The organism is Brevibacillus daliensis (assembly GCF_021245735.1).
In the GTDB taxonomy this organism is placed as follows: Bacteria; Bacillota; Bacilli; order Brevibacillales; family Brevibacillaceae; genus Brevibacillus_B; species Brevibacillus_B daliensis.
On record NZ_JAJISB010000003.1, the window covers coordinates 170589 to 226530 of the forward strand.

73 protein-coding genes and 1 pseudogene (2 of these 74 only partly in view) are annotated in these 55942 nt (G+C 47.2%); 67 read left to right on the plus strand and 7 right to left on the minus strand.

Annotation, left to right across the window (positions count from 1 at the left end; genetic code table 11):
* The 5 genes in view from nrdJ to LM917_RS03745 are tightly spaced (at most 17 nt apart) and all read left to right on the plus strand, a layout consistent with a single transcriptional unit that may run on beyond the window.
* Positions 1 to 1815, plus strand: partial view of a ribonucleoside-triphosphate reductase, adenosylcobalamin-dependent gene (gene nrdJ / locus LM917_RS03725; protein WP_232696547.1) — the 3' portion only. 375 nt of this gene lie to the left of the window's left edge; 1815 of the gene's 2190 nt are visible here — the last part of the coding sequence; its start codon lies off the left edge, out of view; the stop codon is at positions 1813 to 1815.
* Between the two features lie 17 nt (positions 1816 to 1832).
* A complete protein-coding gene (locus tag LM917_RS03730) occupies positions 1833 to 2060 on the plus strand; it encodes a hypothetical protein (RefSeq protein ID WP_232696147.1) in 228 nt (75 codons plus the stop codon).
* A 10-nt stretch (positions 2061 to 2070) separates the two neighbouring features.
* Complete coding sequence (locus tag LM917_RS03735) at positions 2071 to 2292, plus strand: hypothetical protein (RefSeq protein WP_232696148.1); 222 nt, start codon at positions 2071 to 2073, stop codon at positions 2290 to 2292.
* Between the two features lie 11 nt (positions 2293 to 2303).
* The gene (locus LM917_RS03740; RefSeq protein ID WP_232696149.1) at positions 2304 to 2504 is read left to right on the plus strand and encodes a hypothetical protein; all 201 of its coding nucleotides are present in this window, start codon (positions 2304 to 2306) and stop codon (positions 2502 to 2504) included.
* Positions 2504 to 2887 carry a hypothetical protein gene (locus LM917_RS03745; protein WP_232696150.1) on the plus strand — a complete coding sequence of 128 codons (384 nt, stop codon included), beginning with the start codon at positions 2504 to 2506 and terminating at the stop codon, positions 2885 to 2887. The genes LM917_RS03740 and LM917_RS03745 overlap by 1 nt, the downstream gene beginning before the upstream one ends.
* Positions 2888 to 2920: 33 nt before the next feature.
* Here LM917_RS03745 and LM917_RS03750 read toward each other — a convergent pair whose 3' ends face one another.
* Positions 2921 to 3136 carry a hypothetical protein gene (locus tag LM917_RS03750; RefSeq protein ID WP_232696151.1) on the minus strand — a complete coding sequence of 72 codons (216 nt, stop codon included), beginning with the start codon at positions 3134 to 3136 and terminating at the stop codon, positions 2921 to 2923.
* A gap of 251 nt (positions 3137 to 3387) precedes the next feature.
* Here LM917_RS03750 and thyX point away from each other — a divergent pair, with 251 nt between their 5' ends.
* Genes thyX through LM917_RS03770 form a run of 4 tightly spaced genes read left to right on the plus strand, consistent with a single transcriptional unit; the run spans position 3388 to position 6333 of the window.
* Positions 3388 to 4149, plus strand: a complete 762-nt coding sequence (thyX, locus tag LM917_RS03755; protein ID WP_232696548.1) for an FAD-dependent thymidylate synthase — start codon at positions 3388 to 3390, stop codon at positions 4147 to 4149.
* Positions 4136 to 4525: a 3D domain-containing protein gene (locus tag LM917_RS03760; RefSeq protein WP_232696152.1), complete on the plus strand. Its 390-nt coding sequence runs from the start codon at positions 4136 to 4138 to the stop codon at positions 4523 to 4525. The genes thyX and LM917_RS03760 overlap by 14 nt, the downstream gene beginning before the upstream one ends.
* 1 nt (position 4526) lies before the next feature.
* Entirely contained in the window at positions 4527 to 5738 is a 1212-nt protein-coding gene (locus LM917_RS03765) for a hypothetical protein (RefSeq protein ID WP_232696153.1), read from the plus strand.
* Positions 5731 to 6333 carry a deoxynucleotide monophosphate kinase family protein gene (locus tag LM917_RS03770; protein WP_232696154.1) on the plus strand — a complete coding sequence of 201 codons (603 nt, stop codon included), beginning with the start codon at positions 5731 to 5733 and terminating at the stop codon, positions 6331 to 6333. The genes LM917_RS03765 and LM917_RS03770 overlap by 8 nt, the downstream gene beginning before the upstream one ends.
* A gap of 103 nt (positions 6334 to 6436) precedes the next feature.
* Here the strand turns inward: LM917_RS03770 and LM917_RS03775 are convergent, their stop codons facing one another.
* A complete protein-coding gene (locus LM917_RS03775; protein ID WP_232696155.1) occupies positions 6437 to 6841 on the minus strand; it encodes a hypothetical protein in 405 nt (134 codons plus the stop codon).
* Positions 6842 to 6912: 71 nt separating this feature from the next.
* Here LM917_RS03775 and LM917_RS03780 point away from each other — a divergent pair, with 71 nt between their 5' ends.
* The 10 genes from LM917_RS03780 (at position 6913) to LM917_RS03825 (ending at position 13391) form a co-directional block, all read left to right on the plus strand.
* Positions 6913 to 8043, plus strand: a complete 1131-nt coding sequence (locus LM917_RS03780; RefSeq protein WP_255667906.1) for a DNA cytosine methyltransferase — start codon at positions 6913 to 6915, stop codon at positions 8041 to 8043.
* Positions 8044 to 9261: an HsdM family class I SAM-dependent methyltransferase gene (locus tag LM917_RS03785; RefSeq protein ID WP_232696157.1), complete on the plus strand. Its 1218-nt coding sequence runs from the start codon at positions 8044 to 8046 to the stop codon at positions 9259 to 9261.
* Positions 9261 to 9692 (plus strand): hypothetical protein, encoded by a 432-nt coding sequence (locus tag LM917_RS03790; protein WP_232696158.1) that lies wholly within the window; start codon positions 9261 to 9263, stop codon positions 9690 to 9692. The genes LM917_RS03785 and LM917_RS03790 overlap by 1 nt, the downstream gene beginning before the upstream one ends.
* On the plus strand, positions 9692 to 10045 hold the full coding sequence (locus tag LM917_RS03795) for a sigma factor-like helix-turn-helix DNA-binding protein (protein ID WP_232696159.1): 354 nt from the start codon (positions 9692 to 9694) through the stop codon (positions 10043 to 10045). Before LM917_RS03790 ends, LM917_RS03795 begins: the two co-directional genes overlap by 1 nt.
* Positions 10045 to 10791 carry a DNA-methyltransferase gene (locus LM917_RS03800; RefSeq protein ID WP_232696160.1) on the plus strand — a complete coding sequence of 249 codons (747 nt, stop codon included), beginning with the start codon at positions 10045 to 10047 and terminating at the stop codon, positions 10789 to 10791. Before LM917_RS03795 ends, LM917_RS03800 begins: the two co-directional genes overlap by 1 nt.
* A complete protein-coding gene (locus LM917_RS03805) occupies positions 10791 to 11240 on the plus strand; it encodes a hypothetical protein (protein WP_232696161.1) in 450 nt (149 codons plus the stop codon). The genes LM917_RS03800 and LM917_RS03805 overlap by 1 nt, the downstream gene beginning before the upstream one ends.
* 117 nt (positions 11241 to 11357) lie before the next feature.
* Complete coding sequence (locus LM917_RS03810; RefSeq protein ID WP_232696162.1) at positions 11358 to 11720, plus strand: hypothetical protein; 363 nt, start codon at positions 11358 to 11360, stop codon at positions 11718 to 11720.
* A 60-nt stretch (positions 11721 to 11780) separates the two neighbouring features.
* Positions 11781 to 12155 carry a hypothetical protein gene (locus LM917_RS03815; protein WP_232696163.1) on the plus strand — a complete coding sequence of 125 codons (375 nt, stop codon included), beginning with the start codon at positions 11781 to 11783 and terminating at the stop codon, positions 12153 to 12155.
* Between the two features lie 3 nt (positions 12156 to 12158).
* The gene (locus LM917_RS03820; RefSeq protein ID WP_232696164.1) at positions 12159 to 12677 is read left to right on the plus strand and encodes a helix-turn-helix domain-containing protein; all 519 of its coding nucleotides are present in this window, start codon (positions 12159 to 12161) and stop codon (positions 12675 to 12677) included.
* A 339-nt stretch (positions 12678 to 13016) separates the two neighbouring features.
* Entirely contained in the window at positions 13017 to 13391 is a 375-nt protein-coding gene (locus tag LM917_RS03825; protein ID WP_232696165.1) for a phBC6A51 family helix-turn-helix protein, read from the plus strand.
* 550 nt (positions 13392 to 13941) lie between these two features.
* Here LM917_RS03825 and LM917_RS03830 read toward each other — a convergent pair.
* Positions 13942 to 14484 (minus strand): site-specific integrase, encoded by a 543-nt coding sequence (locus tag LM917_RS03830; RefSeq protein ID WP_232696166.1) that lies wholly within the window; start codon positions 14482 to 14484, stop codon positions 13942 to 13944.
* Between LM917_RS03830 and terL the strand changes: the two genes are divergently transcribed.
* The 30 genes from terL (at position 14466) to LM917_RS03980 (ending at position 36156) form a co-directional block, all read left to right on the plus strand.
* Positions 14466 to 16322: a phage terminase large subunit gene (gene terL, locus LM917_RS03835; protein ID WP_232696167.1), complete on the plus strand. Its 1857-nt coding sequence runs from the start codon at positions 14466 to 14468 to the stop codon at positions 16320 to 16322. The two genes, LM917_RS03830 and terL, sit on opposite strands and share 19 nt — an antisense overlap.
* Before the next feature lie 90 nt (positions 16323 to 16412).
* Positions 16413 to 17906, plus strand: a complete 1494-nt coding sequence (locus LM917_RS03840; protein WP_232696168.1) for a phage portal protein — start codon at positions 16413 to 16415, stop codon at positions 17904 to 17906.
* 69 nt (positions 17907 to 17975) lie between these two features.
* Positions 17976 to 18845: a phage minor capsid protein gene (locus tag LM917_RS03845; protein WP_232696169.1), complete on the plus strand. Its 870-nt coding sequence runs from the start codon at positions 17976 to 17978 to the stop codon at positions 18843 to 18845.
* A 75-nt stretch (positions 18846 to 18920) separates the two neighbouring features.
* A complete protein-coding gene (locus LM917_RS03850; RefSeq protein WP_232696170.1) occupies positions 18921 to 19598 on the plus strand; it encodes a phage scaffolding protein in 678 nt (225 codons plus the stop codon).
* A gap of 68 nt (positions 19599 to 19666) precedes the next feature.
* Entirely contained in the window at positions 19667 to 20761 is a 1095-nt protein-coding gene (locus LM917_RS03855) for an SU10 major capsid protein (protein WP_232696171.1), read from the plus strand.
* 66 nt (positions 20762 to 20827) lie between these two features.
* Positions 20828 to 21037 carry a hypothetical protein gene (locus LM917_RS03860; protein WP_232696172.1) on the plus strand — a complete coding sequence of 70 codons (210 nt, stop codon included), beginning with the start codon at positions 20828 to 20830 and terminating at the stop codon, positions 21035 to 21037.
* A gap of 15 nt (positions 21038 to 21052) precedes the next feature.
* A complete protein-coding gene (locus LM917_RS03865) occupies positions 21053 to 21433 on the plus strand; it encodes a hypothetical protein (protein ID WP_232696173.1) in 381 nt (126 codons plus the stop codon).
* 126 nt (positions 21434 to 21559) lie between these two features.
* Complete coding sequence (locus LM917_RS03870; protein WP_232696174.1) at positions 21560 to 21751, plus strand: hypothetical protein; 192 nt, start codon at positions 21560 to 21562, stop codon at positions 21749 to 21751.
* 12 nt (positions 21752 to 21763) lie between these two features.
* Positions 21764 to 22168: a hypothetical protein gene (locus LM917_RS03875; RefSeq protein ID WP_232696175.1), complete on the plus strand. Its 405-nt coding sequence runs from the start codon at positions 21764 to 21766 to the stop codon at positions 22166 to 22168.
* Position 22169: 1 nt separating this feature from the next.
* Positions 22170 to 22610 (plus strand): hypothetical protein, encoded by a 441-nt coding sequence (locus tag LM917_RS03880; protein WP_232696176.1) that lies wholly within the window; start codon positions 22170 to 22172, stop codon positions 22608 to 22610.
* A 22-nt stretch (positions 22611 to 22632) separates the two neighbouring features.
* Complete coding sequence (locus LM917_RS03885) at positions 22633 to 23694, plus strand: phage tail sheath subtilisin-like domain-containing protein (RefSeq protein WP_232696177.1); 1062 nt, start codon at positions 22633 to 22635, stop codon at positions 23692 to 23694.
* Positions 23695 to 23720: 26 nt separating this feature from the next.
* Positions 23721 to 24137, plus strand: coding sequence for a phage tail tube protein (locus LM917_RS03890; RefSeq protein WP_232696549.1), 417 nt, complete (start codon positions 23721 to 23723; stop codon positions 24135 to 24137).
* Positions 24138 to 24168: 31 nt separating this feature from the next.
* Positions 24169 to 24570, plus strand: a complete 402-nt coding sequence (locus LM917_RS03895) for a phage tail assembly chaperone (RefSeq protein WP_232696178.1) — start codon at positions 24169 to 24171, stop codon at positions 24568 to 24570.
* Positions 24571 to 24593: 23 nt separating this feature from the next.
* Positions 24594 to 24755, plus strand: coding sequence for a hypothetical protein (locus LM917_RS03900; RefSeq protein WP_232696179.1), 162 nt, complete (start codon positions 24594 to 24596; stop codon positions 24753 to 24755).
* Positions 24756 to 26774 (plus strand): phage tail tape measure protein, encoded by a 2019-nt coding sequence (locus LM917_RS03905; RefSeq protein ID WP_232696180.1) that lies wholly within the window; start codon positions 24756 to 24758, stop codon positions 26772 to 26774. It abuts the gene before it with no gap.
* A 13-nt stretch (positions 26775 to 26787) separates the two neighbouring features.
* Positions 26788 to 27444 carry a LysM peptidoglycan-binding domain-containing protein gene (locus LM917_RS03910; RefSeq protein WP_232696181.1) on the plus strand — a complete coding sequence of 219 codons (657 nt, stop codon included), beginning with the start codon at positions 26788 to 26790 and terminating at the stop codon, positions 27442 to 27444.
* The gene (locus LM917_RS03915; protein WP_232696182.1) at positions 27441 to 28514 is read left to right on the plus strand and encodes an XkdQ/YqbQ family protein; all 1074 of its coding nucleotides are present in this window, start codon (positions 27441 to 27443) and stop codon (positions 28512 to 28514) included. Before LM917_RS03910 ends, LM917_RS03915 begins: the two co-directional genes overlap by 4 nt.
* Positions 28471 to 28923, plus strand: a complete 453-nt coding sequence (locus LM917_RS03920) for a DUF2577 domain-containing protein (RefSeq protein WP_232696183.1) — start codon at positions 28471 to 28473, stop codon at positions 28921 to 28923. The genes LM917_RS03915 and LM917_RS03920 overlap by 44 nt, the downstream gene beginning before the upstream one ends.
* A complete protein-coding gene (locus LM917_RS03925) occupies positions 28923 to 29336 on the plus strand; it encodes a DUF2634 domain-containing protein (RefSeq protein ID WP_232696184.1) in 414 nt (137 codons plus the stop codon). Before LM917_RS03920 ends, LM917_RS03925 begins: the two co-directional genes overlap by 1 nt.
* Entirely contained in the window at positions 29336 to 30409 is a 1074-nt protein-coding gene (locus tag LM917_RS03930; RefSeq protein ID WP_232696185.1) for a baseplate J/gp47 family protein, read from the plus strand. Before LM917_RS03925 ends, LM917_RS03930 begins: the two co-directional genes overlap by 1 nt.
* Positions 30402 to 30974, plus strand: coding sequence for a putative phage tail protein (locus LM917_RS03935; protein WP_232696186.1), 573 nt, complete (start codon positions 30402 to 30404; stop codon positions 30972 to 30974). Before LM917_RS03930 ends, LM917_RS03935 begins: the two co-directional genes overlap by 8 nt.
* Positions 30974 to 31255: a hypothetical protein gene (locus LM917_RS03940; protein WP_232696187.1), complete on the plus strand. Its 282-nt coding sequence runs from the start codon at positions 30974 to 30976 to the stop codon at positions 31253 to 31255. The genes LM917_RS03935 and LM917_RS03940 overlap by 1 nt, the downstream gene beginning before the upstream one ends.
* Entirely contained in the window at positions 31255 to 31527 is a 273-nt protein-coding gene (locus tag LM917_RS03945) for a hypothetical protein (RefSeq protein ID WP_232696188.1), read from the plus strand. Before LM917_RS03940 ends, LM917_RS03945 begins: the two co-directional genes overlap by 1 nt.
* Before the next feature lie 64 nt (positions 31528 to 31591).
* Complete coding sequence (locus LM917_RS03950; protein WP_232696189.1) at positions 31592 to 33694, plus strand: DNRLRE domain-containing protein; 2103 nt, start codon at positions 31592 to 31594, stop codon at positions 33692 to 33694.
* A complete protein-coding gene (locus tag LM917_RS03955; RefSeq protein WP_232696190.1) occupies positions 33694 to 33894 on the plus strand; it encodes a hypothetical protein in 201 nt (66 codons plus the stop codon). The genes LM917_RS03950 and LM917_RS03955 overlap by 1 nt, the downstream gene beginning before the upstream one ends.
* Positions 33894 to 34031, plus strand: coding sequence for an XkdX family protein (locus LM917_RS03960; protein ID WP_232696191.1), 138 nt, complete (start codon positions 33894 to 33896; stop codon positions 34029 to 34031). The genes LM917_RS03955 and LM917_RS03960 overlap by 1 nt, the downstream gene beginning before the upstream one ends.
* A gap of 22 nt (positions 34032 to 34053) precedes the next feature.
* Positions 34054 to 34287 (plus strand): BhlA/UviB family holin-like peptide, encoded by a 234-nt coding sequence (locus LM917_RS03965; protein ID WP_232696192.1) that lies wholly within the window; start codon positions 34054 to 34056, stop codon positions 34285 to 34287.
* Positions 34288 to 35433, plus strand: a complete 1146-nt coding sequence (locus LM917_RS03970) for a glucosaminidase domain-containing protein (RefSeq protein ID WP_232696193.1) — start codon at positions 34288 to 34290, stop codon at positions 35431 to 35433. It abuts the gene before it with no gap.
* A 12-nt stretch (positions 35434 to 35445) separates the two neighbouring features.
* Positions 35446 to 35691, plus strand: a complete 246-nt coding sequence (locus LM917_RS03975; RefSeq protein WP_232696194.1) for a hypothetical protein — start codon at positions 35446 to 35448, stop codon at positions 35689 to 35691.
* Between the two features lie 111 nt (positions 35692 to 35802).
* Positions 35803 to 36156, plus strand: coding sequence for a YolD-like family protein (locus tag LM917_RS03980; protein WP_232696195.1), 354 nt, complete (start codon positions 35803 to 35805; stop codon positions 36154 to 36156).
* Between the two features lie 44 nt (positions 36157 to 36200).
* Here the strand turns inward: LM917_RS03980 and LM917_RS03985 are convergent, their stop codons facing one another.
* Complete coding sequence (locus LM917_RS03985; protein ID WP_232696196.1) at positions 36201 to 37223, minus strand: tyrosine-type recombinase/integrase; 1023 nt, start codon at positions 37221 to 37223, stop codon at positions 36201 to 36203.
* Positions 37224 to 37330: 107 nt separating this feature from the next.
* Between LM917_RS03985 and LM917_RS03990 the strand changes: the two are divergent.
* Positions 37331 to 37417: pseudogene (locus LM917_RS03990) on the plus strand (sporulation transcription factor Spo0A); the annotation flags it as partial.
* 209 nt (positions 37418 to 37626) lie between these two features.
* Complete coding sequence (locus LM917_RS03995; RefSeq protein WP_232696197.1) at positions 37627 to 38421, plus strand: HAD family hydrolase; 795 nt, start codon at positions 37627 to 37629, stop codon at positions 38419 to 38421.
* Positions 38422 to 38697: 276 nt separating this feature from the next.
* Here the strand turns inward: LM917_RS03995 and LM917_RS04000 are convergent, their stop codons facing one another.
* A complete protein-coding gene (locus LM917_RS04000) occupies positions 38698 to 38934 on the minus strand; it encodes a DUF3953 domain-containing protein (protein WP_232696198.1) in 237 nt (78 codons plus the stop codon).
* A gap of 166 nt (positions 38935 to 39100) precedes the next feature.
* Here LM917_RS04000 and LM917_RS04005 point away from each other — a divergent pair, with 166 nt between their 5' ends.
* The 6 genes from LM917_RS04005 (at position 39101) to LM917_RS04030 (ending at position 43520) form a co-directional block, all read left to right on the plus strand.
* Positions 39101 to 39793 (plus strand): Dph6-related ATP pyrophosphatase, encoded by a 693-nt coding sequence (locus LM917_RS04005; protein WP_232696199.1) that lies wholly within the window; start codon positions 39101 to 39103, stop codon positions 39791 to 39793.
* A gap of 142 nt (positions 39794 to 39935) precedes the next feature.
* Positions 39936 to 40157 (plus strand): hypothetical protein, encoded by a 222-nt coding sequence (locus LM917_RS04010; protein ID WP_232696200.1) that lies wholly within the window; start codon positions 39936 to 39938, stop codon positions 40155 to 40157.
* Between the two features lie 157 nt (positions 40158 to 40314).
* Complete coding sequence (locus LM917_RS04015; protein WP_232696201.1) at positions 40315 to 40557, plus strand: tetratricopeptide repeat protein; 243 nt, start codon at positions 40315 to 40317, stop codon at positions 40555 to 40557.
* Complete coding sequence (locus LM917_RS04020) at positions 40524 to 41513, plus strand: P1 family peptidase (RefSeq protein ID WP_232696202.1); 990 nt, start codon at positions 40524 to 40526, stop codon at positions 41511 to 41513. The genes LM917_RS04015 and LM917_RS04020 overlap by 34 nt, the downstream gene beginning before the upstream one ends.
* Positions 41514 to 41641: 128 nt before the next feature.
* Complete coding sequence (locus LM917_RS04025) at positions 41642 to 42658, plus strand: NADH:flavin oxidoreductase/NADH oxidase (protein ID WP_232696203.1); 1017 nt, start codon at positions 41642 to 41644, stop codon at positions 42656 to 42658.
* Positions 42659 to 42836: 178 nt separating this feature from the next.
* Positions 42837 to 43520 carry an MgtC/SapB family protein gene (locus LM917_RS04030; protein WP_232696204.1) on the plus strand — a complete coding sequence of 228 codons (684 nt, stop codon included), beginning with the start codon at positions 42837 to 42839 and terminating at the stop codon, positions 43518 to 43520.
* An 87-nt stretch (positions 43521 to 43607) separates the two neighbouring features.
* On the opposite strand, the gene LM917_RS04035 is transcribed toward LM917_RS04030, so the two are convergent.
* Positions 43608 to 44060: a hypothetical protein gene (locus LM917_RS04035; RefSeq protein ID WP_232696205.1), complete on the minus strand. Its 453-nt coding sequence runs from the start codon at positions 44058 to 44060 to the stop codon at positions 43608 to 43610.
* 377 nt (positions 44061 to 44437) lie between these two features.
* On the opposite strand from LM917_RS04035, the gene LM917_RS04040 reads away from it, so the two are divergent.
* From LM917_RS04040 to LM917_RS04060, 5 genes are all read left to right on the plus strand, one after another.
* Positions 44438 to 45211: a class I SAM-dependent methyltransferase gene (locus tag LM917_RS04040; RefSeq protein WP_232696206.1), complete on the plus strand. Its 774-nt coding sequence runs from the start codon at positions 44438 to 44440 to the stop codon at positions 45209 to 45211.
* A gap of 168 nt (positions 45212 to 45379) precedes the next feature.
* A complete protein-coding gene (locus LM917_RS04045) occupies positions 45380 to 45550 on the plus strand; it encodes a DUF2759 family protein (protein WP_232696207.1) in 171 nt (56 codons plus the stop codon).
* Between the two features lie 202 nt (positions 45551 to 45752).
* Positions 45753 to 46931 (plus strand): putative cytokinetic ring protein SteA, encoded by a 1179-nt coding sequence (gene steA, locus LM917_RS04050; protein WP_232696208.1) that lies wholly within the window; start codon positions 45753 to 45755, stop codon positions 46929 to 46931.
* Between the two features lie 35 nt (positions 46932 to 46966).
* Positions 46967 to 47650, plus strand: a complete 684-nt coding sequence (locus LM917_RS04055) for a glycosyltransferase family 2 protein (RefSeq protein ID WP_232696209.1) — start codon at positions 46967 to 46969, stop codon at positions 47648 to 47650.
* 89 nt (positions 47651 to 47739) lie between these two features.
* A complete protein-coding gene (locus LM917_RS04060) occupies positions 47740 to 48519 on the plus strand; it encodes a hypothetical protein (protein ID WP_232696210.1) in 780 nt (259 codons plus the stop codon).
* Positions 48520 to 48577: 58 nt separating this feature from the next.
* Here LM917_RS04060 and LM917_RS04065 read toward each other — a convergent pair whose 3' ends face one another.
* The gene (locus LM917_RS04065; protein ID WP_373688753.1) at positions 48578 to 48862 is read right to left on the minus strand and encodes a DUF2627 domain-containing protein; all 285 of its coding nucleotides are present in this window, start codon (positions 48860 to 48862) and stop codon (positions 48578 to 48580) included.
* 346 nt (positions 48863 to 49208) lie between these two features.
* On the opposite strand from LM917_RS04065, the gene LM917_RS04070 reads away from it, so the two are divergent.
* From LM917_RS04070 to LM917_RS04090, 5 genes are all read left to right on the plus strand, one after another.
* Positions 49209 to 51269 carry a sigma 54-interacting transcriptional regulator gene (locus LM917_RS04070; protein WP_232696212.1) on the plus strand — a complete coding sequence of 687 codons (2061 nt, stop codon included), beginning with the start codon at positions 49209 to 49211 and terminating at the stop codon, positions 51267 to 51269.
* A 237-nt stretch (positions 51270 to 51506) separates the two neighbouring features.
* Positions 51507 to 52598, plus strand: coding sequence for a Leu/Phe/Val dehydrogenase (locus tag LM917_RS04075; protein ID WP_232696213.1), 1092 nt, complete (start codon positions 51507 to 51509; stop codon positions 52596 to 52598).
* A gap of 311 nt (positions 52599 to 52909) precedes the next feature.
* Positions 52910 to 54331 (plus strand): dihydrolipoyl dehydrogenase, encoded by a 1422-nt coding sequence (lpdA, locus tag LM917_RS04080; RefSeq protein ID WP_232696214.1) that lies wholly within the window; start codon positions 52910 to 52912, stop codon positions 54329 to 54331.
* A 19-nt stretch (positions 54332 to 54350) separates the two neighbouring features.
* Positions 54351 to 55343: a thiamine pyrophosphate-dependent dehydrogenase E1 component subunit alpha gene (locus LM917_RS04085; RefSeq protein WP_232696215.1), complete on the plus strand. Its 993-nt coding sequence runs from the start codon at positions 54351 to 54353 to the stop codon at positions 55341 to 55343.
* A 13-nt stretch (positions 55344 to 55356) separates the two neighbouring features.
* A protein-coding gene (locus tag LM917_RS04090) for an alpha-ketoacid dehydrogenase subunit beta (RefSeq protein ID WP_232696216.1) crosses the window boundary here: on the plus strand, positions 55357 to 55942 show its 5' portion. 398 nt of this gene lie beyond the right edge of the window; the window shows 586 of its 984 coding nt (coding positions 1-586); it begins with the start codon at positions 55357 to 55359; its stop codon lies off the right edge, out of view.

The following is a 55942-nucleotide window of genomic DNA, read 5'->3' on the forward strand; positions in this document are numbered from 1 at the left end:
TTCAAATGTACGAAGGAGTTCGCGTCTGAGCTCGCACCGATCCGAACGAACACAACGTTAATCAACGCGCCATACGAACCGGTACCGATAGAGCACCGTCTCGAACGCACAAAAGTAACGCAGCTCGATAACGGCTACGTGAAAATCTACGTCGGCGATTCGAAGGAAGGTTGGGTCGAAGCTCTCCGCGCCTACTTCGAAATCCTGACGCAACCGGAGCACGAGGATATCCACACGATTAAGATTTCGTATAACTCCGTCCGTCCGAAAGGTGAGCGTTTGAAGCAGTTCGGAGGCACGGCGTCAGGTCACGAACCACTTGCGGAAATGTTTGCGGGGATCGACCGCGTACTCAAGAACGAGATTGACCCGTCACTGGCACCGTTAGAAACCGTTATGCAATTCGAATCGGACGAGATTTGCAGTCTGTGGATGGATCGCGGGTACAAACGAGTTCGCCCGATACACATTCTCGACATCGGCAACCTTATCGGCGCGAACGTAGTGGTCGGGGGAGTCCGCAGAACAGCCGAGATATTCCTGTTCGATGCGGACGACTACGAGTGCCTACTCGCCAAGTACGGGATTAACGGTGTGTGGACGGAAGGTCAACTCGAACAGCACCGCAAAGTTGGCGAAATGCTCGACTCAATCGGACAGAAGCCGGATTGGTTCGACTCTATCGCGAAAGTAGGTGACGGAAGATTCGGACTGGACCACCGCCGCATGTCGAATAACTCTATCGCGTTTGAGACGAAGCCCGAGCGTGAGTTCTTGAATCTCGTGTTTACGATAATGCAATCGGAAGGCGAGCCGGGGTTCATTAACCTTGAGGAAGCGCGCCGTAGACGTCCGAATGCCGAGGGTCTAAACCCATGTGCGGAAATTTTACTCGACTCGTACGGCGTCTGCAACTTAACAACTGTCAACGTTATGCAATTCGTATCCGACGGAGATCTCGATATCCCAGCATTATTCCGCGCACAACGACGATCCGCCCGCGCTGGTCTGCGTATGACACTCGTAGAACTCGAACTCGCGCATTGGGACGCAATACAGCAACGCGACCGTCTGCTCGGAACGTCGCTTACCGGATGGAAAGACGCAATGGCAGCCGCCGATTATAGCGAGTCACAGGAGCGCGATCTGCTCGAGATGCTCGGCAATGCCGCACGTAACGAAGCCGATCGATACGCGAAGGAAATGCGAGTTAGTGCGCCACTGCTCGTAACGACAGTTAAGCCGGAAGGAACGATATCACAAGTGGCGGGCGGTGTATCGTCCGGTCTGCACTGGTCGCACTCACCATATTATATCCGCCGTATCCGTATCAACGCGGCTGATCCGTTAGCAAAGGTCGCAATGGAACACGGATGGACGGTAAATCCCGAAGTTGGCACGACGTGGGAGAACGCCCGCACGCTCGTCATCGACTTTCCCGTAGCTTCTGGCGCGATAGAAACGAAGGATGACGTAAGTTCGGAGCGTCAATTCGAGACGTACTTCCGATTCCAACGTTCATACACCGATCACAACTCGTCCAATACGATTACGGTGCGTCCTGACGAGTGGGAGGCGGTGGAACAAACGGTATGGGACGGATGGGACAATTTCGTAGGCGTGAGCTTTTTGGCACTTGATGGCGGTACGTATCAACTCGCGCCATACGAGGCGATTACGAAGGAGCAATACGAGGAGATGCGCGCGCAGATGAAGCCGTTCGATCCTGCGGTATTACAACGATTTGAGACGGACGGGACGAGCGATTTAGATGGCGCGGATTCGTGCGATGGCGGCGTGTGTCCGATTCGATAAAACGGAGGTGGGCGCCAATGAGCTACGGACTGACGGATGAGCAACGCGAGTTAATCGAAATGATACGAGGAGGCGGTCGGGTGGATAACGAAAAATTTAGCACCTTAATGTACGCACTGACGAAAAACGCAGCACGAAATAGTTTCGTAGACTTTCTCGAAGAGTGGGACTTGACGAAAGATGATTACGATGACATTAAGGAGCATTTAATAGAGACTTACGGAATCAGAAAACCTTACGTTTAGAGGTGAAATAATGAGAGTGCCTTACACCTATCCTGAAGCAGAGGCGATCGAACGTGATTATGATGAGCAAATCCCATTAGGCGTTATTGCTGAGAATGTGAATCGCGATTTCCATAATGGTAATCCTGTTCGCACAGCTAATTCAGTCAGGTACGTAATTAATAAGATTTATCATGGCGATGATTGGTACGGTAGGATCGAAGAAGCTTGGCTAAACGAAAACGGAAAGTAGGAGACGGTCGGATGAAACACGTCATGGTTATCGAAGTGGTCGCGAAGAAAACGTTTGACGAAGAGGCAACGCTAATGCTCGATGCGCTTACGCCTGACCAGCTCACGGAACGTCTTGACGAAATTAAGACGGAGACTCACCGATTGTTCTCCCGCGAGATGGAAGACGGTGCTGAGATAGTTGTGAGTGTCCGTATAGAGGAGGACGAATAATGCCGCACATTGACGAGATAATTCGTATATGTCGCGAGGTTATCGATGGTGATGCGTACCTGGAGGAGAGCGTTATATTCGATATCCTGGACGAGGCTTATAAAGCTAAATCGGAAGTGGGGGGCGGTGGTCGGGTGAAGAGATCAGTTTACGAGATTGCCGATATTAAGAAGCATGACGGACTAACGGAAGCTGATTCGGCGCGATTGGGTCGCAGGCTTTACCCTACGTTGATTGAAGTCGGGAGCCCCGCGTTGTTATTACACGCGGATGACACTACGAAGATGCTCCGAACGTCCACCGTTACTAGCGTGGAAGAGCAGTCCGAAGCGATCACGTTCACGACGCGGAACACAACGTACACGATACGAAAGGTGACGTGATTATTCGAATAGGCCGTGAAGTTATCAACTATGTCAAGGAGAGAAGAAAGCATTTATCAAGTTATGTACTGCTTCGAGAACAGCAACTGCAATTACCGTCCAAATTAGTGTTCCAACAATCCCTTCAACACCTGCCAGTCCGCGAGTCTTGTATTCGAAAAAAGTATACATTGCAATTGGTCCATAGAGTGAGAATTTCAGAATGTTTAAAACCCTTTCGATAATCCAAATGATTTGTTTCACTTTCATTTGTACTCCTCCTCAAATTGTTTAGTCTTAGAATATTTGTTTTATTTCGCATTCATCATAACACGGGTTTTTAGAACGTTTGTTCTGATTTTTGATTTTCTTTAAGACATGGTCGTTTATGACCAGAGTAACGTGTTCATAGCTATGATATTTTTTAAAAAAGTACGGACATGACACTTGACAGAATGCAGGAGCTCTAATTTTTCAACAACAAAACGAGTGAAGGAGGCACGCTAATGGCAGAAACGCAAATGTCCGTAAATTTAATCGCACATACGCAACTGAGCGATGGGTTTTACGATAGCTTAGATATATACAACGAATTTATAGAGTATGAAGGTAACCAGTTCGACCGATGGCGCGCAACCGACGCCCAAGCCGTTGCCCTCTCCGCAATTCGAACGTGTTACTCCGCAAACAAGCCGTCCGAAATCGTAGCGACCGAAGGCGAGCGTTACTTCGGTAACACCGCGTCAGACGGCGAAGGCGGCACGGAAGCCGATCGACTATTCCGGCACATTACACGCTCGGGTCATACGTCTACACTCGAGCACCTATCGTTCACATTCGCGGTGGAAGGCGTAAGCCGCGCGTTACTAGCGCAACTAACACGTCACCGTGTCGGTTTTTCCTACTCCGTCCAGTCACAGCGTTACGTACGGATGGGCAGTTCCGATAAGTCAGGCGGATTTGATTACGTTGTGCCGCCGAGTATCCGCGAAAAAGAGCCGGGAGCTATGGCGGTATATAAAGCGTCAATGCGCGCGTTACAGCAGGACTACGATACCTTACGAGAACTAAGCGTTCCACCCGAAGACGCCCGCATGGCCCTACCGAACGCAGCCGCAACCAATATCCTTATGACGGTTAATCTACGCGCACTCCTCGATTTCTACGCGAAACGGAAGGGCGGACGCGGGAGCCAGTGGGAGATTGCGGAACTAGCCGAGCGCCTACGCAAAGAGGTAACGAAAGTCGAGCCGTGGTTGGAGCCGTATTTTGACGCTGTTTAGTGCGATTGTCAGCGTACTTTTGCTCGCGACTATTCCGCAACCACAAGAACCGCCCGTTCTCGTTGAGCAGTACGAAGTAACCGCGTATACATTATCACCGCATGAAACGGGTAAAACCGCAAGCCACCCGGAATACGGAATCACCGCATCTGGCGCGAAAGTAGCCGAATTGACTACCGTCGCCTGTCCGCCAGAACTACCGTTCGGCACGCGTGTCTACATCGAAGGCGTGGGCGAGCGTATGTGCCAAGACCGTGGTGGCGCGATAAAGGGGCGTAAGCTCGACGTATATATGCACGACTATAACGACGCAATTCATTTCGGAAGGCAAACGTTGGGCGTGACGATAATAAAAAATTCGGAGGGTGATCGATAATATGACGAACATTACGGTTTTGACGGATGCAAACGGAGTTCAACGTGAGTATAACGAGGTTAAGCGTAAGGCGAACGTGGGTGAAAAGGTGAAGATCGTTTCTGCTTCGCGTGGCGCGGACTACCCGATCGGAGCGACTGGCGAATGCACCCGTAATGACGAATTTAGAGACGGATCAATAGATACCACGATAACAGAACTTGACGAAGACGGATTCATCGACTGTGACCACGCGACTTACGTAGTCCTCGAACCGACCGACATCGCTATCGTAGACGGCGTGCGCTACCGTGAGGAGAAACGGAAGGCGGTGGTGGGTGAACGCATTTTGATTACGGATAAGGTTAGCTACAACATGCGTGACATGGCAGTAGGTAAAAGCTACGTAGTCAAGGACGAAGTATTTTCATACGAAGATTTCGCCAATGTAATCGATGATGCCGGACATGTAGCAAGCGCAAAACATAGGGGATACGTAGTCCTAACGCCAGTTACCGAACCGACTCCGCAACCAACCGTAAATGTCACGCTCAACCTTTCCGTCGCCCACTCGTCGCCTTCCGAAATCCTGCACGCAATAAAGGCGAGTGTTGACGCGGAGCTAGCGAAGTTTGAGGGCGCGCCAAATACGAAAGAAACCCGAGATCAAATCGTAAAAACGTTGACGAAAACACCACAACAACTACGCGATGAGATCGTTGAGAAGGCGAAGGCGGACGTGGCGGAGTTGTTGGATATCGGGGGAGACCGCGGCAAAGACTTGCCTAATACGTCTCCACTTCACGATACTTTTTACCGCGTCGAGTTCGTGGATAATCGAGAAAAACGGACGGTGGTCGCTCTTGTACAATACTGTTACGGAGTAAGCATCGTCGCAAAAGGAATCGCAAAATGCGCACCCGGCGACTGCTTTAACGTTCACCTCGGAAAGGCGATCGCTCTCCGCCGCGCGTTAGGTATCGAAATACCTGTGGAATATTTGACGGTGCCGAAGCCGACGGAGGTTCGCGTGGGTGACATTGTAAAAACAAAGACAGAACTGGGTGGCGGTTGGGTTACGAAATTAACTTCACGTGATTTTTACCATGATAATCACCGTATTGGAAATAAATTAGCGTTCAGACATACACATGATGCCGGTTGGCTAGGCGACAATCAGTTCGATGTAACCGACGACTCACGCGAAGAAACGGAGGTGGCTGCGGTTGCCTAACGTAAAAGTCGCCCTTACAGGCAAAATGCGAAGTGGCAAGGATACGGTCGCCGACTATCTCGCGGAACACTACGGGTTTACCCGTTTCGCGTTCGGCGACGGCATCAAGCGAGTGTGCTCCGAACTCTTCCCGGATCAATTTGCGGACGGCAAAAAACCCCGCGCGCTACTGCAAGGCGTGGGGCAGGCGATGCGGGCGTTCGATCCCGACGTGTGGGCTAACCGGACGCTTGACAAAATTGATCGGGAGGATAAGGCGATCTTCCGCGGAGCATATAAGTTGCTTTTATGCGACGAGGTTATTAGCGAAGTTCAGGCGAATCCCTTGCAAGTCGTAATCACCGACCTCCGCCAGCCCAACGAATACGCCCGGCTATACACGGAAGGCTACGTAATCATTCGCGTCAACGCATCGGACGATACGCGGCTAGAGCGTATGCGCTCGGCAGGCGACACGTTCGATCTCGCGGACTTAACGCATGATACGGAGCGCTACGTGGATGTATTCGCGGTCGACTACGAGTTGAATAACAACGGTACGGTCCGCGACCTCTACGAGCAGATAGACGTTGTGATGCGCGAAATTACGTCATGAGTCCGTTCGACACCGACTGGGCCACGTTACTCCGCGAAGCATACGAGGACGGCTATCGGGCGGGACATGCCGACGGGCGCCTCGCCGCCTCAACGGAGATTACTTACGAGTCTTTACGCTTACGTCCCGACTTGGCGGGCGCCGGCGACGTAGGAGACTCGTCCTCTTCGTGACGGAACGCGTACCATCCGTTAGCGCGCTCGATATACATGTAGCGTCCGAGTTTGAGGTTGTGCTTGCGGATGAACACGGCGGTTCCGGCATAGTGGCGCTTGCCGTCGAAAGTTGCGGGAGTCACGTTGTCGTCGACGGAGATTTCGCCCGGACGTGCTATGCCGATGTTTCCGTTAGCTTCGTCATATCCGATGTGGCATTTGAACGGCGCGCCGTCAACGATACCGAGTTTCTTGCATAAGCCAGCCGATAGCATCAGGCGGTTGAACTTGTCCACCGTTACGAACGCTTCGGTTGCGGGCGGTTCTTTAAAGTTATGTGCGATAAATGACACGATAATCACTCCGATCTATAACGAGGCTATAACGCTAGTATAACGAAATCTACGAAAAATTGGAAGGGGCGATGGGATTGACGTACGACGTTACACCTCAACTCGCAAATAACGGATTTACCGTCGCGGAGCTATTCGCAGGCGGCGGACTAATGGCAGTCGGGCTTCGTGCCGCCGGATATGACATCGTGTGGGCGAACGATTTCGATAAGAGTGCGGTAAAAGCCTACCTCCATAACCTCGGCGACCATATTGTACCCGGTGATATTACCGCGATCGATATTGATAGCTTACCAGACGCGGATATAATCGCAGGTGGGCCACCGTGTCAAGATTACAGCGTCGCGGGACCTGGTGCGGGCGAAGAGGGTGAGCGCGGTAAGCTCGTATGGCGCTACCTCGAGATCATCGAACGGAAGCAACCGCCAGCGTTCGTATTTGAAAACGTAAAGGGATTAATCACGAAGAAACACCGCCCGACCTTTGATGCGCTTCTCGAAAGGTTCAAGGAGATAGGATATACGGCAAGTTGGCGGCTTATAAACGCATGGGACTACGGAGTCGCGCAGAAAAGGGAGCGCGTGTTTATCGTAGGAGTGCGAAATGACCTCGGATTCACGTTTGAGTTTCCGGAGCCGAGGTCAGAGGATTACCGAACGCAAGTGTTGCGGGATGTGATCGGGGATTTGCCGGAGCCTTTTCTGCACGAGCGCAATCCGCAAGATGGACGTTACTCGAGTCCGTATCTTTCGCGGAATAGAGTAGTCGGGTGGAACGAACCTGCGTTTACCGTATTGACGAATCCAAGAGACGTTTCAATTCATCCGGGCGATAGTTCAATTACGATGGAAACCGTCAGGAATCATACGGAGAAACATTACTGGTCCCCAAAATCCGAGTACACTTACGACCAAGCCAACCGCGTGCAGTCGATGGACGGGCCGTGTAGCACAATCCCCGCGCACCATAACAGTGGGCAACCGATTCACCCAACGCAGGCACCCCGCAGATTCACCGTCCGCGAGTGTCTCCGCATTCAATCCGTACCAGACTCGTACGTGCTACCGGACGACATTTCGCTATCTGCACAGTACCGAATTGTCGGTAACGGAGTCGCGTCGCGCGTCTCTTACCTACTCGGAGTCGCGCTGGCGGAGCAATTACGGACGGCACTCGGTAAAGACGTAAAGGAGGCGGCATAGATGGGAAAAGCCGAGCGCAAACGATGGGACGGAAATGTACGCTCAATGGCGATCGTAGCGAAAGCGCCCGAAGATATAACGGAGGATGACGTAAAGTTTCTACGCGAAAACTATACGTCGGCTGGCGGGTTGCTTCCGAACGCTTTCTCCGGTGGCGCATTCTTTACGCCGACGCACGTTGCGCGGTTCATGGTCGAGGTGATTGCGGGGCTATCCGGCGGGCTAAAACGGGGAACCCGAGTCCTAGAGCCGTCGGCAGGTTCCGGCGTCTTCCTCGAACATATTCCGCAGGACTGCGAGGTCACAGCGCTAGAACTCGACGAAACAAGCGCGAAGGTGACGAAGCTCATTTACCCGCATGTGAACGTGATTAATGCGGATGCGCTGACGCATGAGCGACGCGACTACTACGATTTGGTAATCGGTAACCCGCCGTACGGGCTGACGCTAGAGACGGAAAACGACGAGTTCGCGACGTTATCCAAGTCGAAAGGGAAATACCGCGGTAAGTCCGAGAACGTATTCATTGAACTCGCGATTAAAGCCGCAAAGCCCGGCGGGTACATTGCGTTCGTCCTGCCGATGGGCGTGTCGTTCTCGCAAGCCTCCGCAAAAGTTCGGAAATACATGCACGAAACATGCTGGCAAGTCGCGACGATCCGCCTGCCGGGCGAAACGTTTCAGCACGTAGGCACGACGATTCCAACGCAAATATTGATACTACGGAAGGCGCCGCCGGGCACTCCGTTAATAGAGCCCGCGACTAAACGGTGGGGATCGAATTTTAGACGAAGCGATTACGGAGATATAGCGAAATGGAACGCGAAGTTCCTAGCCGGACAGCCGCCGTCTTACTTCGCGGCGGTAACGGACATCGGATGGGATGCGAAAGGGAAGGTGACCGATACGGCGCAACTGGACGAGCTACTCGACGATTTTACGGACGGTGGTCTGATGCGCGAGAATCTATATCCGCATATTCCGTCGTGGCACGGACTAACGAAGGGTAACGAGGCGTTCTTCTTCTCGCACGGCAACGAAACATGTGACGGATATAGAGACGCGTCCCGAACGTTTGCGGACGGCCCTTGCCGTTGGAACGAACTGACGCTCGGCGCGGGCGAGGAGATCAACGGTAACAGTACGTGGGACTTCGGATGGGCCGATCGGATTGTGGCGGAGTATTACGAGGGAACATCGTTAAAGGAGGCGGCGTAATGGATGCAACGGAAATGCAACGTAAGTATATCGCCCACTTTATCAGCCGCGAAGAAACTCTATCGGAGAGAGATGCGCGAGAATACCTGGCGTACTTATCCGAGAATATGGACGCTGCGTTTAGGGAACGAAGAATCGCGCAACTTGAGCGATATATACGAAACCTTCAACGAGAAAAAGAGACGGAGAAGGCTCGCGAAGAAGAATGGATGACGAAAGCCCGCGAAATATGTGCGACCAAAGAGCGATGGGAGGCGTTAGGTGCGGCGTGGGAAGAACGACACGACTGCGGAGTAGGCGTAACTACGTGGAAGTTTCGCGGTGAAACGATTATGCGTAGGTGGACGGGTGCGTCGTTGGACGAAGAGTTAGCGCTTGTTCGTGATGGGGACGATAAATTAACGAAATTAATCGAACAGGAGGCGGCTTAATGGACATCTCGAAGGGACACCGTAATCTCTCCGTAAAGTACACGCTGAACGACCGCGACGGCGTTGACGCAATCCTCCGCGACCTACACCGCCTGCGTTCGATGCGGTTCGAGCGTGGCGACTACGCGGCGTGCGATATACTCATCGATTTGGATACGGCGATTGAGCGTGCGGGGCTGACGGTGAGGGAGCGTGAGGCGTTGTATTACGTATATGAGCGTGAATTGGATACGATCGAGGCGGGACGTGCGATGAGGATAAGCAGACAGCGCGTAGGTCAGTTGGTATACACCGGGTTGGATCAGATTGCTACGGTTTATGAGACGTGGAATTACGGTGAGGAGGCGGTTTGATGTTCGGAGAATACGAATTAAATCGGATTTATCAGCGCGATTGTATCGAGGGAATGGCGCTTATTCCCGACAAGTCCGTCGATATGATCCTATGCGACCTGCCATATGGGACTACGCGGAATAAGTGGGATTCGGTCATTCCTCTAAGTGAGTTATGGGAGCAGTACGAACGTGTAATAAAGGATAGCGGTGCGATTGTTCTTACTGCGCAAACTCCATTTGATAAGATATTAGGCGTAAGTAATTTGAAGCTTTTACGTTACGAATTAATTTGGGAGAAGTCGAAATCAACGGGGTATCTAAATGCTAGACGAATGCCGATGAAGTCTCACGAAAACGTCTTGGTTTTTTACAAAAAGATGCCCTCATATACTCCGCAACTCACCAAAGGTAGTCCATATAAGAATCGACATAAACCTGGTGACACCGGCGATAACTACGGTGAAAACAAAAAGGTATATTCGTTTGATAATAAAGGAACGAGGTTCCCACGTTCAGTTCTGAAGTTTAACTCAGTTCTTTCGTTGGAACAGGAACACCCTACGCAAAAGCCAGTCGCTCTTTTCGAATATCTCATCCGCACGTACACAAACGAAGGTGACGTCGTACTCGACAATTGCATGGGTTCCGGTACAACCGCGATAGCAGCGATAAATACTGGACGTAAATTTATCGGGTTTGAAACGGAACCGAAATACGTTGAGATCGCGAACCAACGGATTGAACGATTAAAGGAGGCGGCTTAATGATCGGATTAACTCGAATGGAACGGACGGAGCGCATCTCCGCAATTGATACGTACATTAACGACGTTATCGAACGAACGGGTGAGTGTCCGAATCCCGCAGAACTCGAACGCCTGGCAGACGCAATCCTGCACGAAGAATTATCGGACGATGACGAGCACAAAATGGCTCACGAAGAATATCCGATCCTATCCGCGACACAATACGCCCGCCGAACGCAAGGCAAACACAAGCGACGCGGTTCCGGCATGGGCGGTGAGACTTCGCTAAAGGTCGTGGAGGAAACGGGCACGGACGGACGGAGCCATCGGAAGCCTTCGCGTAGGAAACGTAGCCCGTACGAACTCCAATTCGTGGACAACAACGCGAAGATACGGAATAAAGAGAGACGCGAGCAGTACGCAAAGGATACGAAAGCAGGCGAAGTCAAGCGTTATTTTATTACGTAAGGGGTTTCGTTTCGGACAATCTCGTATCTATACGTTATAGGCACGATTAATAACGGGCATTCACTTCGGTGGGTGTCCGTTTTATTTACGTTAATAGAGCGAAGGGCGGGCGTTATGATGGCGGAAGTATCCGTAAAAGTAAACGTTGATGTATCGGAAGCACTTGCGGGGCTACAGGCGTTGAGACACGAGGCAGAAGCGTGCGTGGATGCGTTAGATAAAATCGGTGAAGCTGGCGTTTCTCTGCGTCATGAACGCGTTGGTGACGTTGAATTTACGGAGGTCAAGCCGGTTAGTTTATCCGCGTACTCCTCGAAAGAGTTGACGGACGAATTGGCGAGGCGTGCGGGCGCTCCGGTTGTTCCGTTACCGAGGTTCGGTCACGCAAGGTTAACGGTAGATATCTACGAAGACGGGCGTGTGTACCTCGATGAGCTTACGCATTATTTTCCGGACATGACAGCGCGACCTAAACGATAGCTTCCGACATAATCGTCGGGGGCTTTATTTAATTTAAATACAATTACGGAGGGATCATTTATGGAGAAGATCGTAAATTGCCACCACTGCGGAGAACGCCATATCGTAAGCGAAACAATGGACGGTCACGGAAACGTGGTCGGTCTGTTCTGTAACCGGAAGCAAGCGATGATCGTCGCTAACACTACGAACTGGAACGGAGAAGACACGTATGACACAATGGAAAGGTTCGCGATTGCTAACGTAGATACGCAGGCTCTCCGCCGGATTAAACCTGATAAGGTCAACGGGCTGGTACGTAAGATTTCGTATCTTTATCTGCAAACGACTTACGCAAAGGAACGGAAGATTAACTATTTCTTCGCGACTTACCATATGAGGTCGATTATCCTACGAATGAAGGCGAAGGCAGCACGTCAAAAGGCGGAGGTTTAATCGATGACATACAATTTAAATACAGGCGCACAAAAGCGCAAGAAGCCGTTCGAACCCGACTTGGATTTCGTAAAGGTCCACCGGGCTCTTTACACCTTGTATACGCAGATACCGGGATTCACGGCTGACCACGTGCTCATGTACATCGTGCTGATGGACTACTACAATACGGACTATGGGTACGCGTTCCCTACGAAATGGCAACTCGCATTACGCATGAATTGCGGTGAGAATAAGCCGAGTCAGACGGCAAGGCTGCTCGAAAGTTGCGGACTCATCAAGGTAAAGTCGTTAGGACGCGGGAAAAATCACGTTTACTACGTGTACGCTCCGATAACTGATCCGGCAAAGTTTTACGAAAGGTTTCCGGAGGTAAAGGCGCATTACGATGGTCGCGAGGCAGCATTCGAAGAGAGACGGGCGAGACACCGGGCACAGGACGAAGAGGAACGTGTTCCGGACGAGCCGATTATCGGGATTGCAACGGATGGGACGCCGATTACTTCCGCCGACTTCTTTTAGTTTCAACCACTAAATCGGTGGGTCTCAACCACTGTTTCCGTGGGTCTCAACCACTAAATCGGTGGTGTATATAGACTTATTTCTATATAGACTTATCTTTAAATAGACTTACAATACCGCAAAAGATATCGCCCATTCGGATACAAGTATCCTCACTCGCGAGGTCATCTATTTAATAAAAGAGTATACGCGGAAAAAGATAGACGCGGTAGAAGGATAGTAGACACACTAGTTCGCGAAAGTAGTAGAAAGCATATTCGAAGAAGTAAAGATAACGAAAACAAGCGTGGCGCCGTTCGATGGTTCCGCATTATTTCTACATGAAACGGAGGGATAACGATGGCTAAACGATTATCAGCCGAACAGTACCTCGCTATAGGTTACCTCGCGCAACCGAAACGGGCGGGAATGACGATGGAAGAGGTCGCGAATGAGTGCGGCGTAGCGCGTAAGACTATCTACGAATGGAAGAAGCTCCCGCACTTTGACGCGGAGTTAAAACGTCAAATACAGCTTAGTGTAAGCGATAGGGTACCGGATGTAATAGACGCAATGGTACGGACTTCTGTTTCGGAAGGCAACGCTGCTGCGGCGAAGTTAATCCTGCAAGTAGCCGGTATGCTAACGGATAAGGTCGAAGTCGAGACGAAGAGTGCTACGGAGATTCCCGATATAGACGAGTTGAAACGTATGGTGGCGGAAATGGACGTGTAACTTACCGTGCTATTTTACGCTACATAATGAAGGAACTCGTGCGCACTCGGTAACAATGCGTTACAGCATGCGGGTGATTTCGTCTGCAACGCGACTCTAGGGCGCACCCTCCCCGAAAATTTTCGTGAATGCCGTTATGCGCCGTTTCCCTCGTTAATCTGCGCTATTCGTATGCGGTGTTTTATGCATGCATACGGAAAAAGACCGTTATACAGTCGATGTATAAACGTGATACCTACGCTGTTCTTGCGTTATGTATAAATGAGCGCGGATTGGGGACGAGTTGGATAGCGTTAGAATGGCGTTGTTATGCGGTTTGTACGTGATCGCGAATGTAACTTAATTACATTGTGTTACATTCAATATTCATTGAAATGTATAGCGTATCCATACGACAATTGATTAGTTACGCACGAAAAGTAAGTAACATTTTCCCCCAAGGCGGGGGTCGAATATGCCCGTGTGAGGCGTCAGAAAAATCCGCGTATCAAAATTTAACTCTGAACATGAAAAGACCGCCCAAGGACGAATCCCGAGCGGTCATTCTCGTTTATAAGTCGATGTTGGCGTAAACTTCATCGATTGTATCTTGCGTAATCCCGATATAGCGCAATGTCACCGCCTGCGACGAATGGTTAAACAACGCCTGTAATGTCGCTAGGTCCTCGTTTGCCTTGTACGCATGGTAACCGAGTGTCTTCCGCAACGTGTGGCAACCGATCGGCTCCGTTATACCAGCACGCGTAGCCGCATCGTTCAGTATTCGGTAGGCTTGTACGCGCGTAATCGGACGGTTAGCGCCTTTACGCGACCGGAATATGTACTCGTCGTCACCGGCATCTGGCGGTATAAACTCCGCCGTCGCCCGTTTGATCGCGTCGTTAATGCGGAAGTTCTTCGACTTGCCCGTCTTCTCTTCGCGTAGAGCGATGAAGCTACGGTCGCGTACATCACCGACCTTCAACGGGAGAATATCGGATATGCGCAAGCCGGAATTGATTCCGAGTATGAACAATAGTTTATCGCGACCATTTAACGCGGCTTTCATCGCGTTTATTTCGCGTTTAGTACGTAATGGTTGAACGATTTCCAACGGGATCACTCCGTTCTCGATATGTTACATTCAGCATAAACGAAACGGCAACGATTGTCAACGAAACTAACGAAAGGGGACGAAAAGCTATCGCATGGACTAACGGTAAATGGTTAGCGCGATCTGAACGCAAGGAGCTAATCGACACACTGCGGTTAGGAACGAAGAACTTACGTAAGAAGTTAGACGCGGGCACGCTATCTGCGGACGAAGGCGTTCAGTTACGCGCTTGGTTAACGGAGCTAAAACGCCTAGAACGCATACACCGCGCCGAGGTCGATTTGCTCTACTTTGCTTACGAATATTTTGGCGAGCACTACAATCCGGATAACTCCGGTAACTGGATACCGGTGACTATCGATGAGGCGCCGGACTTTCACCGCGAGCTCTGCGATATCATGAACACGGTATCAAACGATGTTATCAACGCGAAGATAGCGTGGGCGGCACCGCGCTCACATGCGAAGTCTTCTTACCTTTCGAAGGCGTTTCCGTTGCATGAGATCGTTTTCCGTAAGCGTAAATACATCGTAATCATATCGGAGACTCCGCAGGTCTCAACCGCGAACATGGAATGGCTCGGAATACAGCTCAAGAGTAACGCAAAGTTACGAGCTGACTTCGGGTCTTTGTTGTCGTTGAAGCAACAGGAGAATCCGAAGGACAATAGTTCGGAGTTTATCGCATGGGAGACGCGCGAAAACGGTCCTCACATGTTAACACGCGTTGAAGCGGCATCTACGGGACAGGCGTTGCGTGGTCGTAACTGGAACGGCACGCGTCCCGATCTCATCATTTGCGATGACCTCGAAGGTAAAAAGAATACGAACACGGCGGAACTACGGAAAGAGTTACGCGACTGGTTTACGCAGGTCGTAATGCCACTTGGCGATCCAGCGGGCAAGAAGACGGCATTTGTTTACATGGGAACGATGGTCCATGCGGAGGCGAATTTACGTTATGTCATCGAGGAGCGCTCGGACTTTAAATCGCGCCTTTTCAAAGCGATTATCGAACCGCCTACACGCGGCGACTTATGGGAACGTTGTCGCGCTATATATACGGATCGAGAGAATCCGAATCGCGCGGAGGATGCCGAGGAATTCTATGCTGCGAATCGAGACGAAATGGACCGGGGCGCAGTCGTATTATGGCCTGCGGTTCAGCCGTTGTGGACGCTGATGAAATGGAAATGGGACAACGGATCGAAGGCGTTCAACACCGAGTACCAGAACACGCCACTCGACGAGGAATCGCAGGTTTTCGTGCCCGAACGGTTCACGTATTGGGACAAGGATTACCCCAATCGTGATTTTACCGGAAACAATTACGAAATCTACATGGGGATTGACTTCGCGATGGGTAAGACGCGTGGCGACTACTCCGCAATCGTAACGGTCGCTAGGCGAAAAGACACCGGAGGAATATACGTAATCGACGCGTGGGGCGAGCGTGTTCATCCTGACGAGTTTATGCGCGTTATTGTCCGAAAGGTCATGGAGTACCAGCCGACAGCAATCGCGGCAGAGTCGCAGGCGGCGCAAGAGTTCTTCGTACACAAGCTAAAGGAAGCGCTGAGACGCGAGGGATACCCGTCACAGACGCGCGTAAAAGAGATAAAGCAGAGGCAACGGAAGCAACTACGGATAGAGGCGATGCTGCCGGAGATTGAGAACGGGACGATACAGTTTTCGCGGAAACACGCGTTATTGCTCGAGCAATTCGAGCGGTACGGGAGCAACTCGCATGATGACTTACCGGATGCGCAAGAAATGGCGGTCAGCATCGCGAAGAAAGGCAAAAAACGAGCGTTGAAAGAAAAGCCTGCATGGGCGTAGCGAAAGGAGGAGGCAACTATTAGTGTACTTAAACCGGGCGACCAGTTTCCACCCGTCGACTCAATCGAAAGGCTTGCGAAATACAAACGCATGGAAACGATATTTGACGGAGATTTGCATAAGGTTTACGAGCGCGCATCGCAACTGTTACGAGACGCGCCTAACGCGAAGCAACTCGAAAAGCTGTATATCGCGGTCAATCTCATTGACGTGTTGACGACTAAGCCCGCCGACCTTCTCGTGGGCGAGGGTATTACGGTCGAAAGTGGCCATGACGACGAATCGCCGGAGCAGGAAGCCGTTAATCGAATCGTCGAGGAAAACGACTTAAGCACGTTAATTTACGAGTCAGTCATTGGCGCAGGTATTCGAGGGGACGCGTGGTTAAAAGTTCGATACGATAACCGCGACGACAACAGCGCGTTAATTGACGCAGGATTGCCGACGCCGAACGGAATGATGGACGCAGAGCCGATCATCGAGACAATTCCGGCTAATTGCGTGTTTCCTGAACTCGCGAAAGGGTCGCGTAAGAAATTCCGTGCGGTTAACATCTGTACGGTTGAGTACGTAGAGGAACCGGCGGTTATTATCGGGAAGCGGACGAGGGAAGTGCCGTATTTGAACGTCGAGCGACATCTACCGGGCTACATCATATATGAGCGCTATCGGTTAACGGAGCGCGTCGGAGGCGTCGATAGTAGTTGGGGCGTTCCAATTCAGATATACCAGGTCGAGAAGCAAGTCGCAACAGGGCGAGACAGAGACGCAGTAGACACGGGAGTTTCCGACATACTTGTTAGGCATGTTCCGTATAAGGCGAAGGACTCGCGTTGGCAAGGAATCGGAAATATCGAGAAGGTGGAGTCAACGATCGCGGCTATTTGCGACCGTCTCGTTCAGATCGATTACATCTTGTGGAAACACAGCGACCCGATGATGTTCGGACCTGATTTTGAAGAAGGTGATTCAGCGCGACTAGGTGGTCGATATATCCCCGTGATAAAGGAAGACGTAAAGCCGGAGTACATGACCTGGAACTCGCAATTGGAGGGCGCGTTTAAGGAACTTGATTATCTCCTTTCTCTCGTTTTCCAGATGACAGAGACACCACAATGGCTTTTCGGTACGTCAATCACGCAAGATAAGGGCGGAACGGGCACCTCACACTCGGATGGTCGCGCAATTCAAATGCGGCTTATGCCGATCATATCAAAGGTTAACCGGATCAAATTGTACGTAGATAAGGCGTTTAGGGATGCGATATATCTCGCGCAAGTTATAGAAGTCTACGCGAATAATGGCGTAGACGGATTTGAACACTATGCGCCGCAGTATCCGAAAATTGTATGGAACAATCCGTTACCTCGCGATCCTAAGGAAGAGGCGGAGGTTGTGACTATGAGGACGGGAGGAAAGCCTACGTTGGACGTTCAGAGCGCTATTAAACGACTTGACGGATTCGATGACATACAGGCTGCGAAAATCATGCAGAGAATCGACGAAGACGACTTACGTGTGAATGGATCGGTTGACGCGTCGATCTTTAATGACCCCGGAGGTGAAGCCCGTGAATCGGATTAAGGCTGCGTTCATCGCTTTATCTCTCGCGACTGTTCTCTGGTACAACGCTAGATTCGGCGGTGATCGCTGATGCGCGAGATTCCATCGCCGAATTACGATCGTGAAGTATCGGTACTTGTCCGCGCATACGAAAGAGCACTCCGCGATATTCGATCCGAACTCAACACGTTATTTCTAACGGATTTTGAACGTGCGCAAATACTTGCAGTCGAGGCGAACATCCTCGAAATCCTACGACAACTTGACGGAAGTTCAACGAAATGGATTGCGGAAACAATGCCGGGATTCGTGCGGAACGGTGCCGCAGATGCGATCTACACGTTGGGACTTGCGAAGACGGTCGAGGAGGCGCGTAATATCGTCCAGTTTAACCGATTGAACCGGACGTTCGTTGAGACGATAATAGCCGATACACAAACGGACCTGCTTGCGGTCACTACGAACGTACGAAGACGTACAAAGAACGCTATTCGCGAAGTAGCTGGCGAAGTAATGCGCCGCAACTATGCGTCAGGTATAAACGCGCCACAAACGCTTAGTCGCGAAGTCGAACGCGAGTTCCGCAAGAAGTTAGGTGACGCGGCAGATAACGCAATCATAGACGCAGCGGGGCGTAAGTGGAAGGTGGGCACTTATACCGACATGCTCGTTCAAACGAAGGCGATGACCGCACATCGTGACGGCACCGTTAACGAGGCGCTAGGACGCGAAGTGTATTACGGCGTTATTAGCCGTCACGGGGCGTTAGATGACTGCGGTAAGTACGAGGGGAAGATCGTTAAACTCGTACCGGAAGCGCCCGGTGACTATCCGTATTTGTACACGTTGCCTAGGCGCGAGATATTTCATCCGCACTGTAAGCACATTGTCACGCCAGTTAGACGACCGGACCGAATTAATCCCGAACAAGATTACGAAGGGGAAGAAATCGAAGTGTGACCGAACGTTACGTCATTAAACTAAACGGCTTGAAAACGAATAGCCGACGGGCTTTAAACGGTTGGAGGTATACGAATGAAAAACGCTATTAAAACGTTGATCCCGATGAATCTACAATATTTTGCGGAGGTTGATCCGGAGCAACTCACAGACACTACGCCAGAACCTGAGAAAACGTTCACCCAAATCGAACTGGACGAGATCGTCGCGAAACGTCTCGAACGTGACCGCAAGAAGTACGCGGATTACGACGAGATGAAAACGAAGCTTGCAGAAATCGAAAAAGCGGAGCAGGTCCGTAAAGATGCCGAGATGTCCGAGCTTGAAAGGTTGCAGACGAAGCTATCCGAGAAAGATACCTACGCGCAACAGCTAGCGGATCAAATCGAAAAGCTACACGAGCAATCGAAGCAGGAACGTATTCACGGTGCGTTTAACAAGGCGGCTGCGGCTGTGAACATCAAATACGTTGACGACGCGCTGAGACTAGCGGACTTGTCGACGGTCACAGTCGGAGAGGACGGTAGTATTACGGGCATTGACGAGGTCGTTAAGGCGCTTATCGAGTCCAAACCGTTCCTGATTGAGAGGGCGCAACCAAAGATAATTGGAAGCGCGACTATCTTACCTGACGAGAAAGCAGAAAAGACAAAAGAACAAATTTTAGCTGAGGCAGCGGAGAAAGCGAGAAAGAGTGGTCGCATGGAAGACATGGCTCTTTTCGCGAAACTTCAACGCGAGTTAAACGGGTAGCAGGACGCCAAATTTTACGGCGTCTTTTTTGTATTAAAAACTACGAAATTACAGGAGGAACTTAAACTATGAGTAAAATTTTATCCGGTGAACTTATTGGTAAAAAGGAGTCTGTTACGGAACAGTTGCTTTTACTAAATCCGCATTCTACACCTTTCCTGTCTATGGTTGGCTTTTCAACGCCAGTAACGCAAATCGAGCATCAATGGTTTGAAGACGAGATGATCGCGTACGAAACGGTAGTAACCGAAGCAGTTGTGGACGGAGCGGCGACCGCCGTGAAAGTAGCGGATACAGAACCATTCCGCGTAGATCATGTCGTGAAGGCAGGCGACGAGATGATGAAAGTGACCGCCGTTGACGTAGTAGGAAAGAAACTAACCGTGTCTCGTGGGTATGCCGGTACGTCTGCGGATGCCATCGCTGCTGAGACAAAGATTGAAGTTCTTTTCGTTGAAGGACAAGAGAGTCGCGACGCTCGTGAAGGACGCTACAAGCCACGTAAACGTTTTAGCAATATTACGCAGATTTTTGACGAGACAGTGGAAATCTCCGGCACTACTGCGGCAGTCAACCAATACGGAATTGACGATATTTACGAGTACGAGAAGCAGAAGAAACAGCTTGAGCTGGCGTTGCAACTCGAAAAGGCGGCCGTTAACGGAATTAAATACGACAACGGCAATGTACGCCAAATGGCCGGGGCACGTAGTTTCATCAATTCGAACGTAATTGATCTCGGTGGAAAGGACCTGACGTTACCTACTATTGGCGATGCGTTACAAAAAATCTACGAAAAGGGCGGCTTTAAAACAGGCGGTTCTTACGAGATTATTGCGGGTGCAAAACAAAAACGCGTGATCAGTGCGTTTGATCAAAACGTTATTCGAATCAATCAAGGTGAGGAAAAACGTGGAACTGTCGTAAACTACTTGACGACTGACTTCGGTGAGTTCCCCGTTTCTATCAACAACAACCTGCGCGCCGACGAGGTATTGATCGTTGACAAAAACCGCATCCGTTTAAGTGCGCTACAAGGTCGCGAATTCAGCCACGAATACCTGGGCAAAAAGGGCGACTACCTTCAAGGAATGATCGTCGGTGAGTACACGCTAGAGTTCGTACAAGAAGCCGCACACGCACGTATCAAAGGCGCGAAGTAGTAGACGTCATGGCTCGTCGGATTACCGGCGGGCCTTCTTATATAAACGGAGGTGAGCGAAATAACGGTGGTAAAGTATACTTCACGTTTTCCTGCGTTGATGTTTTACGTAGAAGGTGAGATCCGGCAGTTTAGAAGCGGAGAATACGTTGCAAACACGAAAGCCGAACGGGACGCGCTTGATCAGTTAGCAGACGTAAAGCGCGTTGATGATCCGAAGCAAACGGAGGAGCCGAAGCCGAAACCGGCTACCACACGAAAATCCTCCGCAAAATAAACGGAGGTGTAGCGAATGTGGGACATTACGGAGGCGACCGATTATGTGCGCCTTAACACGCTTGATAACGAGGACTTTCTCGATGCGGACGATGAGCGTAAAGAAGCGACACTAAACGTGGCTAGCCGAACACTAACGCGAAAATACAACGGATATAAAATACCGAATAATGCCGTTTACCTTTTCGCGGCGGTACTGGCGAGTGCGTTTAACGATACGAACAAGTTACAGCAGCAGGGCGTCGCGTCGTTCTCGATTCGCGGAATATCGTTTACATTCAAGGACTGGGCGAAAAAGGGGCTCGAGGCTCTCATAACTGAAGAGGTCGTTGATTTGATCGGCGAAGAGAACGGAGTCGACTTATCACTACGTCAGGCGAAATGGACGGTGTTGTAATTGGCGTTTATATCACTCAAGCAACATGTCAAAGTCCATAAGCCAGCGACCATCGACGATTGGGGCGAGGTCACTCCGCAAGAGCCGATCACACTGAAATGCCGAGCTGACGAAAAGACCGAGGTCGTGAAAAATCAGTTGGGCGTGGAGGTCGTATCTGGCGTACAACTAATGTTCGATAAATTACCGAATATCGCGTATAACGACGTCATCGAATATACGAACGAATTGGACGTAGCGATTAAGCGCACACCGGTAAAAATCGAACCCGTACGGATGGTCAACGGTAAGCCAACCTTGACATTCGTTTATCTATGAGGAGGTGTGCGGATGGCAAAATCATTTTCGGTCGAGCTTGACGGCTTGAAGAGAGCCATTCGAAAGTCACCGATTGCAGTAAGTCGCGCGATACACACGTCGTTGAATGACGTAAAAGACGACTGGACGAAGCAGTCCGTTGACATCTCACCTATTGACACGTCCAATCTCCGTAAACAGATCAGCGGCGAAATCGACGGCTCACAACTGGTTATGACTGCGAACGCGACGCGGGGCGATGGTGGGCGATTTAACTACGCGTATCACATTCACGAATTGGACGCGGGAGGCAAGTCGCTCAAGTCGCCGGGAGCCGAGAAGAAGTTCCTCGACAAGCCTGCGGAGGACAGCGAAACGAAATGGCGCGGTTGGATGAATGACCAGGTTCAGTTGGAGCTGAGAAAATCGGGGTGGTAACGTGGCTTCGTTAATAAAAGAAATCGAAGCAGTCGGAGCGATCGTTCGCCAAGCGATTCCCAATGCGATAGTGAAGTATCAGCACATACCGGAGGAGCCGGGGAAAGATATGTGCGTTGTCCAATACATCTCGGGTGGTAACGAGTCAGAAACCGCCTATCACTATCGAATAGACCGAACGTTTCGGATCGTATGGTTTGGCACGAGTGAGGTCGATTGCATACGGAAGTTAGAAATAATGGAACGAACATTTGGGAATACACTGCAATTCAAAGCGGACGGATACCGCGTCATAACAAAATCATTCGGAGCGTCACAGCCGTTTCAAACGACTGGTGGCGCTTTTGCTATTCTTGCGACTTTACAGGCGGAGTTACGCCAAGCACGTCCGCAAGAGACTTACGAAAAGATGCAGAAAATCAGCGTTTTTATTAACGAGTAGCAAATGAAAGGACGGTGCTTACATGGCGATTACACCGATCGAACAGTGGGACCCGACTGCGCTTCCAATACGTCCCGGTCTCTATACCAATTTCAAAAACGCCGCAATTGCGCAGATAACGGGAGGTGCTCGCGGTACGGTTGCAATCCCGTTGATTTCGTATAAGGGCGGATCAGCAACGGCTAAAAAAATGTACACGGTCGAGGGAGAGGCGCACGCACAAGAACTATTCGGAGCCGCGAACATTCAATCGATCAAATTCGTGTTGCAGGGCGGAGCTAAGAAAGTACTCATCTACACGATGCCGGAAGCTCCCGAACAAGCGGACTACACAGAGATGCGCGATGCATTCGAAGCGCATCAATTCAACGTGTTTGTGTACGACGGAGAAGTTGGCGCAGAGGAACAGGCGGCGACACTTACGTGGCTTACACGCAATCGTACGGAGAAAAAGCATTTCATGTTCGTGACTGGCGGAAGTGCCGAGGACGATCAGGATATTGCGGCAGGTAACGCACGCTCAGTTCTTCTCGCGGACGATTACGTGGTCAACCTCGTAGCTGGTGTTGTTATCGGTGAAAAGTCGTATTCGAGTGGTCAGTACGCGGCTTATCTCGCGGGCTTAGTCGCAGGCACAGCGATTAACAAGTCGATTACGTATAAGCAGGTCCGCGTGAACGACGTGACTAAACGATTACGCAACAGCGAGATCGAGTCGGCATTGAAGGCGGGGTCGCTCGTTCTTGTCCACGACGGCGAAAAAGTAATCGTCGAGCAAGGACTCGTCACAAGTGGCGATAAAATCCGTAAGATTCGCGGAAAACAAGCGATTGCGACCGACGTTGAAAAGACAGCGCGGGACAATTACATCGGCAAGATCGACAACAACGAGGCGGGTCAAATGTCGTTACTTAGCGCGATCAAGGCGTACTTGGAAACGCTACAGGTCGAAAATGTGCTCATCAATCCGCAGGTGGCGTTGAGTACGCAGTACAAGAGCGAAGGCGACAAGGTGTTCGTAGACATCGCGTACACCGAGGTCGACAGCATGGAACGTATATTCCTAACGATTACAACCGCCTAAAACGAAAGGGTGACGAAATAGTGACGATGGATTCAACGAAAGTCGTAAACGGTGCGTTTTGCAAAGTGTATCATGACGGCGTATGGCTAACGTACGTCACCTCATTTAGCGCATCAGTGAGTGTAAGCTACGAAGATATTAAGCGAGCAGGGACGAGGTGGGTCGGTAAGAAGGCAACGTCACTGTCCGGTGAGGGCTCGATGACAGGTTACAAGCTAACGCACGACCTCACAAAGCTGATTTCGCGCGTAGGGGACGACGTGAGTTCTCCGTACGTGACCGAGTTGTTGGTCGAGGTTAACGATCCGGAATCTCCGCAAGCGAAAGCGTTCATTCGATTTAAGCAAGTTCAATTCGAAGCGGTTCCGATTCTGGATTACGAGGTCAATTCGGTCGTTGAAGAGGAACTAAACTTTACATTTAGCGGTTTTGAGTTCGTTTAATACAATAAGATAACGAAAGGTGGACGAATAGATGGGCGAAATTAACGCATTAGACGCATTGTTAGCGGCGGATTTAAACGTAGAGGAGCAAGTTTTTATGAAGCGACTCAATGCGTATTTTACGGTTAAGGCGATTGATGGCGAAACGTTGACGCAACTTCGCGAGGCGGCGTCGCATTTCGAAGGTAGGGGCGCGAAAAGACGCAAAGTAATTGACGAAAACAAGCTAGCGGCGGCAGTGATCGCGGCTGCGTGTGTGTCGCCAGACTTTCGAGCGAAGCCTTTGATGGAGAAGCATGGCGCTAAGACGGTGGACGAGTGCGTGCAGAAAGCGTTGTTTGCGGGTGAAATCGTTAAGTTACAGCAAACAATTCTTGAATTGTCCGGATTCGATGACGAGGACGACGAGAAAATTGAAGAAGTAAAAAACTGATTAGGGCGGGAGGCAAAGCGTATTTGCTTCACCGTCTTTTTCAGTTGCACCATATTCCGCCGGATGAGGTATACGCGAAGGACCCACGACACCGATTGTTCTTGTACGCGAGTGAGCTTTTGGTGATCGAAGAAGAACGCGAGCAAGAGAAAGCACGCAAGAGCAGGAAGGGAGGTCGGCAGTAGTTGGCAATTAATTTGGTCGCGTCGCTTAGTTTTCAGGACAGGTTTACGAGCAAATTCAAACGGGCGTTGACGAACGTTGAAGACTTTTCAGTTGCAGCGCGTAAAGCAGAAAGGTCTACCGGCATGCTGACCTCCGGCTTCAAGTCGGCGGCACTCGCGGCAGGCGGTCTTATTGGCGTCATGGGAGCGACGGGTCTTGCCGGGTCCATCGTTAAAATAGGTGCCGAGTTCGACTCGCAAATGTCGAAAGTAAAAGCGATATCGGGCGCGACAGCCGAAGAGTTCAGCGCCTTACGTAACGAAGCGAAACGGCTAGGTGCCGCAACTGCTTTTACCGCGAAACAAGCCGGTGAGGGTATGGAGTACCTCGCATTAGCCGGATGGAAGACGAACGATATCCTATCCGCCATGCCCGGTATGCTCGACCTCGCTGCGGCGGGCGGACTTGACCTCGGACGAGCCGCCGATATTACCTCGGATACCATGCAAGCGTTCGGCATTAGCGCGGATAAAGCTACACACGCAGCGGACGTATTTGCTTACGCTCAAGCTAACGCGAATACCAACGTTGAGCAGATGGGTGAAGCGATGAAATACGCGGCGCCAGTTGCGAATGCACTCGGATGGTCGCTCGAAGAAACCGCGGCGGCACAAATGGCGCTAGCCGACTCCGGGATCAAAGGGTCACTCGCTGGGCAGGCGTTCTCGTCCTCACTCGCGCGACTTGCGAAACCAACGCGTCAAATGAGCAATGTAATGAACAGGCTCGGAATCGAGTTTTTCGACGCGAAAGGCAACATGAAGTCGATGCCGGACGTTATCAAAGAGCTCGAAAAAGGTACTGCCGGACTGACACAGCAACAACGATCCGCCGCAATCTCCGCGATTTTCGGTGCAGAGGCGTATAAGCACTGGGCGGTATTGCTCGAGCGCGGCTCTGGACCACTCGATGAAATGACGCACGCACTCGAAACCGCCGATGGAAAAGCGGCTGAGATGGCGAAAACCATGCTCGATAATCTAGGCGGTAAATTTGTTATCTTCATGTCCGCATTAGAGGGCGCGGCTATCGAAATCTACGAGAATTTCGAACCTGCACTGTCAAGTCTCGTCGAGAGCGCAACGGAAGTAGCGACTAGGCTTCCCGCAATGTTCGACGAATTCCTCCGTATTTGGCCTACGCTGAAAGAGTACATCATCGGTGCTGCAGTCGCTATCGGTACGTTTAAAGTCGGCATGACCGGTCTTACTATCATCGGAAAAGTGACGACGCTACTAAAGGCGTACCGAGCCGGAACGTTAGCGGCTGCACTCGCAACAACCAGTCTCAACACCGCATTACTTCTGAACCCGATGACGTGGGTAGTCGTAGGAATCGCGGCGTTAGTAGCGGCAGGCGTCGCTCTCTATCGAAACTGGGACACGGTAAAGGCGAAGGCTATCGAGTTGTGGGAACGTATGGGAGAGTACAAGATCGCGTTACTAGCGTTATTGGGACCATTCGGCGGAGTCGTAGCGGCGGGTATAGAGTTGTATAAGAACTGGGACACGATCAAGGAAAAAGCGGGGCAAGTCGGTTCATTCCTCAAGGGAGTATTTGTAAGCGCGATAAACTATGTTATCGATAGGATCAACGACTTGAGCGACACGTTTAACGCTGTCCTAAGTAAGATCGGCCTAGAGATTCCGAAAATATCGAGGATTGTGGTCGAGCAGGAAACCTCCGTAAAACAAATTGCCGGTCCAAAAGCGCCGCAAAAAGACTTCAATATGGTTACGTTTAAGCCAGGTATCGACGGCTCGCACTATCACGGTCTCGACCGCGTACCATACGACGGATATATGGTTCGCGCGCACAAAGACGAGACGATTCTCAATGCGGATGAGGCGCGTGATTATCGGAGTGGACGTGGTGGCGGCGGTGGCGGAGGAACCGTCACGATTACCGGCAATACGTTTTATGTCCGCGATGAAGGGGATATCGAAAAAATTGCGAACGAGCTGGCGAATCGGCTATAGGAGGTGGTGACGGTTGTCAAACGCTATTCAATTTTGGCTTTCGTACAACAACGGAGCCGAGCGGCTTCAACTTCCGGTGAACCCCGAATCTATCTCGATATCAAGTTCATACGGTTATGAAGACGTTCAAGTCTCGCAGTTAGGCGAATTCACCGTGATTGGTGACGCCAACTTGCGAGACTTTTCTTTTTCATCGTTCTTCCCACGAGCATACAGCCCGTCATATTGCGAGTACGAAGCGATTCCGGACCCGTGGACTGCCGTCGAAACTCTCGAACGTTGGCGCGATTCCCGTAAACCGTGCCGCCTGACCATTACGGGCACGCCGATCAACTATGCGGTGACCATTCGTAGCCTCGACATCGAGCCGGAGAAGGCAGGCAGTCCCGGTGACATTTACTTTTCACTCGCGCTGAAGGAGTACAAATTCGTGAGCATTCGAAAGGTCGATATGTCCGCGACTGGAAACGCGAAAGTGACTTCGCCATCTGTCCGCCCGCCATCTACGAAAGAGACTCCGGGAACTTACGTGGTCAAAAAAGGCGACACACTTTCGGGAATAGCCGCGAAAAACAAGCTGAACACGCGTGATTTACACGATAAGAATACGAAGGTAATCGGCAAGGACCCGAACAAAATATATCCGGGACAAAAGTTGGTGTTAGCATGACGGCGTGGGAAGTCTGGTATGACGACGCACCTATTCACGTTCAGTCCGCGAACTGGTCGGGCGATATTACGGGGCCGGCTCGCAAACTCGACGTTTCGCTCGTAAACACGACGGACGGGAGAAGAAAGGCATTTCCGATCGAACTCGGCAAGGAACTCCGACTTTACTCGGACGGCAAGGAGCTATTTCGCGGACTCTCGTTTACACATCAGATTGATGATCGTGGGAACATGTCCGTAACGGCATATGACGATAACATATATCTTACGAAGAATCAGGACACGCAGATTTTCCGAAATATGACCGCATCAGCAATCGTAAAGAAGTTATGCGGAGAGTTCGGGGTTCCTGTCGGACAGATTGACGATACGGGTTACGTAATACCTAAATTAGTCCTACGCGATAAGACGCTATGGGACATGATGATAACGGCGCTGACGGTTACGCAAAAGCAAACCGGACGGCGCTATTTTATTTGCTCGAAAGAGGGCAAGCTCCATTTGCTCGCAAGGAAAGAGCAGCCCGTACGGTGGGTTCTCGAAAATGGCGTGAATCTTTTGTCCGCGTCATATTCGCAGTCTATCGAGGACATGCGTACGCAGGTAAAAGTGATCGGTGGAGACGAGAAAAAGAAACAGTACGTGGCGGTCGTTAAAAACGAAGAATTAATCAAACGCTTCGGTATCATGCAACACCTTGAAAATGCGGACAACGACGCTACTAAATCGCAAGTCGAACAACTGGCGAAACAATTACTAAAGGACCTCGGCACGATTAACGATGACGCATCGATTGAAGCGCTCGGCATTTCGGAAGTTTACGCGGGAACTGGCGTTTATGTGCAGGAGTCGATGACGGAAATCATCGGCGGATATTACGTCTCAGTCGACTCGCACACGTTTGAAGGCGCAAAGCACACGATGTCGTTAACGTTAAGCGCGACGGACGATCTACCGACGATAGAATACGAACCGCCACCGGAACCAAAAGAGAAAAAGAAAAAAGGACGAAAGGGGAGAGAGTCAGTTGTCGATAAAATCTTCAAAGACGTCAAACCTCGGGGAACCTAGTAGGCTCGAAGGCGGTGGCGTAAGTAAGCTTCGGCAACGCATTAGTCAAATTGGCTACAACAAAGACGTCGACATCGAACTCGGCACCGTTCTTACGCCACTCCCGAATCTCACCGTACAGGTCGACGCTGACCAAAAGCTCGTCCTCACCACCGATGACCTCATCGTAGCCGAACGCCTGACCCGCCATAAGCGCATAGCGACGCTCTCACATAGCGAAGGTGCCGACCGCGATCTCGGCGACGGAAAGGCGACGGATTCATCTTCGGATGCATACGACCAGTCGTGGGATCACCGTTATATCGAATTAACGTTCGAGGACGTACTCAAGCCGGGCGACCGCGTTATCTTAGCGTCAATCAACGAGGGGCAGACGTTCGTTGTCGTAGATCGGGCGGTGACGTACTGATGGCGTTATCTCCATTACAGCGCGTTGAGGAACGTGTTATTCAAGCGGCACCCGCCGTTCAGCCGACGCTTACATACGCGTTAGACTTCGGCAACGGATCAATCGGCGGGCTTATCGAAGGCGAGGAAGCGATCCGTCAATTTATCCGCAAGGCGATCGTGACGGCGCGGTTCCGTTTTCCGATTTACGACGATGAGTACGGATGCGAACTCGAAGACTTGATCGGACAAGACGTTCCGATCGCGCTATTAAACGCAGAGATACCACGCGTGATTACCGAAGCGTTGATCTACGATGATCGGATCGACGCGGTATATAACTTTGATATCCAGAGAGACGGCGATAAACTGACCGTCTCTTTTTTCGTTGACACAGCGGACGGCTTAACGATCGAAACGGAGGAGGTGGTCTGATGTACGAAAATCAAACGAGAGACGCGATAAAACAGCGGATGCTCGATAACTCGCGTACGGACGTAGACAAGCGGCAGGGGGCGGTGACGTACGACTTGACTGCTCCGGCGGCGCCCGAACTAGAGCGGTTATGGATCGAATTGGACTCGGTGCTCGATAAGGGATTCGCGCTAAACCTAGACGGTACGCAATCATCATTCGGCGAGTGGTTGCGCAGACGATGCGGCGAGCTCGGTGTATACGCGAAGCCGTCCGAGAAGTCGAAAGGATTCGTAACGTTTACAGGCAACGAGGGTACGCGGATAACGACCGGAATGGAAGTATCGACGGACGGCGAGAATCCGGTTTATTTCGTTATCAAATCCGAGGGCGTGATCGTAAACGGCACCGTTACTCTCGCGGCAGAAGCGAAAGTGGGCGGTAAGTCCGGTAACGTACGAGAAGGCGCGATCAAGCTGACGCAGGGTAACATAACGGGAATCACCGGCGTTACGAATGAGCAGCCGTTTGGGGGCGGTATCGATGAGGAATCGGACGAAGCACTCCTCGCCAGATACCTCGATCGCGTCCGCAAACCGATTACGTCGGGCAACCGCCATCATTATCGTGCGTGGGCGATGGAAGTTACGGGTATCTCTGACGCGAAAGTATACGAGGTGTGGGACGGACCGGGAACGGTAAAAGTCGTATTGCTCGACGATAGAAAGCGTGCGCCGTCGGATGAGCTTATCGGCAAGGTCGTGGACCATATCGAGAGTGAGCGTCCCGTCAATGCGGAAGTAACCGTGGTGGGCGCGGCAGAAATACCGATCAATGTATCGGCGCGCATAACGCTAAATAGCGGTAAAACGATTGAGGACGCGACAACCGAGATAACCGACGCAATAACGGAGTATCTAACGAGTTTAGCGCTTGTTGATCCGGTCGTGCGGTATACACGCATTGCAGGAGCGATAGGAGACGCCTTGTCCGTGCTTGACTACGCGGATTTGACGGTGAATGGCGGTACATCAAACGTAATAGTCGGCGCTGATTCGGTCGCAGTTCTCGGGGCGGTGACGCTTAGTGTCTGACGCGATTAAAAAACGAATGCTCGACGCCCTGCCCCGTTACTACTACGAGTCGAAGGAAGCCGTTAACCTCATCGAGCGCGAGTCGGCGGAATTCGATCGCCTGAACGGTGATATCCGCGACGTACTCGACCAGTTCTTCGTAGGTACCGCGACGTGGAGCTTACCGCGTTGGGAGACGATAGTGGGCGTTAAGACCGATGTTAACAAGACGCTCGAACAGCGGCGCTCCATCGTTAAGGCGAAGTTACGCGGAACAGGAACGGTCACACTCGCGGTCCTCGAATCGATAGCCGACGCGTTCTTTACGGATGTGAAAGCCGAAGAGGAGCCGCGAAAGTATACGGTCGTCATCGTAGTCGGCGGGATTCCTCCGAACTTATACGACGCCTACGTTGCACTGCGCGAACTGGCTCCGGCTCATGTCGACGTTGTACTCGCGCCTATGCCGCGTGAAGCGGTCGAGGTTGTCGACGAAGTAACCGTCAGTTTGAAACGGTATCACACGATCGGCGAGTTACGCGTCGGCTATACGATCGGTAAAGACAAGCGGGAGGTGGCGCTTTAATGAACACGGGATATCTCGAAAGAATAGCGGAGGACATTGCGGCGCGTGCGACTTCGATCGTGCTGAACAATCAGACGGTACCAATCCGGTCGGTAAAACGCGACGGCGCTGCGGTTGTCGTGCGGACGGATTCAGTCAAGGGGATTGCGCGGATAACGTTGCTCCGGCTCTACGATGAGAAGGGCGGGCTGATAGCGGAACGGCACGCGGACGTAGCGGTTGACACGGGACAACGGCTAGAATTCCGGTTCGATTTCGCAGTACGAGAGGGGGCGCGTTGATGGCGTATAATGCGAAACTAGACTGGGAGTTTGACGATGATATTACGGAGCACGACGTCAATCGGTGGGAAAAGGGAATTGACGATACAAGCCGATTGGTAACGTTACATGACGCCGCGATTCAAACGTTACAGATCGATGTGAAAACGATGAAAGATGCGTTGTTTAACAACCTCAACAACAATATATTTTCCGGTAACTTTTCAACGTTAAACGACGTGGTTTTGACGGATGGATGGTATGACGAAACAGGGAAACGGTTGGTGGTCTAGTGTCAATTGGAAAAACGTGGATGACTTCGGATAACGGCCAAAGTGGAAGGGAAGGGGGAGAAACATGCCTGTAATAACGTTAACGAAAAGTAATGTTACTGTAAAAGATACTTATTTATATCAAGATGCACCAACTGGTAACTACGCCACATCATCGGTAATTGCAGTTGGTAATACTCCAACGGCGGTGGAAAGGGCATTACTAAAATTTGATTTAGGACTAATACCTAACGATGTCATAGTAAATAGTGCAACCTTAAAATTGGTAATGCACTCAAACGTGACGGCATCAAGGATAATAAACCTACACCCGATTACATCCGATTGGGTAGACACAACAGCAACATGGAATATTGCTCCATCATTTGATATTAATACAAAAGCAAGTATTACTGTACCTACGGTAGCGTCAACGTTAGATGTTGATGTTACTAATATAATCCAAAAAATGGTTAACGATAATCCAAACAATGGATTCTTGTTAAAGGATTCTGATGAAACTTCATTAAACTCAAATATTCTTTTTCATTCAACAAAAAGCACAATAACCGCAAAACAACCAACCTTAACCATCGACTACACAATACCGACAACAAAAAAAAAACAGGTGGAGTATGTTGGTAACGATGGAGATGTGTTCGGTAACACTATAGATATTAAAATACCAATTCCTTCAAGATCATTAAGTGGCGATTTGCTGGTTGTTCAGGCTGTCATTGCTGGTGATTTACTAGAATTACCGACTGGATGGGATGTAGTTCTAAACCACTATAATACAAGCACCCAAAGAAAACACATTATGCTTACTAAGTTCAAAAGTGATAATGATGGAAATGAGTTGATTTTGAAAAAGAGATCAACAGGGTATTATTTATGTCACATGCATTTGTTCAGAAATGTGAAAGCTATTTCGCAGAAAAATTCAGGAGCGGCTGTAAATAGTAACAAATTCGGTATTGGTAAAGATATAATCAACATACCTGAAAAATCAATGGCTGTGCTTATGAATACAGCTACAACTAACGTTTTTTTTACAAACCCACTTAACTTTTATACGGTTGGATTTGGTAATTCTTCAGAAGCAGGTTCCGTACACACTGGCGTTAGTTACTGCCATGACAAAACATCGTATAAAATGGATGAATTAACAAGTGTATCGTCTAATTCGACCTATGGATATTCGACCATATTAATATTAGAGCCGATTAACAACAACGTACCAACATTAACACTAACAAGCCCTACCAATAATCAACTATTGACCGAAGGAAATGTGCTATCGATTGAAGGCTCGGTTTCTGACGCGGACAACGGAAATGTCGTCACAACTAAATATCGAATCAACGCAGGGCCAGTAAGGGCGATCGCCTCCGGAGTATCCGACGGAAGCACGCCTATTTTATTTGCTAAAACGTTAAAGTACAGCAACAAACGCCTTCTCGACGGCACTACCGATATCGTCGGTATTGACCTCGCGGAAAACACCGACCATACGCTGACCGTTTGGAGTGAGGACGACCAAGGTGGCAAGTCTGCCGAAGTCACCCGTACATTCCGCGTAGTATGGAATCGTCCGCCCGTCATCAGCGGCACGAACGAAGACCTCGGCGTATTAACCGCGTCACCTTCGTTAAAGTACAGCGCGAATGATCCCGAAGGCGATGCGTTCACAATTTCGGAGAAGGTCAACGGAAAGGTTATACGCACGTTCCCCGGCGAGTCTGGCGTGGAATACACGGTGACTATTCCGAATGACGCGTGGCTACGGCTGTCCCTCATCGACGTCAACACGCTAACCGTCGAGGCAACCGATAGCAACGGACTGACTTCGGTGCGCGCGTACACCTTCCGACGCACAGCGGATAAGATCGCGTTTCAACTAGCGGAGCCGTTCATTACTGACATCGCTGCCAAGCGTATGATCGTATCGATTGACGCGACGATACCGACGGGCGCGGATTATACCGTTGAGGTGACGAATAATGCGTTTGACACCGAGCCAACGTGGGAGAACGCGACGGCTGCCGCAAAGTTTAACCAAAAGTATCTATTCGAAAACACCGAGAAGACGGCGGATGAGTGGGGCGTGAACTTGCGTATGGAGTTTACGAAAGGGATCGCGACAGAGTTCGTAGTCATACGGGGATTCGGGGGTGCGTTTGACTAATGGAACTTTTACACCCGAAAGCATTGTCGGAGATTGAGCAAGAGAAGCAAGCCGGGCAGTTGCCGTTACTGACGTTAGGGCAAGAGGTCGCTCTGCAAAAGATTGAACTCGCGCAGAAAGACTACTTGATTCAGGCGTTTGGGCGTGAAATAGCTACACTAAAATTCGAACTCATACAACTGAAAGGTGGCGGAGCATAATGGAATTTTGGAGAATTGCGTTCACTTACAGGTGGGTAACGTCGGAGCAACTAAGACTCGCGGTGAAAACGGAGACTAGTCCGTACGGTGACATCACGCCTGAGCAATACGAGGAGATTACCGGAAAGAAATTTTAATACTGTAAATGGCGGTGATTCCGTGGAATTAGACGTACTCAAATATTTTCTAACGCAGGGACCGTTCGCGGTCCTTTTCGTTTATCTTCTACTATCTACGCGTAAGGATGGGAGCCTCCGCGAGCAAAAGCTAATGGACCATAACGAACGAATGGTCGTACAACTAGAAAAAAATACGGCTACTTTACAGCAGATAGAACGTAGTTTGACGGGGTTAGAGAGCGATGTCCAAGACCTAAAAGATAGGGTGAAATAGATGTTCATATCGCAAATCGCACCGTTGGCCGTCGCGGAACACAAGCGGACAGGCGTACCGGCATCGCTCACACTCGCGCAAGCAATCCTCGAATCAAAGTCGGGCACGTCCGAACTCGCGGTAAACGCCCGTAACCTATTCGGAATCAAAGGCGTCGGCACAGCGGGCAGCTACGATAAAGTTTCGGCTGAATTCGTTGACGGCGAGCAGATCGAAGTGAAATCGGCATTCCGCAAGTATAACGATTGGCCGGAGAGCGTACGCGACCACTCCGACTTCCTACTCAAGCCGCGCTATCAGAAGGTGCTTAACGCCGATTGGCGGACGGCTTGTATCGAAGTGGTACGGGCTGGCTACGCGACCGATCCGGTTTATTTACCGAAACTAATACGTATTGTCGAAGAACACAAATTATACGAATACGACGTTAAGGGGGCGGTTCCTATTATTTTGATAATTGATCCGGGTCATGGCGGTAGTGACCCCGGTGCTGTCGGCAACGGTCTACGCGAGAAAGATCTGACGCTACAGTTCAGCGTTTACCAGTATGAACGGCTCAAGGCGCTAGGCGTTCCGGTTGCTCTAACGCGGAGTACGGACGTTGCGTTGACACCGACGCAGAGGACGAAGATTGTACGCGATTCTGGCGCGAAATACTGTATCTCGAATCACATCAACGCGGGCGGTGGAGAAGGCGTCGAAGCGATCCACTCCGTTTACGCGACGGATAAAGTTGCGTCGGCACTCACGCAAGCCGTCGTTAGTTGCGGTCAGAAGTTCCGCAAAGTATATACGAGAAAAGGCGCGGACGGACGCGACTACTACTTTATGCACCGCGACACTGGCGTGACTGACACTACGATTATGGAATACGGTTTTATCGATAACGCAACGGATGCGACGCGTTTGAAAGCGAACTGGAAGTCGTATGCGGAAGCGGTGGTCAAGGCGTTCTGTTCCGTTATCGGACATAAATACGTTGCGCCTACGAGTGAATCGCCTGCGGATGACTTAGCGGTCTTACAGGCGCACGGAATCATCAACACGCCGGACTATTGGCGGAAGAACGCGGTCAAAGGCGGTAAAGTTGACGGTGAGTACGCGGCTATATTAATCGGCAAGATGGCGGGTCACTTACGAAAATAAGGAGGCGTTTACGTGGACTTAACATACGATATTGCAACGTTGGCGGCGATAGTGGCGGCACTTACGGGAGTCGCAAAAGGGTTCGGAGTGCCGTCGAAGTATGCACCGTTGGTGGCGATTCTACTATCGGGCGTGTTCGTGTTCATACCGGACGGCGCGATAAGAGACAACCTATTGACGACGGTGATCGTAGGGCTGACGGCGGCGGGTGCGTACAGCTACGTTAAGCCGGGGAATGACGAAATGAAAACGAAATAAATTACGCCCTCTGACGGTAATAAATCCGTTGGAGGGCGGTTTTTTGTTTGCATATACGGTGGCGTCCGGTGTATAATAAGAACAAACGTTCTATAATCGGAGGTCTTACGAATGAAAACGGAACGCACGAAGATAGACGACTTATTCGGCTCAATGCGGCTAATCTTACCGGAACACCGCGAAGCCTACCTAAAGTTTAAACGGGAGCAGAGCCTCGTACCGAAGCCGGACTTAGAATACGATGAAATTGCGGAGATCAACGACGCGCTTACGGAAAGCAAGCGTTATTCATGGCCGTTGACACTACGCGTATGGCAGCCGATTAACGGGGACCGCGGCGAGATAGGCGAGGTGACGGGAGTGGTGCGGTCGCTCGACCCGGTGTTACGTCAAGTACGGATTATACACGAAGACGGGACGGGTACGTGGGTGGATATGTGGAGGATCGCGGGGATGGAGCGCTAGCACCTGAGTCTAGCGCGTCTCCCTTTCGTTATTTCAACGCATACTTATCTAAACTTTAAATTTCCGCGTTTTTTCTGATTGCCCTTGTCCAATAAAGACGTTACTGGACTAGCGACTTCATGGTACTCGGATAGGTCTCTATTAGCGTATCGAACATACTTCTCCGTCATGGTGATTGAAGTGTGGCCAAGGATGCGCATAAGTGCGATTGGCTCCCCATGCTGCCGTAAGAATTTTATAGCAAAGTAATGACGGAATGTATGCGGAGAAACGCGAACCCCAGTTATTCCTGCTTTCTTTGCATATTTTTTTAGCATTTTTGAGAATGTATCAGCAAAATATCTCGCACCAAACTGAGTAAGCCACAGGTAATCATTTGAATCAACATTCATAAAATTAATTAGTTGCTCAATTTCTTTTGCAGTAATTATTGATATGGGAAGAGTTCTAGCTGTACGTGTTTTAGAGATTTCTGCACGGATTGAAATTTGTCTTAACTTGAGGTCAATATCAGATATCTTTAAGTTAGTTAGTTCTCCGACGCGACATCCCGTGTCACACAACACCAATATCATTACATAATCTCTTAGGCCCGTATATACACGTTTATTAGGAGCCCCAAGCAATTTTAGAACATCGTCGTCACTAAATATTTCAAAAGTCTCTTTGTCTTGTGTTTGATAGCTAATATTATCCATTGGTGAAGACGGCATGATCCGTTCACTTACTAGGTGATTAAAAAATACTCGAAGATTACGAATGTTATTGTTGACAGTTCGCGTCGATAATCCTTTTTGCCCCGTCGGATTTGTTGGGTGGTCGTCCCATTTCTCCTTCTCGTACGTTAAGTAGGAAATGTACTCGCGCATGATGTCAGGAGTAAAAACGTTGAACTCCCGTTCTGTAGCCCATTTCACAAATTGCGATAGACACTGTGCGTAGGCCTCGATGGTTCTAGGAGACCTACGTTCTGACTTTTTAATCGCGAGGTAGTCACGAATCTGTTTGTCGAGATCGATCTCTCTGGCGGGTTCTACGCGTGAGATAAAATTGAATTTAGCGGTCATAATCGTACCAAACCTTTCCAATAAATTTTACCGACACGTTCCGATAAGCTAACGCAAAGTTTATTGGAATTGTAAACTTACGCACCTGTTCACGCCTAATTTAACGGGTGTCCCATACAAAGGCGAAGCCAACGAATAGTGAGTTTATTGCTATGGTGGCTGACAAGCTGCGGATTGAGGCGAAGATTAGTTAATTGTAGTCAGGGCAATATTGAATGTGTCAATTTCAAATGCAAGGATGGCTTTATCTGAATTGACAAACCAACTACCACTTGTTTATTGGTCTTTTAAAAAGCCGATAAAGGAGTGGTATTTTTGATTAATTGTGAAGATGTAGTGATCTTTTCAAACATATGGTAAAGTAGAAAAAATAATATGGTAATGAAAGGGTATGAATAGGTAAATGAACGTTTCAGCAATTGCTTTGGATTTGGATGGAACATTCTTAGATTCCAACAAAAAAGTGAGTAGTCGAAATTTGCGAGCAGTTTTAAATTGTCATAAACAAGGTGTACCAATAGTTGTTGCTACTGCTCGCCCTCCAAGAGCAGTTAAAGATATTCTTCCTAAACAATTACAGGAAATCGGAATAATGATTTATTATAATGGTGCGTTAGTAATTAGTGAAAAAATGAAAATAAGGGAACATTACCCTATCGAATCTACAATAACTACTGAATTGATTGATTACTTAATGACAAGCGAAAGTGATCCAAACCTTTCTGTCGAAGTTGAGGACAATTGGTTTAGTAATAAAGAGTTGGACTATACCGAACTTATGAAGGTTAAGACGAATCCACATATTCTTGCGTTAGAGGAACTTCGCCAATTATCTGCTTCTAAAGTGCTACTATCTAATTTCAAAGGAACTGATAAATTACTTGAACGTTTCGGACAAAGGGTCAATATTATTGTCACAGATACTGGCGAACTAATTCAAATAGCTTCAAAAGAGGTATCGAAAGAAAATGCAGTTTCAAAAATATGTGAAAGACTAGGGATTCCTGTTGACAATGTTATGGTTTTTGGGGATGACTACAACGATTTAGGTTTATTCAAATTATGTGGCTATCCTATTGCTATGGGGAACGCAGTACAGGAGTTAAAGCAAATCGCATACGAAGTAACTGAATCGAATGATAATGATGGTGTTGCGGTTGTGTTAGAACGAATACATAAGCGTAAGCAAAAAGATTAATACATTGATGAAATAAGGAATACAGAACCGCTGACCGCTGTAGAAACATGAAAACAACGCCATTGCTTCGGTAGACACCCGAAACGAAGGCGTTTTTTTCGCATAAGAGAGAATCAATGGGGAGGCTTGGGAGAAAATGCACTCTCTTAAAAAAATAAACTATAACACCAACGTCCACACTGGTTTGAGTACGATTTATTCAAAAAGGAACCTGTAAGGTTAGACCCTGTTCTTTAGAATAGACCATGTTAGATTTATTCGTATTCGTAGAATCTTCTACTTCAACCAAAATCCCTGTATGGATACAAAAAAGATAAATAAAGAAACAATAATACTCATATACCCCCAAATTCCTTTTCTATCTTTTTGAAGTTCAATAAACCCACTTGCTAACATAAATGCTCCTAAGAACAACATTAAATACGGCATCAACTCAAAGTCTTTTGTTATTAGATTATAACCTGATATAACAATAACGATGATTCCTAAAATAACTCTAATAAGTTTAATCAAATTATTGTAACCCCCTTTCATTTCAAAAATTGATACGTTCTTAATGATTGATAGGTTTCATTAATTGGAAATATAACAGGTTCAAGGATTGGTTTGCTCCAACAATGGTAAATACATATAATAGATAGTTGAGTATAAGTAATAACATCAGAGGAGAAAAATATAAATGACTGATAATGTTAATTGGAAAAGTGGGGCTTGTGGACATAAATTTGTAGCTTCATTTAGTGGTGGAAAGGATAGTACTTTAGCTTTATATAAAGCAATGAAGGATGGAGAAGCGGTTGGACTAATCGTAATGATGGAAGAGGAAGGCAAACGTTCAAGATCCCACGGATTGCCTCCAGATTTATTACGTGCCCAAGCTGAATCAATAGGATTACCTATATGTAGTGCCGCAGCAAGCTGGGCAGATTATGAAGAAGTTTTTATGAGCCTTTTAGAAAAAGCTAAAAGTCTGGGAGCAGAAGTGTTAGTAACGGGTGATTTGGATATGCCAGAACATGGTTGTTGGCATGATAAGGTTACGAAAAATGCCGGGTTAAAGCTTGGGATGCCGTTATGGGAAATGAATCATAAAGAAGCTGTGGAAGAGTTCCTTAATTTAGGCTTTGTAACGAAGATTGTAACTGTAAACTTATCGTTAGGAATGAAAGTAGAGGATCTAGGACGAACGTTAACCCATGAATATATTAAGGAGCTTGAAGAGCGTGGGGTTGACCCATGTGGAGAAGGTGGAGAGTTCCATACCACAGTAATAGATGGTCCCATTTTTAAGAATCCTATTCCTGTGCGTGAATGTGAGATAATAAAAGAGGGAGAGTATGCTTTCTTACCTCTGGAGCTAGATAAGAACTAGATTGATGTATGAAAATAAAATGAACAGTTTGGAAACAAATACGCTAGTCTTTCGGGATTAGCGTTTTTTCTTTTAAAAACACTTCTGGAGAATCATTCAGAAAATAGTTATAATTTTGAGGAATAGGGGGGTGCAAAGCTTTTTGATACTTATTTTATTGAAGGGTCTGATTCCTGTTTCACTAGGAATTTCACCACTTGGTGATCCTAAAGTAGTAGTAGATGAATATTACACAGATATACTTAATGCAAACTATAAAGTCGCTTATGAATCTTTATTAGATAGGGATAAAGGAAAAGTAACGAAAGAAGAGTATGTGTATTACATGGAACTTGCTGAAGAGATCAGTCCACTAAAAAATTGAATATGAGCTCGTACTTACACGATATGATTTTTTTGAAGATAAGCAATTCAAAGAAACAAAGAAAAGAATAGTCATAGCTGAAAATGGTGAATGGAAGATAGATACAAATTACAATTATGCCAATGGAATTGCAATCCTACAAACGGATATAGGTTGGATGCATAATCAAGGTATAGGGAAAAAAGATCTAGATCTTGTAGAAGCGGTCGAATGGTTTAATAAAGCAATTAAACAAGATATGATATATTCTGATGCCTATTATGGCCTTGCAGTAACCTATGGAGAATTAGAAAGATACGAGGAAGCGATAGAAATCGGTAAGAAGTATGTTGATATGGTGATGATTTCGTCAAGGGAGTGTTGCGCATGCCAGGATGTATTACCGATGTGCCGGGAATAAAGGTAGGGCAAATACAAAATGAGGAAGCCTTAACAGGTTGTACAGCTATTCTTACTGAACAGGGAGCTGTCTGTGGCGTTGATGTACGTGGTGCTGCGCCAGGAACAAGAGAAACGGATCTGCTTTCTCCAATCAATATGGTGCAAGAGGTCCATGCAATCTGTCTTTCAGGAGGCAGTGCTTACGGTCTGGATGCGGCAAGTGGAGTAATGCGCTATCTGGAAGAACAGGGCATGGGACTTCAGGTTGGATTTGGAGTTGTTCCTATTGTACCGGCTGCTGTTTTATTTGATTTATCTGTAGGTAATCCCAAGGTACGTCCTGATGCAACGATGGGGTATGAAGCAGCAAGTGTAGCAAGTTCCTCTCCCATTAAACAAGGGAATGCAGGTGCTGGCTGTGGTGCCAGTGTGGCAAAGGTTGCTGGATTTGATCGGGCGATGAAAGGTGGAATCGGAACGGCTTCTCGCACGCTCTCAAACGGTGTAGTAATTGGTGCAATTGTTGCAGTAAATGCGGTTGGTGAGGTAAGAGATCCTAGAACAGGTGAAGTGCTGGCAGGAGTTCGTTCAGATGATGGTACCTTGTTAGACATATATACGTGTATGGAAAAAATGGCATTTTCACTGCTTGAAGCAAAGCATGACGTACCTTCTCCCGGTACGAACACAACAATTGGGGCAATCGCTAGCAATGTGGCTCTAACGAAAGCAGAAGCGAATAAAATTGCCCAAATGGCTCATGATGGATTTGCTCGTACGATTTACCCTGTACATACGATGCATGATGGGGATACGATTTTTGCTCTGGGAACGGGAGGCGAACGAATGCCAGTAGATCTAATCGGAGCGATCGCAGCAGAAGTAATGGCGGAAGCAGTGGTGAACGCAATAACCCATGCAACAGATGCGGGAGGTCTTCCTAGTTGGAAAAGTAGAGTAAAACTGTCAAAATAGCTTTTTCAAGAGGTTTTTTGGAATGTGTTGGTTCTACACTTCAAAGGGATATAGATGGTGTTAATTATTACGAAATGAGGTAAGTTTGGAAGTATAATTTCATAAAAAACCCGAATGGAGGTATGAAAATGTCACACATGTTTACTCCTTACCATATCAAATCGTTAGAGTTGAAAAATCGGGTTGTGATGGCTCCCATGTGCCAATACAGCGTAACGAAAGAGGACGGAATCCCTAATGAGTGGCATTTTGTCCATTATACGAGCAGAGCAGTTGGTGGGGCAGGGCTGATTATTATCGAAATGACTAATGTTGAACCAGATGGTCGCATTTCGAATAACTGCCTCGGATTATGGTCGGATGAACATATTCCTGCTTTTTCACGAATTATTAAATCGTGTCAGCAATATGGCTCTAAAGTTGCTATCCAGATTGCTCATGCAGGAAGAAAAGCGGAAGATGCGAAACAGCCTGTTGCTCCATCTGCTATTGCATATAGTGAGAAGTATAACACTCCTCGTGAACTCTCCACAGAGGAAGTTAAGGGAATGGTAGAAAAGTATAAAGCGGCAGCCAGACGTGCCGTGGAGGCTGGCGTAGACAGCATTGAATTACATGGGGCACATGGCTATCTGATCCATCAGTTTCACTCTTCCTTAACAAATAAGCGTGATGACGAATATGGCAAACGCCTTACATTATTTGGTGAAGAAGTGGTACGAGCAGTGAAAAGTGTGATGCCAGAAGATATGCCTTTGATCATGCGTGTGTCTGCTAAAGAGTATGTCGAGAACGGATATGATTTGCCAGAAGCGATTGAATTCTGCCAGGCATATAAAGAAGCAGGCGTTGATGTATTCCATGTCTCATCGGGAGGCGAAGGCAAACCATTCAAAAAACTCTCCATGACTCCTGGGTACCAAGTAGAATTAGCAGAAAAAATGAAAGCTGCATTGAACATTCCAGTCATTGCAGTGGGTATTTTAGATGATCCAGCTCTTGCAGAACAAGTATTGGAAGAGAATCAGGCTGATCTTGTTGCTATTGGTAGAGCAATGTTACGTGAACCATATTGGGCTCTGCAAGCCTCCAGAATATTGGATGGTACTTGTGAACCCCCGAAGCAGTATATTCGAGGATTCTAATCGGAATAATCAGTTTATCAGCGTGCTATCTTTTTAAAGATGGCACGCTTTTTACACAATTAGCACGATCTTTATCATTCTTTACTGTAAATTAAGGTTAATTTTACTGGATATAAAAGCATATTATGCTACTATAAAGCGTATACCAACCGTAAAACAGCAAGAAGGTGAAAAAGACATGGATTCATCCCTACTTATTCTTTTGAAATTATTGTTATCAGCTTTCTTAGGTATTGTGATCGGAATTGAACGGGAATTGAAGCATAAACCTCTTGGATTGAAAACAAGTGTTATCATTTCCGTTACCAGTTGTTTATTAACGATCGTCTCGATTGAAGCAGCATTCATGTATGCAGAGACTTCAACTAATAATCGAACTGATCCCATGCGCCTTGCTGCTCAGATTGTGAGTGGAATAGGTTTTCTAGGTGCTGGTGTTATTCTGAGACGTAATAATGATGTGATTTCTGGACTAACTACAGCCGCAATCATCTGGTCTGCAGCAGGAATCGGGATCGCAGTAGGATCAGGCTTTTATTATGAAGCGGCATTAGGTGCAGGACTTATCTTGTTCTCTGTACAGGTGTTACCGTATTTAATAACAAGAATTGGTGTGAAAAAACTACAAGGGAAAGAGATGAAAATCAGACTTTTCCTTGAAGATCCTGAACTTATGACGACGATTATCGCTAGGCTGAAAAGAGAAGACATGGTAGTTAAGAACCTATGGATAAAAGATACGGATAAACAACGTGTACAGATAGATGTGAGACTGGTCGTGTATGATCACGTGTATATAACTGATATCTATCACATGGTTCATGACATAAAAGGTGTCGTACGTGTTGAAATAGATAGTTGATTGAACAATTCAGATGAATAATTAGAAAGAGAATAATACCACCCGTGCTGATTAATGTGCATGGGTGGTATATTTTCGTTCATCATACTATTTCTTTCGCGAAAGGGTAGTGGACTTTGGTGAGGTGATTTTGCCTTGAAAGGCAAGTGCTGCTTCTGATACCTGATTATTAGCGGCTACTTTATCGCTACCCTCTCCACTTACATAATCCGGTGATGTACCTGATTGGTATGAATGATACATACTCTGATTCACATGGACCGTTCCTCCATCTCCGGTGCCAGCCACATATACGGGCATTTCCCCAGCTCCCATAACGGAATGAGCAGAAGCTGGTCGAGAGAATGATGAAGAATAGGGTTGTCTATTCTGATTCATATAGGCCTGCTCAATTAATTGGGCTTGTTTTGCATGAAGTTCAGCATGCTGACGGTGAGCAAGAGCCTGTTGCTCATGGGCTTGTGCTTGGTTGATATGCGCTTCGGCCTGCTGCTTATGTGCATACATTTGTTGATGGTACTGAGATGCAAGCGTGTGCATATGAGATTTCTCCTCTCACTTTATCGGCGTCCTGGTTTTGTTTGTGTTTCTTTTCCCATCGTGTTGGATGAACGTGTTTGAGATGGGTTTTCCTTATTTCCTTGTTCATTTTTTACACCGTTATGTTTGGACATATAGATAACATCCTTTCTGCATCTGTATAAAAAGCCTGCATTGATATAATTCCCGTTAAGACATTTCATGAGTATTACAGTTTTTCCCGCAGAACAATTAAGAGGATGTACGCGATCAAATAATGGTTTGGGTGAAAAATCAATACGACTACAACTTGATAATAATATGGAAGAAGATTATGGTAACAATAGGAAAAGATGTTGTCAGATGAGGAAATAGAGAAAAGAAAAGGAGGGGGTTACATGCCTATAGATTTCCATGATCAATCAAACCTGCATACATATGCAAATCGAGAGGTAACTACAAGTTGGCAAGATTTTTTGTCAAAATGGGTAGATCTTACGAATAAGAAGGTTCTTGATGCAGGATGTGGAGGAGGCATTTACACTCGAAAACTTGTTGAATTAGGAGCAAGGGAAGTTGTCGCGATGGATTATTCGTCAACAATGCTTGAAGCAGCAAGAAATACATGTCAGGATCTTCCGCAAGTTTCTTATCATCATGGAGATATGTGTAATACAGGACTTTCTGGCGAACAGTTTGATCTGGTTTTTTCTAGAGCCACCATCCACCATATTAGGGATCTTCCCACTTGTTTTACGGAGCTATATCGTTTAATTCGTAAGGGTGGTGTCTGTATCATTCAAAACAGAACGATGGAAGATGTCGTAAGACCAGGAAGTAAGGAACATGTACGCGGTTATTTATTTGACTTTTTTCCTGAGCTAATGGAAACGGAAAAAGGACGGCGACCGGAGCGTGAACAGATTGTACAAACATTAAAAGAAGCAGGTTTTACGCGCGTAGATACCGAGAGAATTTTAGAAGTTCGCCAAATATATAACGGATTTCAACCATACAAGGAAGAACTACTAACAAGAAAAGGTCGCTCCATCCTTCATGAATTGAATGACGAGCAACTAATCGAATACGTAGAAAAACTAGAATCTGTCTTGGGAAAAGAAGAAATATTGATTGAACAGGATAGCTGGACATGCTGGATTGCTAGGAAATAATCAAAAATAACGAATGAAATTAAATACACTAATTTATACAAAAATTTTGAATAACGTGTACATAATTTCTATTGCGACTTGTTTAAAAATTTTATACATTATATAATGATTTTGCCATTGTTTGTTAAGAATGAGAAGGAATACTAGCATGAAGGAGGTTGAATTCGTATGACATGGATCATGCCTGTTACCATGTATATCATTACACTATTTATTTTGGCGGGAATCTATCGTTCTTTCAAAGTGCGTAATTATTTTGCAGTAGGGTTTGGGGCCGTATCTTTCCTTGTATTTGCAGTTGTAGATTATGCTATTATCCAAACGACTTTTTTCCCTTAAACCGCTTGGAATGAAATAACGAAATAATGAGAAAATAAGAGGGGCGTTTGCTGTTAGGGCAAATGCTTCTTTTTTGTGTTCCGTTATTAGGTTCCTCAGATAACTTCAAGTTAGGTTTTAGGGGGGAGATCCCCACTGTTCCACCACATAAAAGAATGAGACCAGCCAATATCATCCATACTACTACTAGGAGGTGGTACGGATGAGCGGTTCAGTAAAACATACAGGCAGGATCGAAGGAAAACTGTTAGCAGATCCTGTTACCAAACATCTTTGCCATCGATTAAAAAGGGGCGAGATTGCTTTTATCGCCCATGAAAATTTAGATAGGACTACTGCTGAATCGTTGGCTGCAAAAAGAGTGAAGGCTGTCATTAATGCTAGATCCTTTTTGACTGGCAAACAACCTGCGGACGGCGCTCAGTTATTATTACAGCATGGGATTCCCATGTACGAATGGACCGAATCAGGTACCCATTGTTTACATACGTTTTTAGCATCAATACCGGATTATGTTGAAGCATATCTTGATGATCATACTTTATCTCTTTCGCAAGCAACTAATCCTGCAATCCATTTATCCATTCAGCAGCTTACATCAGAAATCATAACGTATCGAAAAACCACGCACAAAGAAATAACTGACTTACAAATAAATTGTTTTATCAGTAACACAATAGATCATGCAAAACGGGAGGCAGAGCAGCAACAATTTCATGATACCCAAAAATCTCCACTTCCGATTCAAACCACTGTGTCAGGCAGATATGTCGTTGTGGTTAACCGAGGTCCGATGTGTCGTGCCGATCTACAGGTAATTCGACCAATGCTAAAAAAATTACAGCCTTTGTTTATTGCTGTTGATGGTGGAGCAGATATTTTACGGGACTATGATATACAACCAGATCTCATTATTGGCGATATGGACAGTATTTCAACTGAAGCCTTACAAAGTGGAGCTGAACTGATTGTCCACGCATATCCCGATGGAAGGGCTCCAGGTGTAGCTAGATTGAACGAATTACAGCTAGCTTATCAACCATTTGCAGTTGCAGGAACGAGTGAAGATGCGGCCCTGTTATTTGCGGATAAACATGGAGCGAAGGCAATTGTATGTTTGGGGAGTCATTCCAACATCCATGATGTGATGGAAAAAGGACGTGAGGGCATGGGAAGCACCTTGCTGACACGAATGCGAATAGGGCATAAGATTATTGATTTGAAAGGGATTCATCAGCTCATACCTCCCGTCAAACAATGGCAAAGCCCGAGCTGGATGGTTGCGTCCCTGTTACTTGTACTCCTAACAGGTTATTTCATTAGAGAGCAATTTCATGCAATTAGTGTCTTTCTGAGAGACTATCTGCCTAATTCGTTATAAGTATGGACCGTTCATGGTAAGGAGAGGACATATACATGCATAAGGCAAGTGTAATTATCCCCGCATACAATGAAGCTGATTATTTACCACTTACATTAGTCGCATTGAAAAAACTCTCTACCATCGGTGAAATTATCGTTGTTGATGACGGGAGTAATGACGACACCTTTCATGTTGCTAGAAGGTTTACGGAGCATGTCATTCGCTTGCCTATTAATCGAGGAAAAGGAGCTGCACTTGAAGCAGGCTGGAAACAAGCAACTCATCCGTACCTTCTATTTCTGGATGCAGATTTAGGAGCAAGCGCTACTCATGCCGAACTATTGCTGCAACCAGTAATCGATGGGAAATGCGATATGGCTGTAGCTCTCTTGCCTAAATCTAACAAGAAATCAGGATTGGGATTTGTGAAAAGAACGGCACAAATGGGAATCAATCGCTTGACACATAGGAAGATGAATGCCCCTTTGTCCGGGCAAAGAGCGTTACATCGTGACATGATTTCCTACATCCAAAACCCAGACTGTCGTTTCGGAATAGAAATTTCGATGACAATCGATCTGCTGCAAGCAGGTTTTCACATTATTGAAACACCTGTTCCATTCTCTCATCGGGTATCTGGGAATAACCTGCCGGGTTTTTTGCATCGAGGACAAGAATGGTGTGACATTACACGTGTCCTTGTAGGGAAATGGCGTAGTGAAGGGTATGGTAAATAATCATGGTACCTTCCATTAGCCTTTTCGTACTGGCGTTTCTAATGCCTGTGATATTACACGAGCTTATTAGTAGCAGAGGGATATCTATATTGTTAAAACAAGGAATGGTTGAGTTTAATTTTAGAGGTGAGAGGCTGCCAACAGCTACAGGGTGGTTTTTGGTTTGCTACATTTCGGTAAGTGTTTTGTTCCTAGCGACTTTGCTATCGATTAAGGGAAACGATCTAATATCTTGGAAGATTCTTCTCCTGTTTCTTGTTGGTTCAATAGCTATTGGATTCTTAGGTTGGTTAGATGATAGCAAGCAGGATTATCGGAATAAAGGGATTGTGGGTCATCTTAGGGCATTTCTGTCGGATGGTTATATGACTAGCGGAATGATCAAGGCGCTCGTAGGCAGTTTCCTCTCAATTATCATCTCGCTCACTTTATCCAGCAATTTTTTCCTGGCAATTCTTAATGCCCTCTTACTTGGCATCTCCTTGAATTTTATTAATTTGTTTGATATCCGACCTGCAAGAGCCATTAAGGTTTTTTGGATCTGCTTTATCTGCTTGTTCCTGTTGGCTCCTATCTTATTCACTACAATTCCTTTCGTGTTTGTTTTACCTGTGGTCAGCGCTACATGGCTCATGTTTCAAATGGATGCCAGTGGTGAAGTGTTGCTTGGAGATACCGGCAGTAATTACTTGGGGTTTTTACTGGGGTTCTGTTTGATTTTTATTACGAGTATTTGGATAAAAACAGCACTGATACTCATCTTATTCGTACTACAGATAGCCGCAGAGAGATATTCCTTTAGTAGATGGATTAGTAAGAATGATATAGTAGATAAAATCGATCGTTTCGGTACAATTAGACAAAAATAAAGCTTCCCCGACACCGATAAATGGGAAGCTTTTCATCAAGTATGAATGTTGAAAATAGTTAATCGTCATCTTCCTCATCATCTTCTGGGTCTCGTTTCATAAATCGTGGTTGAACACGATTTCTTTTACGTTCATGATGCAACACAAAACCGCCAATGAAGAGGACGGGAACTAGAAATATGAGCGCACCCGTAAGGAAATGTCCCCAAAAGAAAGACGGAACATTCGGATTAAAAGATAAATAGAAAGCATCACGCATGGTTTTAATCCCATAACCTGCGATAACAAAGGGAACTACCATAATGATGAGGGCAACAATTCGTTGTCCAAGCAATGAAGCCACATCCTTTTGTAATTGTATCAGAAAGTATTAACTTCGAAGGGTCACTTCCTGATACGCATGAAAAACATCCGCTAAGGAAGGACCAGCTTCTTCGAATAGACTTCGATAGAAGTTTTTCTTACTGTATCAGAAAGTATTAACTTCGAAGGGTCACTTCCTGATACGCATGAAAAACATCCGCTAAGGAAGGACCAGCTTCTTCGAATAACTTCGATAGAAGTTTTTCTTACCATTTACCGTTTACTTTTATCATAAAACATCTGGGAGTGCTTGTCTAACCTGTCAGGTGGAGTAAAATGTATACGAAGGACAAATTGAATAGCGTCTGGGAAGGAGAAGGTTTCAGATGCATAAAATGTTAATTATCGGTGCAGGTAAAGGCGGTTCATTATTACTGACGCTGTTGATGCAGATGAATCAGGTTGAAGTCATCGCAGTAGTCGATACCAATATGGATGCACCAGGGTTACAATTAGCCGATCAGCTGGGAATTAAGGTAGGTAATGATTATCGAGACTATTTGGATAGAGAAGTGGACATCATTCTTGAGGCTACAGGTGATAAGGATACCTACGAGGATATATTGCAACGAAAACGAATAGAAACCGTGCTGATTCCAGGCACTTTTACCAGTATTATTATGAAATTAATTCAAGACAGAGAAAAGCTTATTCAAACATTGAGTCAAAAACAGCTTGAATACGATACGATGCTCAACTCAACACACGATGCGATTGTAGCAATGAACCAAGATGGTCTGGTTACGATATTTAATCGTGCAGCGGAGCGTTTGATTGGTCAGTCTAAAGAGGAGGTTATTGGTACAAGAGCGGAGGATACCATACCCAATACTCGTCTTCATCATGTCTTGAAATCTGGTAACCAGGAATTAAATCAGGAGCAACAGCTCTCAAGTCAGACTCGAATTATCACGAATCGAGTGCCTGTACGAAATGAGGCTGGGGAGGTTGTTGGGGCAGTCTCTATTTTCCGCGATATTACAGAAATCATGTCGCTCGCTGAAGAAGTGACAGATCTTAAAGAATTAAAAAGTATGCTACAAGGAATCCTGCATTCCTCCGACGAAGCGATCTCTGTTGTGGATGGACAAGGTAATGGTATATTAATTAATCCAGCGTATACACGAATAACAGGGTTAACGCCTGAAGATGTAATTGATAAGCCCGCAACGGTGGATATTTCTGAAGGGGAAAGCATGCATATGCAGGTACTTCGAACCAAGAAACCTGTTCGTGGTGTACGTATGAAATTAGGGCCAATGCGCAAGGATGTAGTTGTAAATGTAGCTCCGGTACTGGTAGATGGCGAGCTTAAAGGTAGCGTAGGAGTTATCCACGATATTTCAGAGATTAAGAACTTATCCGATGAGCTGGAAAAAGCAAAACGAATTATTCGTACGTTGGAAGCTAAATATACGTTTGACGATATCATTGGAAAAAGTGAAAAAATGCTTGGAGCAATCGAACAAGCTAAATTAGCTGCCATGACTCCAGCAACCGTGATTTTGCGAGGCGAATCGGGAACGGGAAAAGAGCTTTTTGCCCATGCGATACATAACGGAAGCAAGAGAAAGTACAATCAGTTTATTCGTGTGAATTGCGCTTCGTTGACTGAATCTTTGTTGGAAAGTGAATTGTTTGGATATGAAGAAGGCGCCTTTACAGGAGCAAAACGAGGTGGCAAGCGAGGATTATTTGAAGAGGCAAGCGGCGGGACCATTTTTTTGGATGAAATCGGCGAACTTTCTATGGGGATGCAAGCAAAATTACTGCGTGTTCTTCAGGAAAAAGAGATTGTCCGAGTAGGTGGCACCAAAGCGATTCCAATTGATGTCAGAATCATCGGAGCTACACACGTCGATATGGAAAAGGCGATAAAAGAAGGCAAATTCCGTGAAGATCTCTACTATCGCTTACACGTACTTCCCATTGCGATTCCACCACTTCGTGAACGCTTGGAAGATATTATTCCATTGACTCATTTTTTATTGCGCAAGTTTAACATCGAATACGGAAGAAATGTTCAGGAGATTTCTTGGGAAGCATTCGAATCCATCAAAAAATATAAATGGCCTGGAAATGTTCGTGAATTAGAAAATGTTCTTGGACGTGCAATGATCCATATGAAATTTACAGAACAACGAATTTTACCTGGTCATCTTTCCATCCTTCAGCCTGCGATTCCTGTCTCAAATGAGGATGCTTCCACCCGTTATTCCTCAGGTAGTAACTTGAAGGAGGTTGTTGAAAATGCAGAAAAAGAGTGCATTTTAGCCCAATTAGCAAAGGCAAAAGGAAATCGAACAATAGCAGCCAAGCATTTAGGAATATCTCTTAGGAATCTCTATTATAAGATGGAAAAATTAGGGATTTTACTTGATGGATAGCAAGAAAGAACTGAATAGCGCAAAATGTTGCATGCAATAATTTGCATAAACGTGCAAAAAATTTCACAATTTAGGGGTGGGCTACCCAATCCTTTTTGTTATTTCATCAGTTGTTCACAAAAAGCGAAAGTAGTTGGCATATATATTGCTTTAGGTAATTATTGAGAAACTGGGGGAGAGTAAAATAAATAGTAACCTCTCTAACAGATTATAAGAAACATCAGGAGGGTAATCCCAATGAAAATTTTTGAATATCTCCAAAAGTATAACTATGAACAACTAGTGCTTTGTCAGGATGAAACTTCTGGACTTAAAGCGATCATTGCGATACATGATACAACTCTTGGACCAGCTCTCGGTGGTACTCGTATGTGGATGTACAATTCTGAGGAAGATGCTATTGAAGATGCCCTTCGCCTGGCACGTGGAATGACGTATAAGGCTGCCGCGGCAGGTCTTAACCTTGGTGGGGGAAAGGCAGTAATCATTGGTGATCCGCGCAAAGATAAGAGCGAGGAACTGTTCCGTTCATTCGGCAGATATATTCAAGGATTACATGGTCGTTACATCACAGCGGAAGACGTGGGAACGACTGTTGCAGATATGGATTTGATTCATCAGGAAACGAATTATGTGACAGGAGTATCACCAGCATTCGGTTCTGGTGGAAATCCTTCTCCAGTAACAGCATTCGGCGTATATCGTGGTATGAAGGCTGCTGCAAAAAGAGCGTTTGGAAGCGACAATCTTTCTGGAAAAACCATCGCGGTTCAAGGAGTTGGTAACGTTGCTTACAATCTTTGCCGCTATCTGCACGAAGAAGGTGCTCATTTAATCGTTACGGACATCAATCAGGAGAATGTGGAACGTGCTGTAGAAGATTTCGGAGCGAAAGCAGTGGGTGTCCAAGATATCTTCTCGGTAGATTGTGATATTTTTGCCCCATGTGCACTTGGTGCGATTATAAATGATGACACGATTGGATTGTTAAAAGCAAAAGTTATTGCAGGAGCTGCTAATAATCAGTTGAAAGAAGAACGTCATGGTGATCGGATTGAACAAATGGGTATTGTATATGCACCGGATTATGTAATTAATGCTGGTGGTCTAATTAATGTGGCCGATGAACTTCAAGTTTACAATCGTGACCGTGCAATGAAAAAAGTTGAGACAATTTATGACAATATGCTGCGTGTGTTTGACATTGCTGATCGCGATCAAATTCCTACTTACAAAGCAGCAGATCGTATGGCAGAGGAGAGAATTGCACGTTTGGCTCGCTCTAGAAACAGCTTTTTACAAAACCCAAAATCTATTCTGGACCGATAAAAGGTTCGTAGGATTTAGGCTTGACTCTTAGGCGTAATGGTAGTACGGTATAGCAAGAATCATTTTTATGACCTGCTCCTAAGAGAAGATACCACATATGCTAAAAATACTTATAGCACTCACACAGGAGTTGGAGACATGCAGAGAATTGTGCAGATATCCGACTCCTTTTTTCTGTATCAAAAGGTATGACCTACACAATGTTTTTCCTGATACGCATGAAAAATGTCCGTTCAGGAAGAATCAGCTTCACCGACTGGAGATCGGTTGGGGTTTTGCTAATCGGAAACAAATGGAAGGAGCTGGAAGGTATGTCCCGCGAATTTGACTTGGTTGTACTTGGTGGAGGTATTGGCGGATACACAGCAGCTATCCGTGCTGCTCAGCTCGGTATGTCTGTAGCGTTAGTAGAAAAGGAAAAGCTGGGAGGCACTTGCTTACATAAGGGTTGTATCCCAACCAAGGCGATGCTCCGCAGTGCAGAAGTGTATGCAACGATTCAGGAAAGTGAAAAATACGGTGTTCGATCGAGGGATGTTCAACTCGATTTCGAGCTGGTAACAAAGCGTAAAGAAGAGATTATTGAACAATTACATAAAGGCGTTACATATCTGATGAACAAAGGGAAAATCGAGATTTATAAGGGATTGGGCCGCGTTATGGGTCCAAGTATCTTTTCACCTCAGGCTGGAGCCGTTCGCATTGAATCAGCTGATGGCGATCAAGAAATAATCGTTCCCAGATTCCTGCTGATTGCTACTGGATCAAGGCCGCAAATCCTCCCAGGACTGGCGGTAGATGGGACTCACATCATGACTAGTGATGAGGCTCTTAACATGGATAACCTTCCAAAGTCATTACTGATCGTAGGTGGAGGGGTAATTGGTGTGGAGTGGGCATCCATGATGAGTGATTTCGGTGTTGAGGTTACCCTGATCGAATATGCAGATCGGATTCTTCCTGGTGAGGATGAAGAGATCAGTAGAGAGCTTTCTAGATTATTAAGAAAACGAAAAGTAAAGGTCGTCACAAAAGCAAAATTACTTACCGAAAGAGTTGCAGTTCAAGAAAATCAGGTCACGATTGAGGCTGACATAAATGGCAAGCAAGAGAGCTTTACCGCAGATCGCTTATTACTTGCTGTAGGTCGTGTAGCGAATGTGGATAACCTTGGACTGGAAGCAACTGAAATTCAAGTTAACAGTGGAAAAATTGAAGTAAATGGTACTTATCAAACGTCTGAACCGCATATTTATGCCGTGGGTGATGTGATTGGCGGAATGCAACTGGCCCATGTTGCTGCACACGAAGGGATTTTGGCGGTAGAACATATGAATGGTCTCAAAAAGGATCAGCTTGATCCGTTGAAAGTTCCACGTTGTACCTATAGCAGGCCTGAAGTAGCGAGCATCGGACTTTCAGAAAAACAGGCAAAAGAACAAGGCTTCCAGATGAAAATTGGTAAGTTTAGTTTCAAATCACTTGGTAAAGCACTGGTACATGGTGAGAATGATGGTTTTATCAAAATTATTATGGATGAGAAAACGGAAGATGTGCTTGGTATTCACATGATTGGACCCCATGTAACAGAATTGATCTCACAAGGAGCGCTTGCTCGAGTTCTGGATGCTACACCGTGGGAAATCAGTCAGGCTATCCAGCCACATCCGTCGCTCGGAGAAGCTTTTGGGGAAGCAGCACTAAGTATTGAAGGGTTGGCAATTAATGCTTAATTAGCAGGGAGGAATACTCATGACTAAGACTCGTCACCAGTCTGTGGGATTAACAGACGATCAGGTGTTAGAGATGTACCGTTATATGTTACTTGCACGTAAGGTGGATGAAAGAATGTGGCTGTTAAATCGCGCAGGAAAAATTCCATTTGTTATTTCCTGCCAAGGTCAAGAAGCAGCTCAAGTTGGTGCTGCCTTAGCTTTTGATAAGACAAAAGATTATTTATGCCCTTATTATCGTGATTTTGGTGCGGTAATGGTTTTCGGACAGACGGCGCAAGATACCTTGTTATCTGCTTTTGCAAAAGCAGAAGATCCAAACAGTGGCGGACGACAAATGCCAGGTCACTTCGGTGGGAAAAAATATCGAATCATGAGTGGTTCCAGTCCAGTAACAACGCAGGTGCCACACGCAGTCGGCATCGCACTAGCGGGGAAAATGACAGGGGAAAATCAGGTTGTCTTTACTTCTTTTGGCGAAGGTTCCAGCAATCAAGGCGATTTTCATGAAGGAGCCAATTTCGCAGGAGTTCATAAACTGCCGGTTATCTTTTTCTGTGAAAACAATAAATACGCAATCTCTGTTCCATTGAAAAAGCAACTTGCTTGTAAAAGTGTAGCGGATCGGGCAATTGGCTATGGGTTTCCAGGTGTCTCAGTAGATGGTAATGACCCGATTGAGGTATATCGAGTCACGAAGGAGGCAGTAGATCGAGCAAGAGCAGGAGAAGGTCCGACGCTGATTGAAGCGGTCACATACCGATTGGTGCCGCACTCCAGTGACGATGATGATCGTGTGTATCGTAATCGTGATGAGGTGGATGAGGCGAAGAAACAAGATCCACTAGTCATTTTCGCTACTTATCTAAAAGAAGTAGGGCTATTAACGGATAAGGCAATCGACCAATTGAATCGGGAAGTACAGGTTATCGTGGATGAAGCAACAGAATATGCGGAGAAAGCTCCGTACCCAGCACCTGAATCTACAATGACACATGTATACGGATCGTAAGGGGAGTGATGAAATGGCAAACATGTCGTATATTGATGCAATAACGTTAGCAATGCAAGAAGAGATGCGAAGAGATCCACGCGTATTTTTGCTTGGAGAAGATGTAGGGGTGCGCGGTGGAGTATTCCGTGCTTCTAATGGATTAATTGATGAGTTCGGTGAAGAACGCGTTATCGATACACCGCTTGCAGAATCTGCAATCGTCGGGGTAGCGATTGGTGCAGCGGCTGTTGGAATGCGTCCGATTGCAGAAATCCAGTTTGCTGATTTTATCCTACCCGCTGTTAACCAAATCGTATCAGAGGCAGCAAAACTACGGTATCGATCCAACAATGACTGGAATTGCCCGCTGACGATACGTGCTCCTTTTGGCGGTGGTGTACATGGAGCGCTGTATCACTCTCAATCTGTTGAAGCCATGTTTACGAACGTTCCTGGTTTAAAAGTAGTGGCTCCTTCCACTCCTTACGATGCAAAAGGTTTGCTGAAAGCAGCCATTCGTGATGAAGATCCTGTCCTCTTTTTTGAACATAAACGTTGCTACCGATTAATTAAAGGTGAGGTTCCCGAGGAGGATTATACCGTACCTATTGGAAAGG

Bases quoted from the DNA above. Each gene is read 5' to 3' on its own strand.
- LM917_RS03825 (WP_232696165.1), top strand. From the start codon at position 13,017: ATGGCTAAACGATTATCAGCCGAACAGTACCTCGCTATAGGTTACCTC.
- LM917_RS04055 (WP_232696209.1), top strand. From the start codon at position 46,967: ATGCATAAGGCAAGTGTAATTATCCCCGCATACAATGAAGCTGATTAT.
- lpdA (WP_232696214.1), top strand. From the start codon at position 52,910: ATGTCCCGCGAATTTGACTTGGTTGTACTTGGTGGAGGTATTGGCGGA.
- LM917_RS03795 (WP_232696159.1), top strand. From the start codon at position 9,692: ATGGACATCTCGAAGGGACACCGTAATCTCTCCGTAAAGTACACGCTG.
- LM917_RS04025 (WP_232696203.1), top strand. From the start codon at position 41,642: ATGTCACACATGTTTACTCCTTACCATATCAAATCGTTAGAGTTGAAA.
- LM917_RS04030 (WP_232696204.1), top strand. From the start codon at position 42,837: ATGGATTCATCCCTACTTATTCTTTTGAAATTATTGTTATCAGCTTTC.
- LM917_RS03985 (WP_232696196.1), bottom strand. From the start codon at position 37,223: ATGACCGCTAAATTCAATTTTATCTCACGCGTAGAACCCGCCAGAGAG.
- LM917_RS04005 (WP_232696199.1), top strand. From the start codon at position 39,101: ATGACTGATAATGTTAATTGGAAAAGTGGGGCTTGTGGACATAAATTT.
- LM917_RS03915 (WP_232696182.1), top strand. From the start codon at position 27,441: ATGACGGCGTGGGAAGTCTGGTATGACGACGCACCTATTCACGTTCAG.
- LM917_RS03745 (WP_232696150.1), top strand. From the start codon at position 2,504: ATGCCGCACATTGACGAGATAATTCGTATATGTCGCGAGGTTATCGAT.
- LM917_RS03740 (WP_232696149.1), top strand. From the start codon at position 2,304: ATGAAACACGTCATGGTTATCGAAGTGGTCGCGAAGAAAACGTTTGAC.
- LM917_RS03750 (WP_232696151.1), bottom strand. From the start codon at position 3,136: ATGAAAGTGAAACAAATCATTTGGATTATCGAAAGGGTTTTAAACATT.
- LM917_RS03730 (WP_232696147.1), top strand. From the start codon at position 1,833: ATGAGCTACGGACTGACGGATGAGCAACGCGAGTTAATCGAAATGATA.
- LM917_RS03855 (WP_232696171.1), top strand. From the start codon at position 19,667: ATGAGTAAAATTTTATCCGGTGAACTTATTGGTAAAAAGGAGTCTGTT.
- LM917_RS03895 (WP_232696178.1), top strand. From the start codon at position 24,169: ATGGGCGAAATTAACGCATTAGACGCATTGTTAGCGGCGGATTTAAAC.
- LM917_RS03970 (WP_232696193.1), top strand. From the start codon at position 34,288: ATGTTCATATCGCAAATCGCACCGTTGGCCGTCGCGGAACACAAGCGG.
- steA (WP_232696208.1), top strand. From the start codon at position 45,753: ATGAGCGGTTCAGTAAAACATACAGGCAGGATCGAAGGAAAACTGTTA.
- LM917_RS03925 (WP_232696184.1), top strand. From the start codon at position 28,923: ATGGCGTTATCTCCATTACAGCGCGTTGAGGAACGTGTTATTCAAGCG.
- LM917_RS04045 (WP_232696207.1), top strand. From the start codon at position 45,380: ATGACATGGATCATGCCTGTTACCATGTATATCATTACACTATTTATT.
- LM917_RS04020 (WP_232696202.1), top strand. From the start codon at position 40,524: ATGCCAGGATGTATTACCGATGTGCCGGGAATAAAGGTAGGGCAAATA.
- LM917_RS03765 (WP_232696153.1), top strand. From the start codon at position 4,527: ATGACGAACATTACGGTTTTGACGGATGCAAACGGAGTTCAACGTGAG.
- LM917_RS03885 (WP_232696177.1), top strand. From the start codon at position 22,633: ATGGCGATTACACCGATCGAACAGTGGGACCCGACTGCGCTTCCAATA.
- LM917_RS04075 (WP_232696213.1), top strand. From the start codon at position 51,507: ATGAAAATTTTTGAATATCTCCAAAAGTATAACTATGAACAACTAGTG.
- LM917_RS03955 (WP_232696190.1), top strand. From the start codon at position 33,694: ATGGAACTTTTACACCCGAAAGCATTGTCGGAGATTGAGCAAGAGAAG.
- LM917_RS04015 (WP_232696201.1), top strand. From the start codon at position 40,315: ATGCATAATCAAGGTATAGGGAAAAAAGATCTAGATCTTGTAGAAGCG.
- LM917_RS03875 (WP_232696175.1), top strand. From the start codon at position 21,764: ATGGCAAAATCATTTTCGGTCGAGCTTGACGGCTTGAAGAGAGCCATT.
- LM917_RS04070 (WP_232696212.1), top strand. From the start codon at position 49,209: ATGCATAAAATGTTAATTATCGGTGCAGGTAAAGGCGGTTCATTATTA.
- LM917_RS03845 (WP_232696169.1), top strand. From the start codon at position 17,976: ATGCGCGAGATTCCATCGCCGAATTACGATCGTGAAGTATCGGTACTT.
- LM917_RS03785 (WP_232696157.1), top strand. From the start codon at position 8,044: ATGGGAAAAGCCGAGCGCAAACGATGGGACGGAAATGTACGCTCAATG.
- LM917_RS03940 (WP_232696187.1), top strand. From the start codon at position 30,974: ATGAACACGGGATATCTCGAAAGAATAGCGGAGGACATTGCGGCGCGT.
- LM917_RS03820 (WP_232696164.1), top strand. From the start codon at position 12,159: ATGACATACAATTTAAATACAGGCGCACAAAAGCGCAAGAAGCCGTTC.
- LM917_RS04085 (WP_232696215.1), top strand. From the start codon at position 54,351: ATGACTAAGACTCGTCACCAGTCTGTGGGATTAACAGACGATCAGGTG.
- LM917_RS03800 (WP_232696160.1), top strand. From the start codon at position 10,045: ATGTTCGGAGAATACGAATTAAATCGGATTTATCAGCGCGATTGTATC.
- LM917_RS03865 (WP_232696173.1), top strand. From the start codon at position 21,053: ATGTGGGACATTACGGAGGCGACCGATTATGTGCGCCTTAACACGCTT.
- LM917_RS03810 (WP_232696162.1), top strand. From the start codon at position 11,358: ATGGCGGAAGTATCCGTAAAAGTAAACGTTGATGTATCGGAAGCACTT.
- LM917_RS04035 (WP_232696205.1), bottom strand. From the start codon at position 44,060: ATGCACACGCTTGCATCTCAGTACCATCAACAAATGTATGCACATAAG.
- LM917_RS03930 (WP_232696185.1), top strand. From the start codon at position 29,336: ATGTACGAAAATCAAACGAGAGACGCGATAAAACAGCGGATGCTCGAT.
- LM917_RS03790 (WP_232696158.1), top strand. From the start codon at position 9,261: ATGGATGCAACGGAAATGCAACGTAAGTATATCGCCCACTTTATCAGC.
- terL (WP_232696167.1), top strand. From the start codon at position 14,466: ATGGTTGAACGATTTCCAACGGGATCACTCCGTTCTCGATATGTTACA.
- LM917_RS03805 (WP_232696161.1), top strand. From the start codon at position 10,791: ATGATCGGATTAACTCGAATGGAACGGACGGAGCGCATCTCCGCAATT.
- LM917_RS03735 (WP_232696148.1), top strand. From the start codon at position 2,071: ATGAGAGTGCCTTACACCTATCCTGAAGCAGAGGCGATCGAACGTGAT.
- LM917_RS03780 (WP_255667906.1), top strand. From the start codon at position 6,913: ATGGGATTGACGTACGACGTTACACCTCAACTCGCAAATAACGGATTT.
- LM917_RS03995 (WP_232696197.1), top strand. From the start codon at position 37,627: ATGAACGTTTCAGCAATTGCTTTGGATTTGGATGGAACATTCTTAGAT.
- LM917_RS03980 (WP_232696195.1), top strand. From the start codon at position 35,803: ATGAAAACGGAACGCACGAAGATAGACGACTTATTCGGCTCAATGCGG.
- LM917_RS03850 (WP_232696170.1), top strand. From the start codon at position 18,921: ATGAAAAACGCTATTAAAACGTTGATCCCGATGAATCTACAATATTTT.
- LM917_RS03840 (WP_232696168.1), top strand. From the start codon at position 16,413: ATGGAAACGATATTTGACGGAGATTTGCATAAGGTTTACGAGCGCGCA.
- LM917_RS03890 (WP_232696549.1), top strand. From the start codon at position 23,721: ATGGATTCAACGAAAGTCGTAAACGGTGCGTTTTGCAAAGTGTATCAT.
- LM917_RS03960 (WP_232696191.1), top strand. From the start codon at position 33,894: ATGGAATTTTGGAGAATTGCGTTCACTTACAGGTGGGTAACGTCGGAG.
- LM917_RS03815 (WP_232696163.1), top strand. From the start codon at position 11,781: ATGGAGAAGATCGTAAATTGCCACCACTGCGGAGAACGCCATATCGTA.
- LM917_RS04040 (WP_232696206.1), top strand. From the start codon at position 44,438: ATGCCTATAGATTTCCATGATCAATCAAACCTGCATACATATGCAAAT.
- LM917_RS03945 (WP_232696188.1), top strand. From the start codon at position 31,255: ATGGCGTATAATGCGAAACTAGACTGGGAGTTTGACGATGATATTACG.
- thyX (WP_232696548.1), top strand. From the start codon at position 3,388: ATGTCCGTAAATTTAATCGCACATACGCAACTGAGCGATGGGTTTTAC.
- LM917_RS03950 (WP_232696189.1), top strand. From the start codon at position 31,592: ATGCCTGTAATAACGTTAACGAAAAGTAATGTTACTGTAAAAGATACT.